This window comes from Streptomyces sp. NPDC001393 (genome assembly GCF_053597455.1).
The window spans coordinates 59,378-110,237 of sequence record NZ_JBSFIH010000029.1; the positions used below are offsets into that span (position 1 = coordinate 59,378).

The 50,860-nt window shown below is 71.5% G+C and carries 52 protein-coding genes, 1 tRNA gene and 1 riboswitch; of the genes, 26 read left to right on the plus strand and 27 right to left on the minus strand.

What is annotated here, in order from left to right:
- The first annotated feature begins 206 nt into the window (after nucleotides 1-206).
- From cysS to ACWC2T_RS27615, 3 genes are all read left to right on the plus strand, one after another.
- Nucleotides 207-1,607: a cysteine--tRNA ligase gene (gene cysS, locus ACWC2T_RS27605; protein ID WP_450673052.1), complete on the plus strand. Its 1,401-nt coding sequence runs from the start codon at nucleotides 207-209 to the stop codon at nucleotides 1,605-1,607.
- Between the two features lie 101 nt (nucleotides 1,608-1,708).
- Nucleotides 1,709-2,650 (plus strand): 23S rRNA (guanosine(2251)-2'-O)-methyltransferase RlmB, encoded by a 942-nt coding sequence (gene rlmB / locus ACWC2T_RS27610; RefSeq protein ID WP_450673053.1) that lies wholly within the window; start codon nucleotides 1,709-1,711, stop codon nucleotides 2,648-2,650.
- A gap of 173 nt (nucleotides 2,651-2,823) precedes the next feature.
- The gene (locus ACWC2T_RS27615; protein ID WP_450673054.1) at nucleotides 2,824-4,521 is read left to right on the plus strand and encodes a DoxX family membrane protein; all 1,698 of its coding nucleotides are present in this window, start codon (nucleotides 2,824-2,826) and stop codon (nucleotides 4,519-4,521) included.
- Nucleotides 4,522-4,640: 119 nt separating this feature from the next.
- On the opposite strand, the gene ACWC2T_RS27620 is transcribed toward ACWC2T_RS27615, so the two are convergent.
- The 3 genes from ACWC2T_RS27620 to msiK form a co-directional block, all read right to left on the minus strand.
- A complete protein-coding gene (locus ACWC2T_RS27620) occupies nucleotides 4,641-5,372 on the minus strand; it encodes a nucleotidyltransferase family protein (RefSeq protein WP_351214170.1) in 732 nt (243 codons plus the stop codon).
- 205 nt (nucleotides 5,373-5,577) lie between these two features.
- On the minus strand, nucleotides 5,578-6,039 hold the full coding sequence (locus tag ACWC2T_RS27625) for a hypothetical protein (RefSeq protein ID WP_450673055.1): 462 nt from the start codon (nucleotides 6,037-6,039) through the stop codon (nucleotides 5,578-5,580).
- Nucleotides 6,040-6,249: 210 nt separating this feature from the next.
- Nucleotides 6,250-7,386 carry a diacetylchitobiose ABC transporter ATP-binding protein MsiK gene (msiK, locus tag ACWC2T_RS27630; RefSeq protein WP_450673056.1) on the minus strand — a complete coding sequence of 379 codons (1,137 nt, stop codon included), beginning with the start codon at nucleotides 7,384-7,386 and terminating at the stop codon, nucleotides 6,250-6,252.
- A 214-nt stretch (nucleotides 7,387-7,600) separates the two neighbouring features.
- On the opposite strand from msiK, the gene ACWC2T_RS27635 reads away from it, so the two are divergent.
- Nucleotides 7,601-7,674 (plus strand) — tRNA-Thr (locus ACWC2T_RS27635).
- 151 nt (nucleotides 7,675-7,825) lie between these two features.
- On the opposite strand, the gene ACWC2T_RS27640 is transcribed toward ACWC2T_RS27635, so the two are convergent.
- Complete coding sequence (locus ACWC2T_RS27640) at nucleotides 7,826-8,239, minus strand: DUF3592 domain-containing protein (protein WP_450673057.1); 414 nt, start codon at nucleotides 8,237-8,239, stop codon at nucleotides 7,826-7,828.
- A gap of 105 nt (nucleotides 8,240-8,344) precedes the next feature.
- Nucleotides 8,345-10,315 carry a hypothetical protein gene (locus tag ACWC2T_RS27645; RefSeq protein ID WP_450673058.1) on the minus strand — a complete coding sequence of 657 codons (1,971 nt, stop codon included), beginning with the start codon at nucleotides 10,313-10,315 and terminating at the stop codon, nucleotides 8,345-8,347.
- A 285-nt stretch (nucleotides 10,316-10,600) separates the two neighbouring features.
- Between ACWC2T_RS27645 and ACWC2T_RS27650 the strand changes: the two genes are divergently transcribed.
- Nucleotides 10,601-11,254 (plus strand): rhomboid-like protein, encoded by a 654-nt coding sequence (locus tag ACWC2T_RS27650; RefSeq protein WP_450673059.1) that lies wholly within the window; start codon nucleotides 10,601-10,603, stop codon nucleotides 11,252-11,254.
- Between the two features lie 10 nt (nucleotides 11,255-11,264).
- Entirely contained in the window at nucleotides 11,265-12,671 is a 1,407-nt protein-coding gene (locus ACWC2T_RS27655; protein WP_450673060.1) for an NAD(P)/FAD-dependent oxidoreductase, read from the plus strand.
- Between the two features lie 51 nt (nucleotides 12,672-12,722).
- Here ACWC2T_RS27655 and ACWC2T_RS27660 read toward each other — a convergent pair whose 3' ends face one another.
- Nucleotides 12,723-14,237: an MFS transporter gene (locus ACWC2T_RS27660; protein ID WP_450673061.1), complete on the minus strand. Its 1,515-nt coding sequence runs from the start codon at nucleotides 14,235-14,237 to the stop codon at nucleotides 12,723-12,725.
- Nucleotides 14,238-14,454: 217 nt separating this feature from the next.
- Here ACWC2T_RS27660 and ACWC2T_RS27665 point away from each other — a divergent pair, with 217 nt between their 5' ends.
- The gene (locus ACWC2T_RS27665; RefSeq protein WP_450673062.1) at nucleotides 14,455-15,144 is read left to right on the plus strand and encodes a pentapeptide repeat-containing protein; all 690 of its coding nucleotides are present in this window, start codon (nucleotides 14,455-14,457) and stop codon (nucleotides 15,142-15,144) included.
- 49 nt (nucleotides 15,145-15,193) lie between these two features.
- Here the strand turns inward: ACWC2T_RS27665 and ACWC2T_RS27670 are convergent, their stop codons facing one another.
- Nucleotides 15,194-15,694 carry a hypothetical protein gene (locus tag ACWC2T_RS27670; protein ID WP_450673063.1) on the minus strand — a complete coding sequence of 167 codons (501 nt, stop codon included), beginning with the start codon at nucleotides 15,692-15,694 and terminating at the stop codon, nucleotides 15,194-15,196.
- A 92-nt stretch (nucleotides 15,695-15,786) separates the two neighbouring features.
- Between ACWC2T_RS27670 and ACWC2T_RS27675 the strand changes: the two genes are divergently transcribed.
- The gene (locus ACWC2T_RS27675) at nucleotides 15,787-17,178 is read left to right on the plus strand and encodes a M1 family metallopeptidase (protein ID WP_450673064.1); all 1,392 of its coding nucleotides are present in this window, start codon (nucleotides 15,787-15,789) and stop codon (nucleotides 17,176-17,178) included.
- A gap of 9 nt (nucleotides 17,179-17,187) precedes the next feature.
- Here the strand turns inward: ACWC2T_RS27675 and ACWC2T_RS27680 are convergent, their stop codons facing one another.
- Both ACWC2T_RS27680 and ACWC2T_RS27685 read right to left on the minus strand, forming a co-directional pair.
- Nucleotides 17,188-17,664 (minus strand): hypothetical protein, encoded by a 477-nt coding sequence (locus ACWC2T_RS27680; protein ID WP_450673065.1) that lies wholly within the window; start codon nucleotides 17,662-17,664, stop codon nucleotides 17,188-17,190.
- Between the two features lie 209 nt (nucleotides 17,665-17,873).
- Nucleotides 17,874-18,449, minus strand: coding sequence for a TerD family protein (locus ACWC2T_RS27685; RefSeq protein WP_450673066.1), 576 nt, complete (start codon nucleotides 18,447-18,449; stop codon nucleotides 17,874-17,876).
- A 154-nt stretch (nucleotides 18,450-18,603) separates the two neighbouring features.
- Between ACWC2T_RS27685 and arfB the strand changes: the two genes are divergently transcribed.
- Both arfB and ACWC2T_RS27695 read left to right on the plus strand, forming a co-directional pair.
- Nucleotides 18,604-19,074, plus strand: coding sequence for an alternative ribosome rescue aminoacyl-tRNA hydrolase ArfB (gene arfB, locus ACWC2T_RS27690; protein WP_450673067.1), 471 nt, complete (start codon nucleotides 18,604-18,606; stop codon nucleotides 19,072-19,074).
- Nucleotides 19,075-19,206: 132 nt separating this feature from the next.
- Nucleotides 19,207-20,067: a sigma-70 family RNA polymerase sigma factor gene (locus ACWC2T_RS27695; RefSeq protein WP_450673068.1), complete on the plus strand. Its 861-nt coding sequence runs from the start codon at nucleotides 19,207-19,209 to the stop codon at nucleotides 20,065-20,067.
- A gap of 74 nt (nucleotides 20,068-20,141) precedes the next feature.
- Here the strand turns inward: ACWC2T_RS27695 and ACWC2T_RS27700 are convergent, their stop codons facing one another.
- A complete protein-coding gene (locus ACWC2T_RS27700; RefSeq protein WP_450673069.1) occupies nucleotides 20,142-20,714 on the minus strand; it encodes a flavin reductase family protein in 573 nt (190 codons plus the stop codon).
- Nucleotides 20,715-21,061: 347 nt separating this feature from the next.
- On the opposite strand from ACWC2T_RS27700, the gene cdgB reads away from it, so the two are divergent.
- From cdgB to ACWC2T_RS27715, 3 genes are all read left to right on the plus strand, one after another.
- Nucleotides 21,062-22,714 (plus strand): diguanylate cyclase CdgB, encoded by a 1,653-nt coding sequence (cdgB, locus tag ACWC2T_RS27705; RefSeq protein ID WP_450673070.1) that lies wholly within the window; start codon nucleotides 21,062-21,064, stop codon nucleotides 22,712-22,714.
- Between the two features lie 117 nt (nucleotides 22,715-22,831).
- Nucleotides 22,832-23,761: a carbohydrate-binding protein gene (locus ACWC2T_RS27710; protein WP_450673071.1), complete on the plus strand. Its 930-nt coding sequence runs from the start codon at nucleotides 22,832-22,834 to the stop codon at nucleotides 23,759-23,761.
- 101 nt (nucleotides 23,762-23,862) lie between these two features.
- Nucleotides 23,863-24,141 (plus strand): hypothetical protein, encoded by a 279-nt coding sequence (locus tag ACWC2T_RS27715; protein WP_450673072.1) that lies wholly within the window; start codon nucleotides 23,863-23,865, stop codon nucleotides 24,139-24,141.
- 26 nt (nucleotides 24,142-24,167) lie between these two features.
- On the opposite strand, the gene ACWC2T_RS27720 is transcribed toward ACWC2T_RS27715, so the two are convergent.
- The 3 genes from ACWC2T_RS27720 to ACWC2T_RS27730 all read right to left on the minus strand — a co-directional run bounded on the left by ACWC2T_RS27720 (nucleotide 24,168) and on the right by ACWC2T_RS27730 (nucleotide 27,401).
- Nucleotides 24,168-25,097: a 1-phosphofructokinase family hexose kinase gene (locus tag ACWC2T_RS27720; RefSeq protein WP_450673073.1), complete on the minus strand. Its 930-nt coding sequence runs from the start codon at nucleotides 25,095-25,097 to the stop codon at nucleotides 24,168-24,170.
- 133 nt (nucleotides 25,098-25,230) lie between these two features.
- A complete protein-coding gene (nagA, locus tag ACWC2T_RS27725; protein WP_450673074.1) occupies nucleotides 25,231-26,376 on the minus strand; it encodes an N-acetylglucosamine-6-phosphate deacetylase in 1,146 nt (381 codons plus the stop codon).
- On the minus strand, nucleotides 26,376-27,401 hold the full coding sequence (locus ACWC2T_RS27730; protein WP_450673100.1) for an ROK family protein: 1,026 nt from the start codon (nucleotides 27,399-27,401) through the stop codon (nucleotides 26,376-26,378). The genes nagA and ACWC2T_RS27730 overlap by 1 nt, the downstream gene beginning before the upstream one ends.
- Nucleotides 27,402-27,554: 153 nt before the next feature.
- On the opposite strand from ACWC2T_RS27730, the gene ACWC2T_RS27735 reads away from it, so the two are divergent.
- The 3 genes from ACWC2T_RS27735 to otsB all read left to right on the plus strand — a co-directional run bounded on the left by ACWC2T_RS27735 (nucleotide 27,555) and on the right by otsB (nucleotide 30,036).
- A complete protein-coding gene (locus tag ACWC2T_RS27735; RefSeq protein ID WP_450673075.1) occupies nucleotides 27,555-28,805 on the plus strand; it encodes an extracellular solute-binding protein in 1,251 nt (416 codons plus the stop codon).
- A 44-nt stretch (nucleotides 28,806-28,849) separates the two neighbouring features.
- Nucleotides 28,850-29,074 carry a DUF3263 domain-containing protein gene (locus tag ACWC2T_RS27740; protein WP_450673076.1) on the plus strand — a complete coding sequence of 75 codons (225 nt, stop codon included), beginning with the start codon at nucleotides 28,850-28,852 and terminating at the stop codon, nucleotides 29,072-29,074.
- A gap of 128 nt (nucleotides 29,075-29,202) precedes the next feature.
- Nucleotides 29,203-30,036, plus strand: coding sequence for a trehalose-phosphatase (otsB, locus tag ACWC2T_RS27745; protein ID WP_450673077.1), 834 nt, complete (start codon nucleotides 29,203-29,205; stop codon nucleotides 30,034-30,036).
- Here otsB and ACWC2T_RS27750 read toward each other — a convergent pair.
- Nucleotides 30,024-31,466, minus strand: a complete 1,443-nt coding sequence (locus ACWC2T_RS27750; RefSeq protein WP_450673078.1) for an alpha,alpha-trehalose-phosphate synthase (UDP-forming) — start codon at nucleotides 31,464-31,466, stop codon at nucleotides 30,024-30,026. The genes otsB and ACWC2T_RS27750 overlap by 13 nt on opposite strands.
- Nucleotides 31,467-31,539: 73 nt before the next feature.
- Nucleotides 31,540-32,484 carry a glucosyl-3-phosphoglycerate synthase gene (locus tag ACWC2T_RS27755; protein WP_450673079.1) on the minus strand — a complete coding sequence of 315 codons (945 nt, stop codon included), beginning with the start codon at nucleotides 32,482-32,484 and terminating at the stop codon, nucleotides 31,540-31,542.
- Nucleotides 32,485-32,613: 129 nt separating this feature from the next.
- A riboswitch (SAM riboswitch) is annotated at nucleotides 32,614-32,778 on the plus strand.
- Nucleotides 32,779-32,795: 17 nt separating this feature from the next.
- Between ACWC2T_RS27755 and thrC the strand changes: the two genes are divergently transcribed.
- From thrC to groL, 4 genes are all read left to right on the plus strand, one after another.
- Entirely contained in the window at nucleotides 32,796-34,079 is a 1,284-nt protein-coding gene (gene thrC / locus ACWC2T_RS27760; RefSeq protein WP_450673080.1) for a threonine synthase, read from the plus strand.
- Complete coding sequence (locus ACWC2T_RS27765) at nucleotides 34,076-34,351, plus strand: MoaD/ThiS family protein (protein ID WP_061918629.1); 276 nt, start codon at nucleotides 34,076-34,078, stop codon at nucleotides 34,349-34,351. The genes thrC and ACWC2T_RS27765 overlap by 4 nt, the downstream gene beginning before the upstream one ends.
- Before the next feature lie 432 nt (nucleotides 34,352-34,783).
- Nucleotides 34,784-34,990: a cold-shock protein gene (locus tag ACWC2T_RS27770; RefSeq protein ID WP_019057200.1), complete on the plus strand. Its 207-nt coding sequence runs from the start codon at nucleotides 34,784-34,786 to the stop codon at nucleotides 34,988-34,990.
- Between the two features lie 383 nt (nucleotides 34,991-35,373).
- Nucleotides 35,374-36,996, plus strand: coding sequence for a chaperonin GroEL (gene groL, locus ACWC2T_RS27775; RefSeq protein ID WP_450673081.1), 1,623 nt, complete (start codon nucleotides 35,374-35,376; stop codon nucleotides 36,994-36,996).
- Between the two features lie 90 nt (nucleotides 36,997-37,086).
- Here groL and ACWC2T_RS27780 read toward each other — a convergent pair whose 3' ends face one another.
- The 4 genes from ACWC2T_RS27780 to ACWC2T_RS27795 form a co-directional block, all read right to left on the minus strand.
- Nucleotides 37,087-37,758 (minus strand): Uma2 family endonuclease, encoded by a 672-nt coding sequence (locus tag ACWC2T_RS27780; protein ID WP_450673082.1) that lies wholly within the window; start codon nucleotides 37,756-37,758, stop codon nucleotides 37,087-37,089.
- Between the two features lie 59 nt (nucleotides 37,759-37,817).
- Nucleotides 37,818-38,708 (minus strand): hypothetical protein, encoded by an 891-nt coding sequence (locus tag ACWC2T_RS27785; RefSeq protein ID WP_450673083.1) that lies wholly within the window; start codon nucleotides 38,706-38,708, stop codon nucleotides 37,818-37,820.
- A gap of 189 nt (nucleotides 38,709-38,897) precedes the next feature.
- Complete coding sequence (locus ACWC2T_RS27790) at nucleotides 38,898-39,098, minus strand: DUF397 domain-containing protein (RefSeq protein WP_450673084.1); 201 nt, start codon at nucleotides 39,096-39,098, stop codon at nucleotides 38,898-38,900.
- Nucleotides 39,082-39,921, minus strand: coding sequence for a helix-turn-helix domain-containing protein (locus tag ACWC2T_RS27795; protein ID WP_450673085.1), 840 nt, complete (start codon nucleotides 39,919-39,921; stop codon nucleotides 39,082-39,084). Before ACWC2T_RS27795 ends, ACWC2T_RS27790 begins: the two co-directional genes overlap by 17 nt.
- A 115-nt stretch (nucleotides 39,922-40,036) precedes the next feature.
- Between ACWC2T_RS27795 and ACWC2T_RS27800 the strand changes: the two genes are divergently transcribed.
- Together ACWC2T_RS27800 and ACWC2T_RS27805 are read left to right on the plus strand one after the other, a co-directional pair.
- A complete protein-coding gene (locus tag ACWC2T_RS27800; RefSeq protein ID WP_450673086.1) occupies nucleotides 40,037-40,456 on the plus strand; it encodes a hypothetical protein in 420 nt (139 codons plus the stop codon).
- Nucleotides 40,457-40,570: 114 nt separating this feature from the next.
- A complete protein-coding gene (locus ACWC2T_RS27805) occupies nucleotides 40,571-41,695 on the plus strand; it encodes an NADH:flavin oxidoreductase (protein ID WP_450673087.1) in 1,125 nt (374 codons plus the stop codon).
- A gap of 43 nt (nucleotides 41,696-41,738) precedes the next feature.
- Here the strand turns inward: ACWC2T_RS27805 and ACWC2T_RS27810 are convergent, their stop codons facing one another.
- The gene (locus tag ACWC2T_RS27810) at nucleotides 41,739-42,308 is read right to left on the minus strand and encodes a hypothetical protein (protein WP_450673088.1); all 570 of its coding nucleotides are present in this window, start codon (nucleotides 42,306-42,308) and stop codon (nucleotides 41,739-41,741) included.
- 38 nt (nucleotides 42,309-42,346) lie between these two features.
- Here ACWC2T_RS27810 and ACWC2T_RS27815 point away from each other — a divergent pair, with 38 nt between their 5' ends.
- Nucleotides 42,347-43,018 (plus strand): class I SAM-dependent methyltransferase, encoded by a 672-nt coding sequence (locus tag ACWC2T_RS27815; protein ID WP_450673089.1) that lies wholly within the window; start codon nucleotides 42,347-42,349, stop codon nucleotides 43,016-43,018.
- A 39-nt stretch (nucleotides 43,019-43,057) separates the two neighbouring features.
- Here ACWC2T_RS27815 and ACWC2T_RS27820 read toward each other — a convergent pair whose 3' ends face one another.
- From ACWC2T_RS27820 to ACWC2T_RS27835, 4 genes are all read right to left on the minus strand, one after another.
- Nucleotides 43,058-43,297, minus strand: a complete 240-nt coding sequence (locus tag ACWC2T_RS27820) for a hypothetical protein (protein ID WP_450673090.1) — start codon at nucleotides 43,295-43,297, stop codon at nucleotides 43,058-43,060.
- Nucleotides 43,294-44,715: a PTS transporter subunit EIIC gene (locus ACWC2T_RS27825; protein WP_450673091.1), complete on the minus strand. Its 1,422-nt coding sequence runs from the start codon at nucleotides 44,713-44,715 to the stop codon at nucleotides 43,294-43,296. The genes ACWC2T_RS27820 and ACWC2T_RS27825 overlap by 4 nt, the downstream gene beginning before the upstream one ends.
- A gap of 16 nt (nucleotides 44,716-44,731) precedes the next feature.
- Nucleotides 44,732-45,655 carry an N-acetylmuramic acid 6-phosphate etherase gene (murQ, locus tag ACWC2T_RS27830; protein ID WP_450673092.1) on the minus strand — a complete coding sequence of 308 codons (924 nt, stop codon included), beginning with the start codon at nucleotides 45,653-45,655 and terminating at the stop codon, nucleotides 44,732-44,734.
- Between the two features lie 67 nt (nucleotides 45,656-45,722).
- Nucleotides 45,723-46,628, minus strand: coding sequence for a MurR/RpiR family transcriptional regulator (locus tag ACWC2T_RS27835; protein ID WP_450673093.1), 906 nt, complete (start codon nucleotides 46,626-46,628; stop codon nucleotides 45,723-45,725).
- 56 nt (nucleotides 46,629-46,684) lie between these two features.
- On the opposite strand from ACWC2T_RS27835, the gene ACWC2T_RS27840 reads away from it, so the two are divergent.
- Both ACWC2T_RS27840 and ACWC2T_RS27845 read left to right on the plus strand, forming a co-directional pair.
- Nucleotides 46,685-47,068: a hypothetical protein gene (locus ACWC2T_RS27840; protein ID WP_450673094.1), complete on the plus strand. Its 384-nt coding sequence runs from the start codon at nucleotides 46,685-46,687 to the stop codon at nucleotides 47,066-47,068.
- On the plus strand, nucleotides 47,065-47,343 hold the full coding sequence (locus ACWC2T_RS27845; protein WP_450673095.1) for a DUF4031 domain-containing protein: 279 nt from the start codon (nucleotides 47,065-47,067) through the stop codon (nucleotides 47,341-47,343). Before ACWC2T_RS27840 ends, ACWC2T_RS27845 begins: the two co-directional genes overlap by 4 nt.
- Here ACWC2T_RS27845 and ACWC2T_RS27850 read toward each other — a convergent pair.
- Together ACWC2T_RS27850 and ACWC2T_RS27855 are read right to left on the minus strand one after the other, a co-directional pair.
- Nucleotides 47,325-48,392 carry a GNAT family N-acetyltransferase gene (locus tag ACWC2T_RS27850; protein ID WP_450673096.1) on the minus strand — a complete coding sequence of 356 codons (1,068 nt, stop codon included), beginning with the start codon at nucleotides 48,390-48,392 and terminating at the stop codon, nucleotides 47,325-47,327. The two genes, ACWC2T_RS27845 and ACWC2T_RS27850, sit on opposite strands and share 19 nt — an antisense overlap.
- Nucleotides 48,393-48,419: 27 nt before the next feature.
- A complete protein-coding gene (locus ACWC2T_RS27855; protein WP_450673097.1) occupies nucleotides 48,420-49,064 on the minus strand; it encodes an HD domain-containing protein in 645 nt (214 codons plus the stop codon).
- A 122-nt stretch (nucleotides 49,065-49,186) separates the two neighbouring features.
- Here ACWC2T_RS27855 and ACWC2T_RS27860 point away from each other — a divergent pair, with 122 nt between their 5' ends.
- Nucleotides 49,187-49,894, plus strand: a complete 708-nt coding sequence (locus ACWC2T_RS27860; RefSeq protein ID WP_450673098.1) for a copper homeostasis protein CutC — start codon at nucleotides 49,187-49,189, stop codon at nucleotides 49,892-49,894.
- Nucleotides 49,895-50,024: 130 nt separating this feature from the next.
- On the opposite strand, the gene ACWC2T_RS27865 is transcribed toward ACWC2T_RS27860, so the two are convergent.
- Entirely contained in the window at nucleotides 50,025-50,723 is a 699-nt protein-coding gene (locus ACWC2T_RS27865) for an LppU/SCO3897 family protein (protein ID WP_450673099.1), read from the minus strand.
- Nucleotides 50,724-50,860 lie beyond the last annotated feature (137 nt).

The following is a 50,860-nucleotide window of genomic DNA, read 5'->3' on the forward strand; positions in this document are numbered from 1 at the left end:
GGTTGGGGTTGGTGGGCTGGGCTGGGTGTGTGGTGTACCGGCTGGAAGTACGCGGCCCGCGGGCGGAGCCCGCTGTCGGGCGGGGCAACCCCGCCTCCGTCAACGACGCCGATCGCGTGATCGTCAGGATCACGCCGGAGAAGGTCGTGGGCATGTTCTGAGGCGTGCGGCACTGGGCACCACCCCGCGCCCACTACTCTGGAGTGGTGACCATTCGCCTGTACGACACCAGCGCCCGGCAGATCCGTGACTTCACCCCGCTCACGCCGGGCTGTGTCTCGATCTACCTGTGTGGCGCCACCGTGCAGGCGGCACCCCACATCGGGCACATCCGGTCGGGCCTCAACTTCGACATCATGCGCCGCTGGTTCACCTACCGCGGCTATGACGTGACGTTCGTCAGGAACGTCACGGACATCGACGACAAGATCATCGCCAAGGCCCATGAGCAGGGCCGGCCCTGGTGGTCGATCGGGTACGAGAACGAACGCGCCTTCAACGAGGGCTACACCGCCCTCGGCTGCCTGCCGCCGACCTACGAGCCGCGCGCCACCGGCCACATCACCGAGATGGTCGAGATGATGCAGCGTCTCATCGACCGCGGACACGCCTACGCGGCCGACGGCAACGTCTACTTCGACGTACGGTCCTTCCCCCAGTACCTCCAGCTGTCCCGGCAGGAGCTCGACAACCTGCTCCAGCCGTCCGGCGAGGGCGAGACCGGCAAGCGGGACCCGCGCGACTTCGCCATGTGGAAGGCGGCGAAGCCGGGCGAGCCGACGTGGCCCACCCCCTGGGGACAGGGGCGCCCCGGCTGGCACCTGGAGTGCTCGGCGATGGCCCACAAGTACCTGGGCACCGCCTTCGACATCCACGGCGGCGGCCTCGACCTGATCTTCCCGCACCACGAGAACGAGATCGCCCAGGCCAAGGCCTACGGCGACGACTTCGCGCAGTACTGGGTGCACAACGCCTGGGTCACCATGGCCGGCGACAAGATGTCCAAGTCGCTCGGCAACAGCGTGCTGGTGAGCGAGATGGTTAGGCAGTGGCGGCCCATCGTGCTGCGCTACTACCTCGGCACCCCGCACTACCGCTCGATGATCGAGTACAGCGAGGAGTCGCTGCGCGAGGCCGAGTCGGCGTTCGCGCGGATCGAGGGCTTCGTCCAGCGCGTGACCGAACTCGCCGGGAAGACCGTGGAGCCGGCCGCCGAGGTCCCGCCCGCCTTCGCCGAGGCGATGGACGACGACCTGGGCGTCCCGCAGGCCCTCGCCGTCGTGCACACCACCGTCCGGCAGGGCAACAGCGCGCTGGCCGCCGACGACAAGGACGCCGCCGTCGCCCGCCTCGCCGAGGTGCGCGCCATGCTCGGCGTCCTCGGCCTCGACCCGCTCGACGAGCAGTGGGCGGGGGAGTCCGACCAGGGCGAAGACCTGCACGGCGTGGTCGACAGCCTCGTACGGCTCGTCCTCGACCAGCGCGAGTCCGCCCGCGCCCGCAAGGACTGGGCCACCGCCGACGCCATCCGCGACCAGCTGAACCAGTCGGGTCTGGTCATCGAGGACAGCCCGCAGGGCCCGCGCTGGACCCTCGGGTCCCGGTAGGCCCCGACCCTTGATCGATTGTGCCGCCCGGCCCCCCGGGCGGCACACTGCATAGACGTACGCACACTTATCCCGCAGGGAACGCAGAGAACAGGTAGGTCATGGCCGCGAACAACCGCCGCATGTCCGGCAAGAAGGGCGCGCAGGTCGGCAGCGGCGGCAAGCGGCGCCGGGGCCTGGAGGGCAAGGGCCCGACCCCGCCCGCCGAGATGCGCAAGGGGCACGCCAAGCAGCGCGCCGCCCAGGCCAAGGCCCGCCGCGCCCAGGGCCGCCCGCAGCAGCGCCGGGGCAGCGGCAAGTCGCCCTCCGAGCTGGTCGTGGGCCGTAACCCGGTGGTCGAGGCACTGCGCGAGGGCGTCCCCGCCTCCACGCTCTACGTCCAGCAGTTCATCGACAACGACGAGCGGGTGCGCGAGGCGCTTCAGCTCGCGGCCGAGCGCGGCGGCATCAACCTCATGGAGGCGCCCCGCCCCGAGCTGGACCGCATGACGAACGGCCTCAACCACCAGGGCCTCGTCCTGCAGGTCCCGCCGTACGAGTACGCGCACCCCGAGGACCTGACCGAGGCCGCCTACGACGAGTCCGAGGACCCGCTGATCGTCGCCCTGGACGGCGTCACCGACCCGCGCAACCTCGGCGCGGTCGTCCGCTCCGTCTCCGCCTTCGGCGGCCACGGCGTCGTCGTCCCCGAGCGCCGCTCGGCCGGCATGACCGCCGGCGCCTGGAAGACCTCCGCCGGCACGGCCGCCCGCACCCCGGTCGCCCGCGCCACCAACCTCACCCGTGCCCTGGAGGCGTACAAGAAGGCCGGCCTCACGGTCGTGGGCCTGGCGGCGGACGGCGAGGTCGAACTCGGCGACCTCCAGGCCCTGGACGGCCCGGTCGTCATCGTCGTCGGCAGCGAGGGCAAGGGCCTGTCCCGCCTGGTCGGCGAGACCTGCGACTTCCGTGTCCGCATTCCGATGCCCGGTGGCGCGGAGTCGCTGAACGCGGGTGTGGCGGCGGGGATCGTCCTGTACGAGGCGGCGCGCAGGCGCAGCTGAGGTCGCGCAGGCGCGGCTGATGTATCGGCGCGCCGACGGGACTGAACACCCGTCCGGAATTTCACCCTTGCGGGGTAATTCTGGCGTCCATGTGGCGTGAGAGCCCGCTTTGACGGGGTCCGGACACATCCGCCCGGTCCAAGCAGTGTCCTAACACCACGTCGCTCGGTTAGATGAGTGTGGACACCAGAACACCCCGCACACCCACGGGGGGACGCTCGTCGGGATTCCAGTCCGGGTCCGACGAGGCTCCCGCGCTGAGCATGGTGAAGGTGCCGAGCGATCCGGCGCAGGTCATCGTCAATCACGCCAGCTTCCGCGTGCAGCTGGGCGCATCGGCGAGGCGCACCCAATCCCCGCGGATCGCCCGGCATCTGAGCGCCGCCCAGGACCCCGCCCGGATGCCCGTCGTGGGCGCGGTGGGCCGGCCGGGCGCCGCCGCCGGGCGCCGCCGCCCCGTCGTGTGGAGCGGCAAGTCCGCCCCCGACGACACCGGCGCCCACCGGCTCCTCCAGGCCGTGCGGGGCAGCAGCGTCCGCCACGCCGAGGAGCCCGAGCCCGGCGCCACCCGGGTCATCCCACGCGTCGGGACCGACTACGGCGACGGCTACGACAACCTGGAACAGACCGTCGAGACCCCGGTCGTGGGCCACCAGCGCACGGCCCCCGACGCCGCCGACGGCACCCGCCTGCTGCCGCACATGCGCACCGTCGGCGGCGCCTACGACGAACCCCCCTACCCGTACGCCGACTTCGAGCCGTACGACGGCCACGACCCCGACGGCCACAGCCGCTACGACGAGTACGACGACTACGACGAGTACGCCGACCCCTCCGACCCCGACGCCCCGCGCCCCGCCCGCCGTCAGGGGGACGACCCGGCCCGGCACGCCTACTACCCCGGCCGCCGGATGAACCTCGGCGTCGTCCTCCTCCCGCTCCGCATCTTCCTCGGCTTCATCTCCAGCTACGCCGGCATGGGCAAGCTGTGCGACCCGCTCTACTTCGACGGCGGCAAGCGCGGCTCGATGGTCAAGTGGCTCAACACCCTGCACCCCTGGGAGGTCGCCGAGCCGCTGCGCCAGTTCGCCCTGCACCACCCCGTCGGCTCCGGGCTGGTCATCGCCTTCCTCCAGGTGGTCGTCGGCGTCCTGACCGTCCTCGGCTGCTGGCAGCGCGTCGCCGCGGTCGTGGGCGCCCTGCTGTCCGCCGCCCTGATCGTCACCGTCAGCTGGAAGACGGTCCCCGCCTACGACGCCCCCGACATCATCTACATGGCCGCCTGGTCCCCGCTGATCATCGCCGGCGCCCCCGTCTACTCCGTGGACGGCCGCCTCGCCGCCGGTGCCTGGCGCCGCCTCGGCCCCCGCGCCGACATCTGGGACCTGCGCCGCTACGTCCTGCGCCGCGGGGTTCTGATCACGGCCGTCACCGCCGGCCTCACCCTGCTCGTCGGCTCCCTGCTCGGCGGCGCCGTACGCGACTCCAGCCGCGTCGTCGTCCCCGGCCCCGGCGAGGCCCCCCGCAACAACCTCCCCGGCTCCCCGCTCCCGCAGGGACCCGGCAAACGGCACCAGCGGACCCCGGCGGCGTCCAGCTCGCCCACGGGCGGCGCCACGGCCGGCGTGAGCCCCTCCGCGAGCACCCCGGGCGCCACCCGCACGGCCGGCGGTACGACCACGACCCCCAGCCAGACCCAGGGCACCATGGGCCAGACCCCGCCCCGCCAGTCCTCCCCGACGGGCGGCGCCCCGAGCACCACGGCGGGCCCGACGAGCACCGGCGGCACGTCCGGCTCGGGCGGCTCCTCCGGCTCCGGCGGCTCCTCGTCCTCCGGCGAGCAGGGCCTGGTGGGCGGCCTGCTGGGCTGACGCACGAGACACGCACGAGACAGGAGAGGGCCCCGTACCGCGGAGGTACGGGGCCTTTTCGATGCTGTGGATCGATGCTGTGGGGTTCGATGCTGTGGCGGAAACTCACCCGCAGACGGCTAACGGCCCAGGGCCGCCAGTTCCTTGGCCGCCTCCGTCAGGTCCTTCGCCGTGTCGATCGCCCGCCAGTACGCCCCCTGCGGAATCGGGAACCCGAACAGCTTCCGCTCCCGGGCCAGCCCCGGAAACGTCGTCCGCTCGTGATCCCCCCGCTCGGGCAGCAACTCCGCGAACTCGGGGGAGAAGACGTACACACCCGCGTTGATCTCGAACGTCGATGGCGGGGCCTCGATGAAGTCGGTGATGTGCCCGAACCCGTCGGTCCGCACCGCACCCCAGGGGATACGCGGCCGGGCCAGGGCCAGGGTCGCGACGGAATCCCGCTCGGTGTGGAAGTCGGCCATGTCCCGCAGCGAGAAACGGGTCCAGATGTCGCCGTTGGTGGCATACCAGGGCCGGTCGGGGCGGGGCAGATGCGCGGCGGCGTACTTGAGGCCGCCACCGCGGCCGAGGGGCTCCGTCTCGACCACGGTGGTCACGGAGACGGGCAGGTCGGCGGAGTCCAGCCACTTCTGCAGGACCTCGGCGAGATGGCCGCAGGAGACCACCACGTCGGTCACGCCTTCCTCGGCGAGCCAGGTCAGCTGGTGGCCGATGATCGGCGTGCCCGTGCCGGGGATCTCGACCATCGGCTTGGGCCGGTCATCGGTGTAGGGACGCAGCCGGGAGCCCTGGCCACCGGCCAGGACCACGGCTTGAGTGGGGCGCGACGCGGCGTTGGGATGGGTCATGACCGCACTGTACGTGGCGCCCCGCTCGGGCCGGCCGGCAGCGACGCGCTCCTTGGGGAGCCGTTTCCTCGACGGCCCCTGAAGGGGGAGGAACCGGTACCCGAAGGAGGCGTCACCGACGTCCGGGCGCACCCGGCACTCAGCTGTGCGGGGCACTCAGCCGTGCGCTGAGGCCGGCTGTGCGCTGAGGCCGGCTGTGCGGCTTTCAGCTGTGCGCGGCGAGCACGCCCGAGGCGAACGACGTGTCGCACACCGGGCGGGCGTAGGACTGGGCGCGCGAGGCGCCGTAGATGCGCACCGCGAGCTGCCCCAGGGCGCGCGCGATGCCGGAGCAGTGCTCGGCCAGCGAGGGGTGCTCGGTCACGGCCTGCTGGAGGTGGGTGAGGACGACGCCCGGGTTCTCCTCCTGCAGCTCGCCCATCAGCTGGTCGCGGAGCACGTCCTGCGGGGCGCGGGAGACCGTCTTGGTGGAGACCTCCGCCGAGGAGACGTCCGAGGCGGTCAGCGCCGAGCTGGAGGGGCTCCCCGTCCAGTTGACCCGGGTCACCGCGAGGGTCCCGGAGAGCACCAGGACGACGGGCAGGACGAGGGCGAGAGTGCGGCCGATCCGGCGGGCAGGGCCGCCCCGGTGGCCGCGTCGCGTCTGTGGGGTGGTGGAGTGCTTCACGCGTGTGAGGGTAGCGCGGGGTAATGATTTGGCGACATTTAGTCACCCCTTCGGGGGATGAAGAGGTGCCACTTTCTGGGTAAGGGGTTGACGTGGCCCGCCCGAAATGATCGCTGTGCCGGGGTATGCGCAGGCCCGCGAACGACCCGAAAGGGGCCCCCGCGGCATCCGCGGGGGCCCCTTTCGTCAACCTCGGTACAAACGCGCTGCTCAGTCGGAGAGACGCTCACCCGTGGACGTCGAGAACACGTGGGTCTCGCCCGGCCGCGGCACCACGTGCAGCGTGGAGCCCTTCTCCGGGACCTGGCGGCCGTTGACGCGGACGACCAGGTCCTTGACCTCGCCGCCGACCTCGGCGGTGCCGTACACGTAGCCGTCGGCGCCCAGTTCCTCGACCACGTTCACGGAGACCGCGAGACCGGCCGGCGCGTCCGCGCTGTCCTTCGTCAGGGAGGCGGCCGCACCGCCGCCCAGCTCGACCACGTCGAAGTGCTCGGGCCGGACGCCGACCGTCACCGTGCGGTCACCCTTGTCGCTGGCGGCCTTCAGCGCCTCCCGGTTGACCGGCACGACGCTGTTGCCGAACTTCACGCCGCCGTCGGTGATCGGGACCTCGACCAGGTTCATGGCCGGGGAGCCGATGAAGCCGGCGACGAAGAGGTTCGCGGGCTTGTCGTACATGTTGCGCGGCGAGTCGACCTGCTGCAGCAGACCGTCCTTGAGCACGGCGACCCGGTCGCCCATCGTCATGGCCTCGACCTGGTCGTGGGTGACGTAGACCGTTGTGATGCCGAGGCGGCGCTGCAGCGACGCGATCTGCGTACGGGTGGACACGCGGAGCTTGGCGTCCAGGTTGGACAGCGGCTCGTCCATGAGGAAGACCTGCGGCTCACGCACGATGGCGCGGCCCATGGCGACACGCTGGCGCTGACCACCGGAGAGCGCCTTCGGCTTGCGGTCCAGGTACTCGGTGAGGTCGAGGATCTTCGCGGCCTCCTCGACCTTCTGCCGGATCTCCGCCTTGTTGACGCCCGCGATCTTGAGCGCGAAGCCCATGTTGTCGGCGACCGTCATGTGCGGGTACAGCGCGTAGTTCTGGAACACCATGGCGATGTCCCGGTCCTTGGGCGGCAGGTGGGTGACGTCGCGGTCACCGATGCGGATGGCGCCGGCGTTGACGTCCTCCAGGCCCGCGAGCATCCGCAGCGAGGTGGACTTTCCGCAACCCGACGGGCCGACCAGGACGAGGAACTCGCCGTCCTCGATCGCGATGTCGAGACCGTCGACGGCGGGCTTGGTGGAACCCGGGTAGATCCGGGTCGCCTTGTCGAACGTGACAGTGGCCATGGTGATGGGCCCCCTTCTACCGGCAGGAACGTGCCGGACGATCCGTTGTAGGAAGGTGGTTGGTGTAGTCCACACAGGTGAACTGCGCGAACTGGCTCAGGACGGTACCTGGCGTTCACTGGTCTGTCAGTACCTGGGCGACTGTGAACTTCGCGGAAATTTTCGACAGGACCCGGCCGATACCTGGGTACACTGCACGGGCGCCCATGCGCAGGCCTCCTTAGCTCAGCTGGTCAGAGCGCCGCTCTTGTAAAGCGAAGGTCGTCGGTTCGAATCCGACAGGGGGCTCTGGAAAACCGGCTCCCACCTGGGATTCCCTCCCAGGTGGGACGCTCTGCCGAGCAGCCGTGACAGGGCGGGCAGCTGCTCGCCGAAGGTCAGCGATCTCTCACCGCCGACATCCTGGATCCGGCCGGGGCCGGCCGGCCGCGCCGATGATTCAGGTGATGAGGAACCCGGCGACGAGGAGGCAGGCTGCGAGGCACACGGCTCCCACCGCGGAGAAGACGACCGCCAGCACGCCGCCGTCGTAGCCGTCGATGAGCATCCGCTTCGGCTTGTCCGGGTCGTAGAAGACGGTCACCTCCGCGCCCCGGCGGAAGACGATCCGGTTGCTGCCGATCGAGGACACGGCCTCGACGGTCCGGCCGTCGCCGGTCACCCACTGGACCACCGGGTGGTACATCGTGCTGTGTGTGTCGCTGTCACGCCGGGTCTCCAGCCGGACGACCCTTCCGTGCGCCATCGCCCCCTCCTGGCGCAGCCTTCGTGTGCGGCGCAGGATGCCGAGGCCGACGGCCATGAAGACCGTCCCGATCAGCAGGGGAACACCCGCCCCGATCCATGCGCCCATGACTGCGAACCCCCTCGTCGCCCGGGGCCCATTGGATCACGCGCCTGCGAAACGCCGCTGGCCCGGGGTTTCCCCCGGGCCAGCGGCGTTTTCAGGTCAGGTGCGTCAGGGCACGTACGACGTGGTGTTGCTGGCCCACAGGGCGCCGCCCTTGCCCGGGCCGCCGGTGGAGCTGTAGACGACGAAGTTGCCGTCGCTCTGCATGTCCGCGTACGCGCCGCTGTGGCCGTTGGTGTGGGTGGACCACAGGGCGGTGCCGGCGCTCGAGTAGACGACCAGGTTGCCGTCGGTCTGCATGTACGCGTAGGCGCCGGAGTGGCCGGAGGTGCCGGTGGACCAGATGGCCTTGCCGTCGTGCTTGCGGTACATCACGAAGTTGCCGTCGGGCTGCATCGTCAGGCGGGTGTACTTGGACTGCGTCCACCAGCCGCCCGTGAGCTTCTGGCCGGAGCCGATCGTCGCCGAGCGTGCGTAGGTGCCGTCCGACCACAGGGAGCCGCCGGTGCTCGGGCCGCCGCCGGAGCCGTAGACCACCAGGTTGCCGTCGTCCTGCACCAGGAAGTAGGCGCCGGAGTGGCCGCTGGTGTGGGTGGACCACAGGGCGGTGCCGGTGCTCGAGTAGACGACCAGGTTGCCGTCGGTCTGCATGAACGCGTAGGCGCCGGAGTGGCCGGAGGTGCCGGTGGACCAGATCGCCGGGCCGCTGCTGCCGGCGCCGTTGGTCTTGAGGTAGGCGACCAGGTTGCCGTCGCTGCCCATGGTCAGCGTGATGTTCGCGCTGCTCAGCCGGTGGCCGGAGGTCAGCTTCTGGCCGGGCTGGAGCGAGTTGACGGTGTTCGCGCCGGCGGCGAAGGCGGCGGTGCCGTTCGGGGTACCGAGGCCGGTCGGGCCGTCGTAGCCGGTGCCCGCGGTGCACAGGTAGCCCGGGGAGCAGGTGCCGTTGCTGCCCGTGGTGACGTCGTTCAGGGCCGAGGTGTGGCCGTAGGCGTAGGTGGACGGGTAGCTGTTCGCGGCCGGGGTGCCGGCGAGGGCGTAGGTGGCCGCGATGATGGGCGAGGAGGCGCTGGTGCCGCCGTAGACGTCCCAGCCGCCGGCGCCGTAGGTGTCGTAGACGGCGACGCCGGTGTTCGGGTCGGCGACCGCGGAGACGTCCGCGACCGTGCGGTGGGAGCAGCCGGTGTCGGTCTGCCAGGTGGGCTTGGCCTCGTCGGCGGAGCAGCCGGAGCCGGTGCCGTGGGTGGCGTCGTTGGACCACACCGACTCGCTCCAGCCGCGGGTGTTGCTCGCGCGGCTGAGCGAGGTGCCGCCGACCGCGGTGACGTAGGGGGAGGAGGCCGGGTACTCGACGCCGTAGTCGCTGTCGCCCGCGCTGACCGTGACGGCGACGCCGGGGTGGTTGAAGTACTGGACGTCGGCGGTGGTCTCGGCCGGGTCCTCGGTGCCGCCGAAGGAGTTGGAGACGTACTTGGCGCCGAGGGCGACGGCCTCGTTCTCGGCCGTGCCGATGTCGCTCAGGCTCGAGGAGGAGGCCTCGACGAGCGTGATGTGGCACTGCGGGCAGACGGCGCTGACCATGTCGAGGTCGAGGGAGATCTCGCCGGCCCAGCCCGAGTCGGGGCTCGGGTAGGTGGTGCCGCCGGTCTGGTTCACCTTGTGGAAGCAGCCGTTGGCCGTGGTGCAGGCGGGAAGGCCGTACTGGGACCGGTAGGCGGCCAGGTCGGACTCCGCGTTGGGGTCGTCCATGGCGTCGACGATGGCGACGGTCCGGCCCGAACCGGCGGTGCTCGACGGCAGGTTGTAGGCGCTCTGGAGGTCCGTGGGGCCGTAGCCGGACGGTGTGGTGGCCGGGTTGACGGTCAGGTGCTGGACGATGTCGGTGCGGGCCTCGGCGAGGCAGGCGACATGGCCCGGGGTGGTGGCGTGCGCGCACAGGTGCTTGATGTGGGCGGCCGCGTGGGGCGGTGGCGCGGCGAAGGCGGTGGCGGTGAGCCATCCGGTGGACATCCCGGCAGATATGAGTGCCGTGGTGGACAGCAGGGCGGCGGTGGACGCCGCCCGGTGTCTGCCTGAGAGCAAGGAAGTGCCCTTCTGGTGTGGTGGCGTTGGAGACCGGGTGGTCTGACCATGACCATCGAATGCTGCCGATCCTTTTCGGCCAGGGACAATGAGAATCAAGTAAAGGATTGATCAGAATCGGCTGCGGAACCGACGGCCGATCGCCAACTGGCGTTCCCCGACGGGCCGGCCGTCCTCCCGCCGCGAGGGCCGGCAGCGCGGCGACAACGCCCGCCCCGCGCACCGGCGAGAGCGCCGGGGATGTCAATCACGGGCCGGACGACACCGGCGTGCGTGAATCGGCTCATGCGAATTCTCCGGGGCCTCGGCGGCGTATGGGCGTACATCCGCAGTGCTCCCGGCACGTATGTGTGGCTGGCGGTCCTGTTCGTCACGACCGTCGCGCTGCACCAGATGTCGCCGGCGTTCGAGCACCACTTCCTGCGGCAGCGGTCGACCAACATCCACGAGCTGTCCCGCAACCCGGTGCGGGTCCTCGTGGCCAGCGCGCTGTGGATCGACAGCGGCCGCTGGCTGCCGTACGTCCTGCTGTACACCGTGTTCCAGGCGCCGGTCGAGCGCTGGCTCGGTACCGCCCGCTGGCTCGCCGTGTGCGCGCTGGCGCACGTGCTCGCCACGCTGATCAGCGAGGGCGCGCTGCTCAAGGCGATCCGCGACGGCATGGCCCCGCACTCGGCCGTCAACACGCTCGATGTGGGCGTGAGTTACGCGCTGGCCGGGGTCATCGGAGTGCTCGCATACCGCTTCGCCCCGCCGTGGCGGTACGCGTACCTGCTGGTGGTACTCGTGATCTTCGGGCTCCCGCTGGCCGAGGGGCCGACCTTCACCGACCTCGGCCACTTCGTCTCCGTCCTGATCGGTCTGGCCTGCTATCCGCTCACCCGAGGCCGCGGAAAAGCATGGAATCCGAAGGAGACACCGGGCGCTGTCAGGGGTTAGCGTCCCGGCCATGAGCAGCTCGCACAGCAGTGTCGTGAACGGCGGGATCTCCTTCTGGTACGCCGACGACGGCCTTCCCGCGGTACGCGAGCCACTGCCCGGGGACGCGACCGCCGACGTCGCGATCATCGGCGGCGGCTACACCGGCCTGTGGACCGCGTACTACCTGAAGAAGGCCGCCCCCTTCCTCCGCATCACCGTGCTGGAGCAGAAGTTCTGCGGCTACGGCGCCTCCGGCCGCAACGGCGGCTGGCTCTACAACGGCATCGCCGGCCGCGACCGGTACGCGAAGCTGCACGGCCGTGACGCCGCCGTACGCCTGCAGAAGGCGATGAACGACACCGTCGCCGAGGTGATCGCGGTTGCCGAGGCGGAGGGCATCGACGCCGACATCCACCGCGGCGGCGTCCTCGAAGTGGCCACCACACCCGCCCAACTGGCCCGCCTCAAGGCCTTCCACGAGCATGAGCTGTCGTACGGCGAGAAGGACCGGGAGCTGTACGGTGCCCGGGAGACCGCCGAACGCATCCGGATCGCCGACGCGGTCGGCTCCACCTGGACCCCGCACGGCGCCCGGCTGCACCCCGTGAAGCTGGTCAAGGGCCTCGCGGCGGCGGTGGAGGCCCTGGGTGTCACGATCCACGAGTCGACCCCGGTGACCGAGATCCGGCCCCGGCACGCCGTCACCCCCTACGGCACGGTCCGCGCCCCGTACGTCCTGCGCTGCACCGAGGGCTTCACCGCGTCCCTGAAGGGCCAGCGGCGCACCTGGCTCCCGATGAACTCCTCGATGATCGCCACCGAGCCGCTGACCGGGGAACAGTGGGCGTCCATCGGCTGGGACGGCCGCGAGACCCTCGGCGACATGGCTCACGCCTACGTGTACGCCCAGCGCACCGCCGACGGCCGTATCGCGCTCGGCGGGCGGGGGGTTCCCTACCGCTTCGGGTCGAGGACGGACAACGACGGCCGTACCCAGGCGGCCACCGTCGAGGCCCTGCACGAGATCCTGACCCGCTTCTTCCCGGCCCTGGCCGGGGTGCGGGTGACGCACGCCTGGTCCGGTGTGCTGGGGGTGCCCCGCGACTGGTGCGCCACGGTGACGCTCGACAGCTCGACGGGCCTCGGCTGGGCCGGCGGGTACGTCGGCTCCGGCGTCGCCACCACCAACCTGGCCGCCCGTACCCTGCGCGACCTGGTCCAGCGGGACTCCGGCCAGGGCGGCCGCACCGAGCTGACGGACCTGCCCTGGGTCAACCACAAGGTCCGCAAGTGGGAACCGGAGCCCTTCCGCTGGCTCGGCGTGCACGGCATGTACGCCACCTATCGCACCGCCGACCAGCGGGAACGCCTCCGCCCCGGCACGGAGTCCTCACGGCTGGCGAAGGCGGCGGACCGGGTGGCGGGGCGGCACTGAACGGGAGACGGAACGGGCGCCCGCTGGGGTCAGGTCACTGACTCGGGTACCTCAGGTCACCGACTCGGGTACCGGGGCGTCGGCCGGCGCCGCGTGCTCCGGGGCCCTGGCCGTGACCATCAGGCCGGCCGTCAAGCCGGCCAGGAGCAGCACGCCGGCCGCCCACCAGATGGCGATGGTGTAGCCGTGCACGACGCCGGCCGGCACCACGAGGGCCTTGGGCGCGCCGGTGCGCAGGTGGGCGGTGATGTAGGCGGCGCTGCTGGTGGTGGCGATGGTGTTGAGCAGTGCCGTACCGATCGAACCGCCCACCTGCTGTGAGGTGTTGACGGTCGCGGAGGTGACCCCGGCGTCGCGGGGCGCCACACCGGAGGTCGCGGTGGCGAACACGGGCATGAAGGTCAGGCCCATGCCGAGGCCCATCAGGAGCAGGGCGGGCAGGATCTCGGTGGTGTAGGAGGAGCCGACCCCCATGCGGGTGAGGAGCATCATGCCGCCCGCCGCGAGGATCATGCCGGGGGTCATGAGCATGCGCGGGGCCACCCGGTGCAGCAGCCGGGCGGAGATCTGCGTGGAGCCGGTGATGATCGCCGCGGTGAGGGGCAGATAGGCCAGGCCCGTCCGGACCGGCGAGTAGCCGAGGATGGTCTGCAGGTAGTAGGTCATGAACAGGAACAGGCCGAACATGCCGATCGTCGCGAGCATCATGGTCAGGAAGCAGCCGGCGCGGTTGCGGTCCTTGATGATGTGCAGCGGGAGCAGGGGGCTCGGGGCGCGGTTCTGCCACCACACGAACGCGGTGAGCAGGGCCACGCCGGTCGCGAAGAGGGCGAGGACCAGGGGGTCGGACCAGCCGCGGGGCTGGGCCTCGCTGAAGCCGTAGACGATCGCGACGAGGCCGCCGCAGCCCAGCAGCACGCCGGGCACGTCGAGGCGGGCCTCGCGGTGGCCGGGGCGGTCGTGCAGGAGGGCGAAGGCGCCGAGGACGGCGAGGACGGCGATGGGCACGTTGACGTACAGGCACCAGCGCCAGTTCAGGTACTGGGTGAGCAGGCCGCCGACGATGAACCCGATCGCCGAGCCGCTGCCGGCGAGGGCGCCGTAGATGCCGAAGGCCTTGCCGCGTTCGCGGGGGTCGGTGAAGGTCGTGGTCAGCAGGGAGAGCGCGGAGGGGGCGAGGACGGCGGCGAAGGCGCCCTGCAGCGCGCGGGCGCCGAAGAGCATGCCGGAGCTGGTGGCGGCACCGCCGAGCGCGGAGGCCACGGCGAAGCCGATGAGTCCGATGACGAAGGTGCGCTTGCGTCCGACGAGGTCGGCGACCCGGCCGCCGAGCAGGAGCAGACCGCCGAAGGCGAGGGTGTAGGCGGTGATCACCCACTGCCGGTTGCCGTCGGACATGTGCAGGGCGCGCTGGGCGGAGGGGAGCGCGATGTTCACGATCGTCGCGTCCAGGACGACCATCAGCTGGGCGAGGGCGATGATGACGAGGCCCCACCAGCGGTGCGGATCGGTCCCCTCGGGAGCCTGTCGAGGGGGCTCGGCTTCACTCGTTCGGCCGATACTCATCTGGCCAGAAGACCACGAATCTGGGCGTATTGCACCCGTGTGTGCGTTCCGGCTGTTCGGGGCGTTCATGAGGTGGGCCCTCCCTCGGATCGGGACACCTGGTTCGTGAGGACGACTGTCGGTCCGTTAAGAGGACTGATCGGCGGGCCCGAATGTGACGTCGCCCGGGTTTTTCCAGGTCAGCGCGATTGTCAGTGGTGGGGTGCAGCATGGGGGCATGGCGAGGAGAGCGACGGGCGGCCGTGCGGCGGGCCGGGCAGGGGTGAAGGGCGCGCGACGGCCGGAGCTGCGGCTGCCGCCCCTTCGGCCGTGGCCGGACGGGGAGTTGGTGCCGGACGGGGACTACGACGGGCTGGACTTCCGGGACGCCGACCTGACCGGGCAGGACGGCGTGGGCGCCCGGTTCATGGACTGCGCACTGACCGGCTGCGTGTTGGACGGCACGGCGCTGGGCCGGGCCAGAGTGCTGGACTCGGTCCTGACCGGGCTGCGCGGCGTGGGCACGCATCTCGCCGAGTCCACGTTCCGGGACGTCGAGCTGATCGACGCCCGGCTGGGCGGCACGCAGCTGCACGGCGCCGTGCTGGAACGGGTCGTGGTCCGCGGCGGCAAGATCGACTACCTCAATCTGCGCGAGTCCCGTCTGAAGGACGTCGTCTTCGAGTCCTGCGTGCTGGTCGAGCCGGACTTCGCGGGCGCGACCCTGGAGCGGGTGGAGTTCGTCGACTGCGCGCTGAGAGAGGCCGACTTCGGCAGCGCCACGCTGACGGACGTGGACCTGCGCGGGGCGGCTCCGCTGGAGATCGTGCGGGGGCTGGACCGGCTGTCGGGGGCGGTGATCAGCACCGGGCAACTGCTGGATCTGGCACCGGTGCTGGCGGCGGAGCTGGGGATCCGGGTGGAGTAGCCCTGCGGCACTCGGGGAGAAGCGGGCTACGCCACTCGGGGGAAGGGGCCTACGCCACTCGGGGGAAGCGGGCCTGCAGTGTCCAGATCGCCGGGTTCTCCGCCAGGTCCTCGTGGAGGTCGGTGAGGTCCGCGATCAGGTCGTGCAGGAAGTCACGGGCCTCGCGGCGCAGTTCGGAGTGGGAGAAGGTGAGCGGTGCCTCCTCGGCCGGCATCCAGTCGGCCTCGATGTCCACCCAGCCGAAACGGCGCTCGAACAGCATCCGGTCGGTCGACTCGGTGAAGTCCAGCTCCGCGCGCTGCGGCCGGGCGGCGCGGGAGCCCATCGGGTCCCGGTCCAGCCGCTCCACGATGTCGCACAGCGCCCACGCGAAGTCCAGCACCGGCACCCATCCCCAGGCTGTGGACAGCTCCCGGTCCGTCTTCGTGTCCGCGAGATACACGTCACCGCAGAACAGGTCGTGTCGCAGCGCGTGGACGTCCGCACGGCGGTAGTCGGTCTGCGGGGGGTCCGGGAACCGGTTGGAGAGGGCGTAGCCGATGTCGAGCACGTCAGAGATGGTGTCACGCCCCGGCAGGAACCCGACGACACCCGGATCACTCGAACACCGGCACTCGAACACCGGCACTTAAGATCGCTGACATGTCCAGATCCGTGCGCCTTGTGCCGGCCGCAGCGGCCCTGCTCGCCCTCGCCCTCACCGCCACAGCGTGCGACGGCGGTGTGCACGGCACCCCGGGCGGCTCCGGCGTACGCGACCCCTATTTCCCGAAGGCCGGCAACGGCGGCTACGACGTCGGGCACTACGACCTCACCCTCGACTACACCCCCGCCACCCGCCGTCTCACCGGCACGGCGGTCATCACCGCCCGCGCCACCCAGGACCTGTCCGCCTTCGACCTCGACCTCGCCGGGCTGCACGTCGACTCGGTCGACGTCGAGGGCAGGCCGGCCCTCTTCAACCGGGCCGGCCAGGAACTCACCGTCCGCCCGCACGACGACCTGAGCAGGGGCGAGACCTTCCGCACCACCGTCCGCTACTCGGGCACCCCGCAGACCCTCACCGACCCCGACGGCTCGAAGGAGGGCTGGCTGCCCACCGCCGACGGCGCCCTGGGCCTCGGTGAACCCGTCGGCTCCATGACCTGGTTCCCGGGCAACGACCACCCCTCGGACAAGGCCTCCTACGACATCACCGTCACCGTTCCCGAGGGCCTGAAGGCAGTCTCCAACGGCGAGTTGGCGGGCCGGTCCACCAAGGGCGGCCGTACGACCTGGCACTGGCACACCGCACAGCCCATGGCGAGCTACCTCGCCACGGTCGCGGTCGGCCACTTCGACCTCACCCGCAGCACCGGCCCGCACGGACTGCCGATCCTCACCGCCGTCGACCCCACCCAGGCGAAGGCGAGCGAGAAGGTGCTCGCGCAGCTCTCCGACGTCATCAGGTGGGAGGAGATCAACTTCGGGCCGTACCCCTTCTCCTCCACCGGGGCGATCGTCGGCCGCCCCGGAGACGCCGGGTACGCCCTGGAGACCCAGAACCGGCCCGTCTTCCCCGGCGCCCCGGACACCGGCACCCTCGTGCACGAACTCGCCCACCAGTGGTACGGCGACTCGGTCACCCCGAAGTCCTGGCAGGACATGTGGCTCAACGAGGCCTTCGCCACCTACGCGGAGTGGCTGTACTGGGAGGACCACGGCGGCGAGAGCGCCCAGCAGACCTTCATGGACTACTACAACGGAGACGACAGCAGCATCTGGGCCTACCCGCCCGCGAAGCCGTCGAGCGCAGCGCACATCTCCGACAGCCCGGTCTACCAGCGCGGCGCCATGGTCCTGCAGAAGATCCGGCAGAAGGCCGGCGACGATGCCTTCTACGACATCATCCAGGGCTGGGCCGCCGACCATCGAGGCGGCAACGTGAGCACCGCCGACTTCACCGCGTACGTGGAGAAGAAGGCCGCGCACAAGGACTTCGCCGAGATCTGGAAGGACTGGCTGTACGGAGACGGCAAGCCGGCCCACCCCTGACGGGCACGGCTACCGGCCTCCCCGCTCCAGCGCCTCCCGCATCGCCGTCCGTGCCGCCCACACGGCCTGCGCGTGCCTGAGCCGGTGCTCCTGGAACTGCGCTGTGTCCAGCGCCGGATCACCCGCGGCGAACACCTCCAGCAACTCCCGCAGCGAGGCGTACACCTCCTCGACGACGGCCGTCATCTCCTCCGGCGCGCAGATCAGCAGGTTCTCCCGGACCTCGTCGCAGCCCGAGTCGCGGAACGCCTCCCGCACGGCGGCGTCCCGCCGGCCGGCCGGACCGTCCCGGTGGGCGGCCGCGGCCGTGTGCATGGCCTCGTAGGCCAGTCGGTACTTGGTCAGGCAGGTGACGTAGAGGTCCCGCCGCTCGCGCCGGTCCCGCTCATCGGTCTCGCGCCGCCATCGCACCCGGTCGGCGAGCAGCGTCGAGCCGACCCCGACCACGGCGCCGAGTCCGGTCCCGGCCAGTGTCGTCCACTCCACCGCCCGCTCAGCCCTCCCACATGTCCAGCAGTCCCGCGAGCCGGGGCGGCCACTCCGGTCCGGGTGCATCGGTGATCACGAAGGCAAGCTACCCCTGCGGGGCGTTGGCGGCAGAGGGTTTTCCGGGAGGGCGGACGGGCAGGGGGGCCGGCCCAGTACAGGGAACTTCGGCAACGGCCCCCGCTCAGCGCAGCGTCCGGCAGCGTCCGTCAGACGTTGACGCCGAAGTCCTTGGCGATGCCGACCAGGCCCGAGGCGTAACCCTGGCCCACCGCGCGGAACTTCCACTCCGCGCCGTTGCGGTACAGCTCGCCGAAGACCATGGCCGTCTCGGTGGCGGCGTCCTCGGAGAGGTCGTAGCGGGCGATCTCGGCGCCGCCGGCCTGGTTGACGATGCGGATGTAGGCGTTGCGGACCTGGCCGAAGTTCTGGCCGCGGTTCTCGGCGTCGTAGATGGAGACCGGGAAGACGACCTTGTCGATGTCGGCCGGGAGCGCGGCCAGGTTGACGTTGATCGCCTCGTCGTCGCCCTCGCCCTCGCCGGTGCGGTTGTCGCCGGTGTGGACGATGGTGTTGTCCGGGGTCTGCTTGTTGTTGAAGAAGACGAAGTGCGCGTCCGAGTAGACCTTGCCCTGGGCGTTGACCGCGATGGCGGAGGCGTCCAGGTCGAAGTCCGTGCCGGTGGTGGTGCGGACGTCCCAGCCGAGGCCCACGGTGACGGCGGTCAGGCCCGGAGCCTCCTTGGTGAGCGAGACGTTGCCACCCTTGGACAGGCTTACAGCCATGTTGGGAGTCCCTTCCTTGGACATGTGTGGTGCAGTGCCGTTGAAGCTACCGTCACCGGGAAGAACGTCGAGGGGGGTCCCGGTGGTTCCGGATCCCTTTACCTTTTTTACCGAGCGGAAATCCAGGTGACGACGGCCGGGCAGGACCGGGAACATGGACTCCATGTCCGGTCCTTCCCGGGGGTCTGGGGGCGGAGCCCCCAGAGAACTCCGTATCCGTGGCTCCGTCTCCCTCCCCGAGGCCGAGCTGATGTGGCGTTTCTCCAGGTCGTCCGGGCCCGGCGGACAGCACGTCAACACCAGTGACACGCAGGCGGAGCTGCGCTTCGACCTTGCCCGTACGGAGGCGCTGCCCCCGGTCTGGAAGGAGCGGGCACTGCAGCGGCTCGCGGGCCGCCTCGTCGACGGCGTGGTGACCGTACGGGCCTCCGAGCACCGCTCGCAGTGGCGCAACCGCGAGGCCGCCGCCGTACGCCTCGCCGCCCTCCTCGCGGAGGCCAGCGCGCCCCCGCCCAAGCCGCGCAGACCGACCCGGATCCCGCGCGGTATCAACGAACGCCGGCTGCGGGAGAAGAAGCAGCGCTCGGAGCGGAAGCGGGGCCGCTCGGGCCGGGACTGGGCGTGAGCCCGGCGGGCGCGGGACGGCGCCCGTCACCCGCACGGTCTGCCGGGTGCCGCCGGGCCGTCACATCCGGGGCCTGCCGTTCGTCAGTGAGGTAGCGGACCAACCAGGGCGACGGAGAGGCCGGGCACCCCGATGAGCGACAACGAACAGCAGCACCGCGACGACGCGTTTCTCGCCGAGCGGTTCGAGGCGTACCGGGGGCATCTGCGGGCCGTCGCCTACCGGATGCTGGGCTCGGCCGCGGAGGCCGAGGACGCGGTGCAGGAGGCGTGGTTCCGGCTGAGCCGGTCCGACACGCGTGAGGTGGCCAATCTCGGGGGCTGGCTGACGACCGTGGTCGGACGGGTCTGCCTCGACATGCTCCGCTCCCGGCGCTCGCGGGGCGAGGAGCCCCTGGACACCTGGCGTCCCGGCGCCTCCGCCGAGCCGGACCCCGCGCAGGACGCGGTGCTCGCGGACTCGGTCGGGGTGGCGCTGTTGGTCGTCCTCGACACCCTGTCGCCGGCCGAGCGGCTGGCGTTCGTGCTGCACGATCTGTTCGGGGTGCCGTTCGAGGAGGTCGGCGGGATCCTCGGGCGCAGCCCGGCCGCGGCCCGGCAGCTGGCCAGCCGGGCGCGGCGCCGGGTGCGGGGCGCCGATGCGCCGGAGGCCGACCTGGCGCGGCAGCGCGAGGTGGTCGACGCGTTCCTGGCGGCCGCGCGGGAGGGGGACTTCGACGGCCTGCTGGAGGTGCTCGACCCGGACGTGGTGGCGCGCGGCGAGACCGGTGTCACCGCCGGCGCCGTGCGGGTCGCCTCCGGCGCGAAGCGCTTCGCCCATCTGGCCCGCGTGGCGCGTCCCGCGCTGGTCGACGGGGCGACGGGGCTGGTGGTGTACGCCGACGGTCGCGTCGAGCGCGTCCTGACGTTCACCTTCGTCGCCGACCACATCACGTCCATCGACGTCGTGACGAACCCGGAGGACCTGTCCGAGCTGACCATCGAGCCGGTGTAGCCGCGCCGGTCACAGCTTCAGCACCGCCACCGTCCCGCCCCCCTCGGTGCCGCCGCGGCGACGCAATATCGGGCTCACCCCAACTGCCGGTACCGCCCCCGGAAGTACAGCAGCGGGCCGCCCTCCGCGCTCGGGACGTGGGCGGTCAGGACGCGGCCGATGACGAGGGTGTGGTCGCCGGCCGTCACCCGCTGTTCGGTGCGGCACTCCAGCGTGGCCAGCGCGCCGCCCACCAGTGGGGCGCCGGTGGCCTCGCCACGGACGTAGGGGATGTCCTCGAAGAGCAGACGGTCGCTGATGCGGCCCTTCATGGCGAAGCGGCCCGCGATGTGCCGCTGGCTCTCGGTGAGGACCGACACCGCCCACAGGGGCTGTTCGTCGAGCAGGTCGTCCATGCGGGCGCCCGTACGCAGGCTGACCAGGACCAACGGCGGGTCGAGGGAGACGGACACAAACGCGGTGGCGGTCATGCCGACGTCCTCCGTGCCCGGCGCGCCCGGGTCGTCCGGGTCCAGCGGCGGCTCCTGCGCGGTCACCAGGACCACTCCGGCGGCCAGTCGGGACATCGCGGCCCGGAACTCGTCGTTGCTCACCCCCTCAGCATGCCCGGAAGCGGCGAGAGCGGTGGGTGAGGGAGTCTTCAGCACGCCGGAAACGCTAGTCTCCGCCCCGCACGGACCGCATCGGGCCTCCGGCCGAGCCGGGTCCTAGGACCAGCGGAGGACCAGCGGAGGTTCGCCCTGCGCGTCATGTGAACCGACCCCTAAACCTTGCGTTCAGTAAACGCGCGGAGAAAACGCAGAAACTCCACTCAATTGTTCATGTTCATCTGTGACTTGAGTCACAAGGGCCAGGAATTGTTGACCCTGTGTACCGAGTGGGCAGCGCGCTGTGATTCAGTGGCTGGGAAACTGGAACGCACCGTAAGAGGCACCCTTAAGTAGCGCCGAAGACAACCCTTGATTCGCTGCGAGGTCTCGGGGGGAGGGCGAGCATGGAGACCGAGTCGGAGCCGTATGTCCGTCTTGCGTCCCTGCGACAGCTGCACCAGGTCATGGCCGACATGAACACGGCACGCAGCCTGGCGGACACACTGCAGACCGTCGCCGACGGCGTCGTGGGCGCCCTCGGGTACGAGATGGCGTGCGTGAACCTCGTACGCCCCGACGGCGATCTCGTCGTGGCCGCTTTCTCCGGCAACTCCGCCGCCGAGGCCCTGATCACCGGCCGGGTCGGCTCCCGCGAGTCCTGGGACCGGCGGCTGAACATGGGCGAGCGCTGGGGCGACCTGGTCTTCATACCGCACACCGAGGGCTGGGTCCTCGACGACGACGACGTCCCCCAGTGGTACACGGACGGCCCCGCACCCCGTTTCGAGGACGAGTGGCACCCCTCCGACCGCCTCTTCGCCCCCATGTACACCCCGGGCGTGCAGGGCGGCTCCTGCGGTGAGCTGCTCGGGGTCATCTCCGTCGACCGGCCGCGCAACGGCCGCCACCCCGGCGCCTGGGGCCGCGAGGCCCTGCAGATGTACGCCTTCCAGGCCGCCATCGCCATCAGCAACGCGCGTCTACGCGCGAATATGCAACGGGCACTGGTCCGCCTGGAGCGCGAGCAGCAGGCCCTGCGGGCGAGTGAGGAAAGCTTCAGGCAGGCCTTCGAGTACGCCCCCTCCGGCATGGCCATCGCCGAGATGGGCGGCGACCAGCACGGCCGCATCCTGCGCACCAACGACGCCCTGTGCCGCCTGCTGGGCCGCCCCGCGTCCGCGATGCGCCGCTACTCCTTCTCCGACCTGGTGCACCCCGAGGACATCGGCACGCTGCTGCGGACCTCGGCGGAGGGCGGCCGCGCGGAACTCCGCCTGGGCCGCCGCGACGGCACCTACGTCTGGGTGTCCCTGCGCAACTCCGTCGTCGCCGACGCCGCCGACGGCCCCCGTTTCCTCCTCACCCACGTCGAGGACATAGAGGAACGCAAGCGCCGCGAGCTGCAGCTCGCCCACCGCGCCTCCCACGACTCGCTCACCGGCCTGCCGAACTCCGCCGAGCTGCGCTCCCGGCTGTCCGCGCGGCTGTGCCGGCGCCCGGCCCACGAGCTGGAGTCCCTGGACGCGGCCTACGGCCACCCCGCCTTCGACGCCACCGTGGTGGCCCACGGCTTCGACTTCCGGCCGGGCGCCGAGGCGTACGACACCTTCGACCACCACGTCCACACCGTCGCCCCCGAGGACGGCCGGGACGACGGAACCAAGGGCCTCGCGGTCCTCTTCTGCGACCTCGACGGCTTCAAGTCGATCAACGACCGCTTCGGGCACAACGCGGGCGACGCGGTGCTCATCGAGGTCGCCCGCCGCCTCAGCAGAGGTGTGCGGGACGGCGACACGGTCGCCCGGCTCGGCGGCGACGAGTTCGTGATCCTCGCCGACGGCCTCGGCCGGGCCGACGCCCAGGACCTCGCCGTACGGCTGCGCAACGAGATCATCCAGCCGATCCGGGCCGAGGGCCGGGCCGTCCGGGTGGGCGCGAGCTTCGGTATCGGGTGGGCACACTGCGGCATGACTGCGGACGAAGTGTTGAAGTCAGCCGACGAGCGTATGTACGTAGAGAAACGATCTCGTCCCAAACAGCACCGACGCGCCGGGTGATCTGCAGGTCAGCGAGTTGATGCGGCGCGAGTCACCTGTTTGGGCCAGCCGGAGCGGGTAGGCTCGCCATTCCAGACCTGTACCGCATCCACCCGCACCCGCTGAGGAGACCAAGGGATGACGCCCGGCGAAAACGGCCCGAGCACGCCCGAGGACGACCCGTTCGGCTATCTGTATGCCGACGGCCAGGCCAGAGGGGCCCAGCCGCCGTCCGGCGGTTACGGCTACCCGAACTCGGTCAGCAGGGTGCGGGCGGTCGGCGAGCGCCAGTACGGCCAGCAGCAGGCGCCGTACGGCCAGCCGACCGTGCCGCAGCAGCCGGGTGGCTACGGCCAGCCGACCGCCCACTACCAGGCCCCCGAGACCCTCCCCGGCGGCGCCCCGCCGAGCAGCCCCCGGTCCGCGCCGCCCGCGCCGGGCCGCCGCGGCCCGAACACCAAGGGCCTGCTGATCGGCGCGATCGCGGTGGTCGCCGCGGTCGTCATAGGAATCGGCGTGTCGATGCTCAGCGGCCCCGACGACAAGAAGACCGGCAACGAGGCGGGCTCGACCCCGACCCAGTCCCAGAGCCAGGCTCCGAGCCCGTCGAGCAGCAGCTCGGCGGCGAGCGGGAAGCTGCAGACCGATGCGGCTGCCCTCCAGCTGGCCGGCGGAGCCGCGAAGGCCACGGACGTCAAGGGTGCGCAGACCTCCGACGGGTCCTATGTGGGCGGCCTGAACCAGGCCGGTGCCTCGATCACCTGGACCGTCGACAACGTTCCCTCGGACGGCGTCTACACCCTGTTCGCGCACTTCAGTGTGCCCGGCCAGGACCAACATATGTCGGTCAGCATCAACGGCAAGCCATTCTCCCCGGGGCTGCCGCTGAAGAACTACGCGCACGCCCAGAACGGCGACTTCGTCCACGGCTGGACGACGACCTACGTGTGGCCCACCCTCAACAAGGGCTCCAACACGATCTCGATCTCCTGCGGGGCCGGCGATCAGTGCAATGCACTGATCGACCAGCTCTGGCTCCAGCAGGGCCAGCACACGCGGAACGGTTAGCTCGGCCGTACGAGTGGTTGGTGCGGTGAGCGGTTATTCGGAATGACTGCCTGGATAGCTTCGCGGTGACGTTGACCTGTGTCCCAGACGAGGTGGAAACCATGCGTGTGCGTAGAGTCCTGGCCGTCGCGATCGCCGCACCTGTCCTGCTCGCCACGATCGGAATGACCGGTGCCTCGGCCGCCGTTGCGAAGCCCACTCCCGGTATCGACAAGCCCGCCCCCGGCATCGGGGAGTCGGCCACGCAGTCCGAGCCTCATGCCGACAAGAAGGCCGGCGAGAACAGGGAGTCCGCCGATGACGAGGCGGAAGAAGGTCTGCTCAACACCATCGCGGGTGAACTCTTCGACCGTGTCGGTCCCGCGAAAGGGGCCCGGTGAGGTCCGCGTCCCCGGCGGGGGCGTGATCACGCCGCGCTGACTTCCCCCGTCACCGAAATCCCCCTCAGCAGCCCCTCGTACACCGACTGATCGAACTCGCCCGCCGCCGGGGCCACCACCGTCGCCGCCGACAGGGCGACCGCGCGGGCCAGGCGGTCCGGCCACGGCAGGCGTTCCACGAGTGCCGACAGCAGGCCCGCCACCGCCGAGTCGCCCGCGCCGGTCGGGTTGCCGTGCAGGCGGGTGGGCGGGGTGGCCCGCCAGTGGCCCTCGGGGGTGGCGGCGAGCAGGCCGGCGGGGCCGAGGGAGGCGACGACCGCGTGGGCGCCGCGGCGGCGCGCGTCCTGGGTGGCGCGCAACGGCTCGTGGGAGCCGGTGAGTTCGGCCAGTTCGTCGGCGTTCGGCTTGATGAGGTCGGGGCGGGCGGCCACCCCGCGGCGCAGGGGTTCGCCGCTCGTGTCCAGCAGGACGGGGACCCCGGCGGACCGGGCCGCGCGGACCAGGTTCGCGTACGCCCCCACCGGTACTCCCGGCGGCAGGCTGCCGCACAGGGCCACCGCCGAGGCGCCGGCCAGCAACTCCTCGTAACGGTCGAGGAAGGCGCCCCATTCGGCGGGTGCGATCTGCGGGCCCGGCTCGTTCAACTGAGTGGTGTCGCCCGAGAGTTCGTCCACGACGGCTATCGTGCGCCGACTCGCCCCGGCGACCGGGACCAGCGCGTCCGTCAGGCCGGGGATCTCGGCCAGCCGGTCGCGTATCGCCCGTCCGGTCCCGCCGCCCGCGAGCCCCGTGACCGTCACCTCGTGCCCGAGCGCCGTCAGCACCCGGGCCACGTTCACGCCCTTGCCGCCGGGCCGCTCGATGACCTCCGAGACCCGGTGCGAGGCGTGCGGCCGCAGCGACCGTACCCGATAGGTCAGGTCGAGAGCGGTGTTCAGCGTGACCGTGAGGATCACCCCGGCCGGCCTCCCTCGAAGTCCGTGCGGCTGCCATCGCGCCTGTCATCGTTTTCCGGGGCCCGATCATGCCAAACAGACGGCGGCCGGCCCAGTCACGAGTCGGCCGCCGGCGCGGGAAAAGACGGGCAGATCAGGCCAGTTGTGGCGGGATCGCCACCCACTCGCCCCGCCGCATCACGCCCTTGAGCCCGAAGTCCGCGTCCAGCACCAGCAGATCGGCGTCCTTGCCCGGCTCCAGCGAGCCGATGCGGTCGAAGAGGCCGAGGAGGCGGGCCGGGTTGACGGACAGGGCCTGTACGGCGTCCTCGACCGACAGCCCGTCGACGGTCACCGCCCGCTGGAACGCGCGGTCCAGCGTCAGCGTGGAGCCCGCGATCGAGCCGCCCTCCACCAGCCGGGCCACGCCCTCGCTCACCTCGACCTGAAGCGGGCCGAGCATGTAACGGCCGTCGCCGATACCGGCCGCGTCCATCGCGTCCGTGATGAAGGCCACGCGGGAGGCGCCCGCGTGGTGGAAGGCCAGCTCCAGGGCGGCGGGGTGCAGATGCGTGCCGTCGTTGATCAGCTCGACCGTGACCCGCTCGTCCTCCAGCAGGGCGGCGACGGGGCCCGGCGCCCGGTGGTTCAGGGCCGGCATGGCGTTGAACAGGTGGGTGGCGACCGTGGCGCCCGCGTCGATGGCCTGGACCGTCTGCTCGTACGTGGCGTCCGTGTGCCCGATCGCCGCGATGACGCCGTGCTCGGCGAGCAGCCGTACGGAGTCGATGCCGCCCGGCAGCTCGGTCGCGAGGGTGACCATCGTCGCCCTGCCGCGCGCCGCGTCGATCAGCTTGCGGACCTCGGCCGGGTCCGGGTCGCGCAGCAGCGCCTCGGAGTGCGCGCCCTTGCGGCACGGCGAGATGAACGGCCCCTCGAAGTGGATGCCGGCGATCTCGCCCTGCTCGGCCAGCTCGCTCAGCAGCCCCGCCTGGCGGACCAGCAGGTCCATCTCGTCGGTGACGGTGGAGGCGACGAGGGTGGTGGTGCCGTGCGCGCGATGGGTGCGGATGGCCGTCATGATCTGGTCTGGGGTGCCGGAGAAGGAGGCCCCGCCGCCGCCGTGGTTGTGGATGTCGACGAACCCCGGGACCAGCCAGTGTCCGGTCAGGTCGACCACGTCGGCGTTCGCGGGAGCGGCGGCCGCGATCTTCGTACCCTCGACGACCACGCGCTCGTCGTCCACCACCCCGGTGGGCAGCACCACCCGAGCACCTGCGAGAACCAAGCTGGGAGCCATCAGGCGGTTACCTCCGAGGGGTCGGTGGAGTCGGGGTCGGCGGAGTCGGGCGGATTGGGGGAGTCGGGCGGATCTGCGGAGTCGAGCGGGTCGGTGGAGTCGAGCGGGCCGGGGGTGAGCAGGTCGCGGGCGAGCAGCCCCGCGCCGAGGCAGCCGGCCGTGTCACCGAGTGCGGCGGGCACGATGGCCGGCAGTTTCTGGAAGGTGACCCGCCGCTGCACGGCCTCACGCAGCGGCTGGAACAACACTTCCCCCGCCTCGGCGAGACCGCCACCGATGATCAGGGTGCGTGGGTCCAGCAGGGTGAGGGCGGTGACCAGGCCGTCGGCGAGCGCGTCGACCGCCTCCTGCCAGACCCGGACGGCGTTCGGGTCACCGGACGCGACGGCCTTGCCGCAGTCGGCGGCGTCCGCGTCCGGGTCCCCGCAGGCCGCCGCCCAGGCCTCGCTGACGGCGGAGGCGGAGGCGTACCGCTCCAGGCAGCCGTGCTGCCCGCAGGGGCAGGGGAGCCCGCCGGGCCGTACGACGACATGGCCGATCTCGCCCGCGAAGCCGTGCGCGCCCGCCTCCACGCGGCCGTCGATGCCGATGGCGCCCGCGATCCCGGTGCCCAGCGGCACGAACAGGAACCGGTCGGCGCCCCTGCCCGCACCGATCCGGCCCTCGGCGAGGCCGCCGGTGCGCACGTCGTGGCCCAGCGCGACGGGGATGCCGAGCCGCTCGGCGAGCAGCGCGCGCAGCGGTACGTCGCGCCAGCCGAGGTTGGCGGCGTAGGCGGCGATGCCCCGCTCCTCGTCGACGATGCCGGGGACGGCGATGCCGGCGGCGGAGGCGGCCTCGCCGTGGTGCTCCGCGCCGTACGCGTGCAGCTCGGCGGCGAAGTCGAGGATCGTCGCCACCACCGCGTCCGGCCCGCGCTCGCGTCCGGTGGCGCGGCGGGCGCGGTGCAGCAGCTCGCCGTCGTCGCCGACGAGGGCGGCCTTCATCCCGGTACCGCCCACGTCCAGGGCGATGACATGTCTCACCACGGGCCCTAGTGTGGCCCCCTACCCGCGAGAGGTCTAGTCCACTCACGTGGTGTAGACCTTATGTGTCCATATATTGAACGGTCAGACAGCAGGGTTGGGGCGTTGAGGGTGCGTCGGGGTACGGCAGGATTGGTCGCGGTAGCGTCTGCCATGGGCATGACACTCATCTTGGGAGGCTGCGGAAGCACGGGCTCCTCCGACGTGACCCTGAGACTCGTCGCCGCCGACTACGGCGACTCTCCCGCCAACAGCTCCCAGAAGTACTGGGACACCCTGGTCAAGGAGTACGAGTCCCAGCACCCGGGGGTGAAGATCGACGTCAGCGTGTACTCCTGGAACGACGTCGACGCCAAGGTCAAGGACATGGTCGCCGCCGGCCACGCCCCCGACCTGGCCCAGATCGGCGCCTACGCCGACTACGCGGCCGCAGGCAAGCTCTACCCGGCCTCCGACCTGCTCTCCATCCCCACCCAGGCCGACTTCCTCTCCCAGCTCTCCGAGGCCGGGCAGTGGAACCACACGCAGTACGGCATCCCCTTCGCCGCCTCCACGCGCGTGCTCTTCTACAACAAGACCCTGTTCGCCAAGGCCGGCATCAACCCGCCCACCACCTGGGACGAGCTGGCCGCCGATGCCAAGGCGCTCAAGGACAAGGGCGTGAAGTACCCCTTCGCGCTGCCGCTCGGCCCCGAGGAGGCCCAGGCCGAGACCATGCAGTGGCTGCTCAGCGGCAGCAGCGCGGGCAACGGCGGCACCGGCTACACCGACGACGTCGGCACCTACACCATCGACTCCGCGCAGAACGTCCAGACCTTCAGCTGGCTCAAGAACGACCTGGTCGACAAGGGCCTGACCGGGCCGGTCGCGCCCGGCAGCCTCAACCGCGCGACCGCCTTCGCCGCCTTCGCCGACGGCCAGGTCGGCATGCTCAACGGGCATCCCACGCTGATCCAGCAGGCCGAGAAGAAGGGCGTGAAGTTCGGCATGGTGCCGATGCCGGGGCCGACCGGCCGGGCCAGGGCCTCCATGGGCGTCGCCGACTGGATGATGGCCTTCAAGCAGAACGGGCACCGCGACCAGATCGGCGGCTTCCTCAACTTCGTCTACAGCGAGAAGAACGTCCTCGACTTCTCCCGCGAGTACGGCCTGCTGCCGGTCACCGGCTCCGCCTCCAACGCCATGAGCCAGTCGGACGCCGCCCCCGACAAGGCCCTGCACCCCTTCCTCGACGAGCTGCCCACCTCCGAGCTGTACCCCGTCGGCAAGACCTCCTGGGCGACGGTCAGCGCCGCCGTGAAGCGGAACATCGGCCAGGCGCTCGCCCCCGGCGGCGACCCCGCCGCCGTCCTGACCCGCCTCCAGTCGACGGCGACGGCGGCGGACAGCAGCGCCAAGAACTGAACGGCGGGGGCCGGCTGTCGGTGCCCGGCGCTACGGTGACTCCCATGGAACTCGCCCCCCGCGAACAGGCCATCCTCGCGCTGGAGCGCCGCGGCTTCCCCGGCCCCGGCGCCAAGGAACGAGCGATACGCGAGGAACTGGGCCTGTCCCCGGTCCGCTACTACCAGCTCCTGAACGCGCTGCTGGACGACGAGCGCGCACTGGCCGCGGACCCGGTGACGGTGAACCGCCTGCGGAGGGTACGGGAAGCCAGGCGGGCGGAGCGCTGAGGCCGACCTGAGTGGGTTGCCCGTTGGGCGCCCATTCAGCCGACCGAGTCGGGTGGTGGGTGGGCGAGGCGGGGTCCAGGGGCGGAGCCCCAGGCGTGACGGCGGCCCGCGCTGGATAGTGTCGCGGTATGGACCCTATGCCGACCCCGGTCACCCCGGCTGGCAAGGCCGGACTCGCCGCCCTCCTCGCCAAGCCGAGCGCGGCGCTCGTCGGCCTGGACTTCGACGGCACCCTCGCCCCCATCGTCGCCGACCCCGAGCAGGCCCGCGCCCACCCCGACGCCGTACCGGCCCTGGCCGCACTCGCCCCGAAGGTCGCCTCCGTCGCCGTGATCACCGGCCGCCCCGCCGGGGTCGCGGTCCGCTACGGCGGCTTCGCCGGCGTCCCCGGCCTGGAGCACCTGACCGTCCTCGGCCACTACGGCGCCGAACGCTGGGACGCGGTCACCGGCACCGTCACCGCCCCGGCCCCGCACCCCGGCGTCGCCGCGGTCCGCGCCGAGCTGCCGGGCGTACTGGACCGCGCCGGCGCCTGGCACGGCACCTGGATCGAGGAGAAGGGCCGGGCGGTCGCCGTGCACACCCGCCGCGCCGACGACCCGCAGGCCGCGTTCGAGGCCCTGCGCGGCCCCCTCACCGACCTCGCCGCCCGCCACGGCCTGGTCGTCGAACCGGGCCGCCTGGTCCTGGAGCTGCGCCCGCCCGGCATGGACAAGGGCGTGGCGCTCGCCGACCACGTCCGCAGGACCGGCGCCGAGTCCGTCCTCTACGCCGGCGACGACCTCGGCGACCTCCCCGCCTTCGCCGCCGTCGAGAAACTCCGCTCCGACGGCGTCCCCGGCCTGCTGGTCTGCAGCGGCAGCACGGAGGTCACCGAACTGGCGGAACGCGCGGACACCGTGGTCGACGGCCCCGCCGGGGTCGTCCGCCTGCTGCGGACCCTCGCCGCTCAGCTGGACTGAAGGTCCCTGAGCGCCTGCAGCTGATCCAGGAACCACTGGGCCGGGGGAAGCGCGGTGGCCGCCGCCGCCAGCCTCTTGGTGCGGTCCGCCCGCTCCTCCGGCGGCAGGGACAGCGCCTCGTGCAGGGCCCGCGCGGTCTGAAGCACGTCGTAGGGGTTCACCGTGAACGCGTGGGCGCCCAGCTCCTCGTACGCCCCGGCCTCGCGGGACAGCACCAGCGCACAGCCCTGGTCGGAGACGACCGGCACCTCCTTGGCGACCAGGTTCATGCCGTCCCGGATGGGGTTGACCAGCGCCACGTCGGCGAGCCGGTAGGCGGCCAGCGAGCGCGCGAAGTCGTCCTTGACGTGCAGCACGACCGGGGTCCAACCGGCCGTGCCGTAGACCGAGTTGATCTCCTCGGCGGCCCGCTGCACCGCGGCCGTGTAGTCCCGGTACACGGCGAGGTCCTGCCGCGACGGATAAGCGAAGGCGAGATGCACCACCCGCTCCCGCCACTCGGGGTGCTCCTCCAGCAGCTGCCGGTACGCCAGCAGGCCGCGCACGATGTTCTTCGACAGCTCCGTGCGGTCGACGCGGACGACGGTCCGGCGGCCCTCGCCGATCTCCTCGCGCAGCGCCGCCATCCGCTCGTCCACGTCCGGCTCGTGGGCCCGCTTGCGCAGGAAGTCCGCGTCCGCGCCGAGCCCGTGCACCCCGATCGCCGTACCCGAGAGGCTGCCGGGACCCAGGACCGTCGTACAGCACGCACTGAACGCGTCCGCCCACCGCCGGGTCAGGAACGCCGCCCGGTCCGCGCCGAGGATGCCGTTCAGCAGGGCGGCCGCGATGTCGTCGGGCAGCACACGGAAGTACTCCGGCGGCGCCCAGGGCGTGTGCGAGAAGTGGCCGATCCGCAGGTCGGGGCGGAGCTCGCGGAGCATCCCGGGCACCAGGCACAGGTGGTAGTCCTGCACCAGCACCGCCGCCCCCTCGGCCGCCTCCTCGGCCAGCGCCTCGGCGAACGCCCGGTTGTAGGCCTCGTAGGCCGCCCACTGCCGCCGGAACCCCGCGTCGAAGACCGGCTCCAGCGGGGTCTGGTACAGCATGTGGTGGACGAACCAGAGCACCGAGTTGGCGATGCCGTTGTAGGCGTCCGAGTGGACCTGTGCGTCGATGTCCAGCATCCGCACCCGCTGCCCGCCGGCGTCCTCGCCCGGCAGCAGCCCGCCGCCCGCCCGCCGTACGGCCTCCCGGTCCCCGTCGCCGAGCGCCGCGCACACCCACAGGGAGTCCGCGTCCGGCCCGATGGCCGACAGCCCGGACACCAGCCCGCCGCCGCCCCGCCTGGCGTGCAGCGAGCTGCTGTCGTCCACCGTGTACGAAACCGGGCCGCGGTTGGACGCGACCAGCACCTGAGCTCTCTCGGCAGCACCCTGCGTGGAAGCCATGGTCCTCAACCTAGCCCGGCCCGGAAACGCTCAAACGTACGGGCACGCCGGGGTGCCACAGCCGTACACGAACTCAGGCCACCCGGCGCTCGGCGTACTCGGCGATCTCCGCCATCGGCGGCCGTTCCTCGGTGTCCACCGAGTAGGTGCGTGGCTCGAAACCGTCCTCGCCGCGCTCGAACTGGGTGAGGGACGGGCGGATCAGATGGCCGCGGGCCAGCCGCAGCTGGGCCGTGCGGTAGATCGCCGCGGCCATCCGGCCGAGCGCCTGCCCGTCCTGGTGGCGGTGCTTGCGCACGCCCACGTCCACCTGCCCCAGCGCGTCCAGCCCCACCAGGTGCAGGGCGTCCACCAGCATGCCCAGCTCCACGCCGTAGCCGACAGGGAAGGGGAGCTGTTCCAGCAGGCTGCGCCGGGCCGCGTACTCGCCGCCCAGCGGCTGCACGAATCCGGCCAGCTGCGGCCAGTGCATGTTCAGCAGCGGGCGGGCCATCAGCTCGGTCACCCGGCCGCCCTGACCGGCCGACCCGGCGAGCGGACGGTCGTACATCGCCTTGACCAGGTCCACGCCCGGCTCGGTGAGCAGCGGGCCGACGATCCCGGAGACGAAGTCGGAGGAGAACTCCCTCAGGTCCGCGTCGATGAAACAGACGATGTCCCCGGTGGTCACCAGGAGCGAGCGCCACAGCACCTCCCCCTTTCCGGGAACGGAGGGGATACGGGGCAGGATCTCGTCCCGGTGAACGACCCGCGCGCCCGCCGCGGCGGCGACCTCGGAGGTGCGGTCGGTGGAGCCGGAGTCGACCACCACGATCTCGTCGACGAGCGGAACCTGCTCCACGAGGTCGTGCCGGATGACCGCGACGATGTCGCCGACCGTCTCCTCCTCGTTGAGCGCGGGCAGCACGACCGAGACCGACTGGCCGGTGCGCTGCTTGGCCGCCAGGATCTTGTGCAGCGGGCGATCGGTCACGGACCAGGAGCGGGTGGCCAGCCAGCGCTCGACTTCTTCCAGCACAGTCAGCGGCTCCTCACGTGTCTCGCGGTTCGGACGACTATCTCAACTGTCCCGGCCTTCGGTTACAGTCTTGAACAACGCCGGTGACCATCGCATGTCGGGGGTCAGCGCGCGTCCACAACCGCATACCGCTCATCCAGAGGGGCAGAGGGACACGGCCCGATGAAGCCCCGGCAACCCTCCAGTCGGTACTCGTAGCTCGGCCTGAACAGGCGCGATCGCTCCGCGAGGCTCCCGGCTAGGGAAGGTGCCAAATCCGTCTCACGGCGAGATGCGTCGTGAGGAAGATGAGGAGAAAGGGCCTCGCCTCCATGGCTGTGCAGACAGTTGCAAGCTCCACCGATTCCACCGTCGACCTCGGTCCCGCCGCGGCCCTGAGCTGTCGCGAGTGCGGGCACCGCGTCTCCCTCGGCCCGGTGTTCGCCTGCGAGGAGTGTTTCGGCCCGCTGGAAATCGCCTACGACTTCTCCGCCTACGACACCGAAGAGCTGCGCCGCCGTATCGAGGCCGGCCCCGCGAACATCTGGCGGTACGCGCCGCTGCTGCCGGTCCCGGCCGACGTGGCCGACAAGCCGAACCTGAACCCCGGCTGGACCAAGCTCGTCAAGGCCGACAACCTCGCCGCCGAACTCGGCGTCACCGGGGGCCTGTTCGTCAAGGACGACTCCGGCAACCCGACCCACTCCTTCAAGGACCGCGTGGTCGCCCAGGCCCTGGAGGCCGCCCGCGCCTTCGGCTTCACCACCCTGTCCTGCTCCTCCACCGGGAACCTCGCCGGCGCCGTCGGCGCGGCCGCGGCGAGGGCCGGCTTCCGCTCCTGCGTGTTCATCCCGCACGACCTGGAGCAGGGCAAGGTCGTCATGGCCGCGATCTACGGCGGCGACCTCGTCGGCATCGAGGGCAACTACGACGACGTGAACCGCTTCTGCTCCGAGCTGATCGGCGACCCGGCCGGCGAGGGCTGGGGCTTCGTCAACGTCAACCTGCGGCCGTACTACGCGGAGGGCTCCAAGACCCTGGCGTACGAGATCTGCGAGCAGCTCGGCTGGCGGCTCCCGGACCAGATCGTGGTCCCGATCGCCTCCGGCTCCCAGCTCACGAAGATCGACAAGGGTCTGCAGGAGCTGATCAAGCTCGGTCTCGTCGAGGACAGGCCGTACAAGATCTTCGGTGCGCAGGCCGAGGGCTGCTCGCCGGTGTCCACCGCCTTCAAGGCCGGGCACGACGTGGTCCGTCCCCAGAAGCCGAACACCATCGCCAAGTCCCTCGCCATCGGCAACCCGGCCGACGGACCGTACGTCCTGGACATCGCCCGCCGCACCGGCGGTGCCGTGGAGGACGTGACGGACGAGGAGGTCGTCGACGCCATCAGGCTGCTGGCCCGCACCGAGGGCATCTTCGCGGAGACGGCGGGCGGCGTGACCGTCGGCGTCACCCGCAAGCTGCTCAAGGACGGCGTCCTGGACCCGACGAAGACCACGGTGGTCCTCAACACCGGCGACGGCCTGAAGACGCTGGACGCGGTGGCCGGCACCGGCCTCACCGCTACCATCCGCCCGAACCTGGACTCCTTCCGAGAGGCTGGCCTCGCATGAGCGTGACCGTTCGCATCCCCACCATCCTGCGCACCTACACCGGTGGCCAGGCGGAGGTCAGCGCCGAGGGCGCGACCCTCGCCGAGGTCATCGAGGACCTGGAGAAGAACCACACCGGGATCGCCGCGCGCGTCCTGGACGACCAGGGCAAGCTGCGCCGGTTCGTCAACGTCTACGTCAACGACGACGACGTCCGCTTCGAGCAGGGCCTTGAGACCGCCACCCCGGACGGCGCCGGCGTTTCCATCATTCCGGCCGTTGCCGGCGGCTGATCGTTACCTTGGGTAACTTCGGTTACGCGTTGTTCATCGAATTGCCTCCTCCGTGAGAGAAGCGGAGGGGGCAATTCTGTGTGATTGAGCGCGGTAGAGTTGGGGAACGCGCTCACGGGCCGACCGGTCGAGGACCCTGTATTCATGCCGGACGCCCGACAAGAAGCGGCCAAAGTCGACGGGTTTTATGCGGCTTTTGTGACGGTTTGAGAGGCCCGACTTGCCCCGAAGTCGGATGAATTCTCACCACATTCCGGACCGTTCCCGTCCAGAATTCTCGTCCGATTGACCTGTTGCAGACGGCAGTTGGACAGATACATTCAGCCGCGGTCGACGCGTTCCGGCGCACGCCCCCGACCGATGGGGGGTGAGGTCTGACCCGGATCCGCGAAGTGTGGATCTGTGCAAGGGCCAGTAATAGGGGAGTTAGGCATGGCTCAGGGCACCGTCAAGTGGTTCAACGCGGAGAAGGGGTACGGCTTCATCGCGGTCGACGGTGGTGCGGATGTTTTCGTCCACTACAGCGCGATCCAGATGGACGGTTACCGCACCCTGGAAGAGGGGCAGCGGGTCGACTTCGAGATCTCGCAGGGCCAGAAGGGCCCGCAGGCGGACATGGTCCGGCTGGCGACCAGCTGAAGCACGCGTCGACTGACAGCGACGTTCTTCTGTTTCTTCGAAGGGCCCGCACCCCGCTCGGGGTGCGGGCCCTTCGCCGTGCCCGGCGTGCCCGTGTTCGCGGGCGGCTGACCCGGGTGCCGTACACCCCGGGCGCTTGCGCCCACCCGTCGCCCGACCACCACCCCTCAAGGAACCCGCTTCGCGGGTGCGCCTTGCACTCGTGCATGCCGAGTGCTAATCATTGGCGTTAGCACTCTGAAGGTGAGAGTGACAGTGAAGGACCGGGTCGGTGAGGCCCGCAGGCCGGGTGGGGCAAGGAACCACGAGGCCGGCGAGCCGTCCGTCGCGGGCGCGGGCGCGGTCCGAAGGAATCACCCCCAGTCCTGGAGGGACCACTTCACATGGCCAAGATCATCGCGTTCGACGAGGAGGCGCGGCGCGGCCTCGAGCGCGGCATGAACCAGCTCGCGGACGCCGTCAAGGTGACGCTCGGCCCCAAGGGTCGCAACGTCGTCCTCGAGAAGAAGTGGGGCGCCCCCACGATCACCAACGATGGTGTCTCCATCGCCAAGGAGATCGAGCTCGAGGACCCGTACGAGAAGATCGGCGCCGAGCTGGTCAAGGAAGTCGCCAAGAAGACGGACGACGTCGCCGGTGACGGTACGACCACCGCGACCGTGCTCGCCCAGGCCCTGGTCAAGGAGGGCCTGCGCAACGTCGCCGCCGGCGCCAACCCGATGGCCCTGAAGCGCGGTATCGAGAAGGCCGTCGAGGCCGTCTCCGCCGCCCTGCTGGAGCAGGCGAAGGACGTCGAGACCAAGGAGCAGATCGCCTCCACCGCGTCCATCTCCGCCGCCGACACCCAGATCGGCGAGCTGATCGCCGAGGCCATGGACAAGGTCGGCAAGGAAGGCGTCATCACCGTCGAGGAGAGCAACACCTTCGGCCTGGAGCTCGAGCTCACCGAGGGCATGCGCTTCGACAAGGGCTACATCTCCGCCTACTTCGCGACCGACATGGAGCGCATGGAGGCGGTGCTCGAGGACCCGTACATCCTCATCGCCAACTCCAAGATCTCCGCGGTCAAGGACCTGCTCCCGCTCCTGGAGAAGGTCATGCAGTCGGGCAAGCCGCTGCTGATCATCGCCGAGGACGTCGAGGGCGAGGCCCTGTCGACCCTGGTCGTCAACAAGATCCGCGGCACCTTCAAGTCCGTCGCCGTCAAGGCCCCGGGCTTCGGTGACCGCCGCAAGGCCATGCTCGGCGACATCGCCATCCTCACGGGCGGCGAGGTCATCTCCGAGGAGGTCGGCCTCAAGCTGGAGAACGCGACCCTGGACCTCCTGGGCCGCGCCCGCAAGGTCGTCATCACCAAGGACGAGACCACCATCGTCGACGGCGCCGGCTCCTCGGAGCAGGTCAACGGCCGCGTCAACCAGATCCGCGCCGAGATCGAGAACAGCGACTCGGACTACGACCGCGAGAAGCTGCAGGAGCGCCTGGCGAAGCTCGCCGGCGGTGTCGCGGTCATCAAGGCCGGTGCCGCCACCGAGGTGGAGCTCAAGGAGCGCAAGCACCGCATCGAGGACGCCGTCCGCAACGCGAAGGCGGCCGTCGAGGAGGGCATCGTCGCCGGTGGTGGCGTGGCCCTGCTGCAGACCACCAACGTCTTCGAGAAGCTGGAGCTCGAGGGTGACGAGGCGACCGGCGCCAACGCCGTGCGCATCGCGCTCGAGGCCCCGCTGAAGCAGATCGCCGTCAACGCCGGCCTCGAGGGCGGTGTCGTGGTGGAGAAGGTGCGCAACCTGACCCCGGGCCACGGCCTGAACGCCGCGACCGGCGAGTACGTCGACCTGGTCGCCGAGGGCATCATCGACCCGGCGAAGGTGACCCGTTCCGCGCTGCAGAACGCCGCCTCCATCGCCGCGCTGTTCCTCACCACCGAGGCCGTCATCGCCGACAAGCCGGAGAAGGCCGCCGCGCCGGCCGGCGGCGGTATGCCGGGCGGTGACATGGACTTCTGATCGACCTGACGGTTGATCGCCTGTCCTTCGACCGAGGGCGGTGCTTCCAGCTTCTGGCTGGGGGTGCCGCCCTCGGGCGTTTCGCGAGCCTCAGTCGGCGTAGTCCTTGAGGTCCTCGGTTTCGAGGGTGATGCTCACCGGAGGCGGGAGTTCGACGGTGGTGCCCCAGCGGTAGGACGGGGACTGCTGGTAGCGGCCGTCCTTGGGGTCGCTGTAGACGACGACGGTGTTGTTGTCGCGGTCGATGAGGAGGTAGACGGGGATGTCGACCGCTCCATAGCCGACCGGCTTGTCGATACGGTCGCGCTGGTTGGTGTCGCGGTCGTGGGAGGTGATCTCCACGGCCATGAGAGCGCCGTCGGCCGGGGACCAGTTGCCGTGTCCCTTGAGGTGGCCCTTGGGTACGAGAAAGCCGTCCGTGATGGCGCGGCCCTTACGGTATGCCTCGGTCTTGACACCTCGTTCGGGCACGAGATTCAGCTCGGGGCGCTGTTGCATGCACTGGTAGAGCAGCCACATGAAGATCTCGCAGTGGTTGCCGTCCGGCATTGCCTTGACCTCTAGCTTTCCGTTGATGTACTCAAGCCGGACGGTCTCCGGCGCCCGGTGTGCGAGTTCCTCGAAGTCCTCGACGCTGAGCGGATCCTTGGTGCGGACACGCCCGTCGACGAATTCGAGCCGCACGCCCTCCGGGGCCACACTGGCGAGTTCCTCGAAGTCCTCGATGGGCATCTGCGGGCGTTCAGCGGTACTGGGGGTCATGGCGTCGCCTCCTCCCCTCCATCGTGCCCCGGGGTGGTGTCGTCGGACCGTAGGAGCGGTCATACGGGTGCCCTTTCTCGTCGTTTCAGGGACATCGCAGCGCGGATCTCGGCTGCGTGGACTTGGACCGCTGAAGCGGGCAGGGGCGTACGGGAGTGCGCGGGGGCGCGTTCGCCCCGGCAGCCACCGCACACACCCCCCGGCAGTGCCTCCGGCCGCCCCGGCAGCCCGCATTCCGCGCACTCCAGCAGCCGTCGGGGCGCCGGGCGGGGGACCGGTTCCGGCGGCACCTTGTCGACCAGGCGGCGGCGGACCAGTCCGGCCGGGTTGTGGACCGGCGTCGGCAGGCCCGCGGTCAGTGCGCGCAGTACCTCCTCGTCGCCGGCCCCGCGCGCGAACCACTCCGTGAGCAGCGGCGCGAGTACGGCACAGTCGGCGGCGGACAGCGACAGCGCGGGCGCCGTACGCCCCAGGGCGGCGAGCAGGATGTGGGCGCGGGACCGGGTGGGGCCCGGCGAGGGTTCGGCCGGCTCCTCCGGTACGTCGCCCCGCGTGAATGCCGCCCACCAGGCGTCGTCGCGCGCGGTACGGGACCACCACGATCGGGTGATCCACCGGGTGCCGCCGGAGTCCGTCTCCAGCCGCTCCCGGCCGCGCCGCAAGTGCCCCGCCGCCTGAAGGCGGTTGAGGATGGTCCGCAGTGCGCACTGGCCGTAGGGGAGCTGCTTGGCCAGCGTTTTCACCGAGATGTCGGCGCCTTCGGGGAGGCGGTCGAGGTACGCGGCGACGGCCTCGTCGCGGGGCGGGAGATGCGAGAAGTCCTGGTTCGTGCGCGGGCGTTGGTCCGGCGCCGAGCGCTTCCCGTAGCCCGGATTGGCCATCGGGTGCGGGGTCGCGTGCGGGGTCGCGTGCGCGGGCAGGGGGGCAGGGCTAAAGTGGGTGTCAGCCACGGGATCGATGCTCCGATCTCGTTGGTCAGACCCCCGCAGGTGTTGCTAGCACCTGGCGGGGGTTGTTCGTTATGCGGGCACGCTAAAGCCTGGTGACTGTGCGTGGCAAGTCGAACGCGTGAGGTCAACTCGAAGGGTGGGAGGGTGAGTTGAACCCACCACCCATTCCTTGGAAAGAGGGCTCGGGGCTCAGGGCTTGAGCCCCGAGACGAACGCCGACCAGGCCTCCGGCCGGAACAGGAGGTTCGGGCCCTCGGGGTTCTTGGAGTCGCGGACGGGGACGAGGGCGGGGTGGCCGGGGGCGATTTCCAGGCAGTTGTTGCCGCCGCCGCTGTAGCTCGACTTGATCCACATGGCCGTGCTCAGGCCGGGGTCAGGGGTGTTCCTCATGGGCGTAATCCTCCGCCAACGCCTCGATGAGGGCCAGGGACTTGTCCCGCGAGAGCGCGTCGGCCACGAGGAGGTCGTACCTGAACCTGAGATGGGCGACGGTGGCAGGGTCGTCCTCCATCCGCCCGGTGCCTACTCCCTCGTAGTAGGCCACTGGAGGGGCGTCCGCGAACTCCATCAGCTTCAGATCACTCTGCATCGCCGCGTGCGCACCTGAGCTGAATGGCAGCACCTGCACAATGACCCGGTTCCGGCAGGCCAGCGCGGCGACATGGCGCAGGGCCTCCGCCATCACCGCCCGTCCTCCTGTCTCCCGGCGCAGCGCTGCCTCGTCAAGCACAGCCCACAACAACGGCTTTGTTGGGTTGTCGAGTAGACGGACCCGCTCCATCCGGCCTTCCGTCCACTCCTCGATGGTCTCCTCGGGCGCCATGGGGTCGTGCGCACGGTTCACGGCCTGTGCGTACGCGCGCGTCTGCAGCAGCCCGGGAATCAGGAGCGGCGTGTACTCCCTGATCGCCGTGGCTTGAGCCTCGGCCTCCGCCACCGCCTCGAAGTGCTCCTCGTACTTCGACTTGGCCGCCGCCGCGCAGTTCCGCTGGAAGAAGCCGTCCGTCTCCAGCACCTCGTCCAGCATCCGGGCGTACTCCGGCTGCATCCGCCGCGTCCCCGCCTCCAGTTGCCCGATGAACGATCCGCTGACGAACAGCCGCTGCCCCAACTGCTCCTGGCTCAGGCCCTTCCGCTCGCGGGCGTGCCGTAACTCCGCTCCCAGCAGGGCGCGTGGTGATGAGGACGGGTCGAGGTCCTTCGGTCCCGGCATGGCAACTCCTCGTCCTACGAACAACGTTGTTGGGACGCCGTATCTGGCCAGGTTAGGCCGCGGGCGGCCACGCTGTGTGGTGAAAGGGAACACTCAGCGTGGAGGAAATGGCGCAATGGAAGTGAAGGAAACGAACGCCGACGACCGGCCCGCCCGGACGGCCGAGGAAGCCGTCGAGCGGCTGCGCGCGGCGCTGTGCCGGGTGGGCGTCGTCCTGCCGTCCCTCCGGGTCGACCCGTTGAGCGTCTCGGGTGAGGATCCGTACGCGTTGGTCGATCTGGGGCGCTGCAACATCGGTGTGGCCTCGCGGCTGGCGGTCGCGCTGAACCGTGCGTGCGAGTACGCCGTCGACGCGCGCAGCGGGCGGCTCGGCGAGGTGATGGGGCGCGTGGGTGGCCGGGTGCAGCTGCGTCCCGTCGGTGGCGGGCGGGAGTGGGACTGTCCGCCGGAATCGGTCGAACCGGCGGCGCCGGACGAGGTGCTGCGGGGGCGGGTGTGGCGGCTGAACCGGGGGAGTGTGAGCGGCATCACGTAAAGGTTTTTCCGGGGGCGGAATGTGGGGCAGCACATAGGCGATTACTTAAGGAGTTGCAACAATGCGTGTTCACATACCGACCGGTTAACGCCGTCCTTCACGAGGAGTCCCCACGTGACCGCCACGACGCCCGCCTCCCGCGCGGCCCAGATCCTGTCCCGCCCGATCGCGCTCAACGGTCTCACCGTCCCGAACCGGATCGTGATGGCGCCGATGACCCGCATGTTCTCCCCGGGCGGCGTTCCCGGCGAGGACGTGCGCTCGTACTACGCCCGCCGTGCCGCCGCCGGGGTCGGCCTGATCGTCACCGAGGGCACGTACGTCGGCCACGAGTCGGCGGGCCAGAGCGACCGGGTGCCGAGGTTCCACGGGGAGGAGCAGCTCGCGGGCTGGGCGAAGGTCGCCGAGGACGTGCACGCGGCCGGGGGCACGATCGTCCCGCAGCTGTGGCACATCGGCATGGTCCGCAAGCAGGGCGACGCGCCCTACCCGGACGCCCCCGCCGTCGGCCCCTCCGGCCTGGTCACTGCGGGCGCCGAGCCCACCGGCAAGGCCATGACGCAAGCGGACCTGGACGACGTCGTCGCCGCGTTCGCCCGGGCCGCCGCGGACGCCGAGCGCATCGGCTTCGACGGCGTGGAGCTGCACGGCGCCCACGGCTACCTCCTCGACCAGTTCCTGTGGGAGGGCACCAACCGCCGCACCGACGCCTACGGCGGCGACCCCGTGGCCCGTACGAAGTTCTCCGCGGAGATCGTGGCGGCGGTCCGCGCGGCGGTGTCCCCCGAGTTCCCGGTCATCTTCCGCTACTCGCAGTGGAAGCAGCAGGACTACACGGCCCGCCTCGCCGAGACCCCCGAGGAGCTGGAGGCGATCCTCACCCCGCTGGCGGCGGCCGGCGTCGACGTCTTCCATGCCTCCACCCGCCGCTACTGGCTGCCGGAGTTCGACGGCTCGGACCTGAACCTGGCCGGCTGGACGAAGAAGCTCACCGGCAAGCAGGTCATCACCGTCGGCTCGGTCGGCCTCGACGGCGACTTCATCAACGCCTTCCAGGGCGAGGGCTCCCCGGTCAAGGGGATCGACAACCTCCTCGACCGCCTGGAGGCCGAGGAGTTCGACATGGTCGCCGTGGGCCGCGCGCTGCTCCAGGACCCGGAGTGGGCGGCCAAGGTGCTCGCCGACCGGTTCGACGAGCTCAAGCCGTACGACGCGGCCGCGGTGAAGACGCTCAGCTGAACCGTCCTCCTGGGCCGGGCACTTGTGATTCCTTTGACGGGGACTACAGGTTGCCCATCGGCTCGATGTCGATGTGCGTGGGGGTGCCCCATACGCGCAGCACCTCGTAGTCGGTGAACTCGTGCACGAGCCGGTAGGCCATCGCGGGGCGCGACGAGCGCCGCTGGGCGGCGAGATACGCCTCGGCCTCCCGGCGGTCCCTCCTCGGCGTCCCGCACAGCTGCCACTCCTGCCCGTTCCATGCCTCCGGCAGCCAGCGCTGCTGGGGCTGGGGCCGGTCGGCCCGGACCCCGTAACGGGAGGGTGCCGTGGCCACCGGCTGGGCGGGAGCGGGCCGGCCCTGGAACTCCGACCGCCGGGCGGCCCGGCGCCGGGTCTCGCAGAGCAGACACAGATCGGGTGCGCTCTCGTCGACGGGGCCCTGCGGATGCTCGGGGCACCGGGTGCTGGGCGCGCTGCTCCCGGCGCTCTCCTCCACGAGGTCGAGCGCCCGGCGCAGATCAACCTTGACCTCGTGCAGCCGGGCGTCCGGGGTGTCGGCGGTCAGGGCCTCCCCGTGCTCCCCGAGCAGCCGGAGGGCCCGTCCCAGGGCGGCGAGCTGGACGTGGTTCATGCTCCCCAAGGGTACGAGAGCCGTCGTAGGGTCTGGCCATGCTGCCGAGCCGGCTGATCGAGGCCCTTCACCGTTTCAACGCCGCCCACCCCTGGGACCACAACGCGCACTATCACCCGTGGCTGCTACGGCAGTTGCCCCGCCGTCCGCGCACGGCCCTGGACGTCGGGTGCGGCAGCGGTGATCTGGTCCGGCTGCTGGCCCGGCGCGCGGACCTGGTCGTCGGGGTGGACGCCGACCCCGGGATCCTGGCGAAGGCGCGGCAGCTGACGGGCCCGGACGCCCCCGTCAGCTACGCCCTCGCCGCCGCCCCGGAGTGTCTTCCGCCGGGCCCCTACGACGTCATCACCTGCGTCGCCGTGCTGCACCACCTTCCCTTCGCCGAGACCCTCACCCGGCTCCGGCGGGAGCTGGCGCCCGGCGGCACGCTGGTGGTCGTCGGCTGTGCGCGGGACGAGACCGCCGTCGAGCGGACGCTGGGGCTGGTCTCGCTGCCGCTGAACGTGCTGACCGGATGGGTGAAGAACCGCGGGAGGGCCGCGGCGCACCGGCCCGTGTCCATGACCGCGCCCACCCGCGAACCGAAGATGACCTTCGCCGACATCACCCGCCAGGCGCGGCACCTGCTCCCCGGCGCCCGGCTGCGGCGGCGGCTCTTCTGGCGGTACACCCTCGTCTGGCGCGCGCCCGGCGAACCGGCGGGCGACTGAGGCCCCGGCGGGCCACTGAGGGCCCGGCCGGCCCGGTCGTCAGCCGTTGACCCGCTCCAGAACGCCCTGCGCCCCGCACGCGGGGGCGGCGGCGAGGGCGCCGGCCGCGAGTGACAGCGGCGAGAGGGGAACGACGGGAGCGAGCGCGGGAAGCGCGGCGAGGTTCTCGGCACACCTGACGGCCCCGGCGTCGGAGCTGCGGTCGTCGGCGTGGGCGGGGGCGGCGAGGGCCGCGGCGGACGCCGTGAGAACGGCGGTGACCAGGAGCTTCTTCATCATGCCCGGGGGAACGACCGGCCGGTGCGGTACGTCACGCGGGTGCGCCCACTCGGGGGGCGGCGGGGGAAGCCGAAGACGTAGGTCGCCAGGAAGCCGACCAGGTAGCCGGTGAGGAGCCCGCCGCCGTAGACGGCCACCGCCGCCCCCGCCCCCCTGTTCCCCGTGAGCAGCGGGAACAGAGCCCAGCCCGAGGGACCGATCGCCGTCGCGCCCACCTTCGTGCCGAGCATCGCGAAGAAGCCGACGAACGCCCCGCCCGCCGCCCCGCCCGCGCACGCGGTCAGGAACGGGCGGCCCAGCGGCAGCGACACCCCGTAGATCAGCGGCTCGCCGACGCCCAGCAGCCCGGCCGGGAGCGCCGAGCGGATCGTCGTACGCAGGGAGGCCGTGGGGACGGAGACGTCGTGGCGCGTGCGGACGTACACCGCGAGCGCCGCGCCCACCTGGCCGGCGCCCGCCATGGCCAGCAGGGGGAGCAGGACGGTGTAGCCCTGCTGCTCGATGAGGGCGGTGTGGATCGGGATGAGGGCCTGGTGCAGGCCCAGCATGACCAGGGGGAGGAAGAGGCCGCCGAGGAGCAGTCCGGCGGCCGCGCCGGCGGTGGCCAGCAGCCAGTTCGCCGCCGTGCCGATCGCCGTCGCCGCCGCGCCGGCCGCGTACATCAGGCCGTACAGCGTCACCAGGCCGGGGACGAGGACGGTGACCGTGGGGGTGAGCAGGACGTCCAGCGCGTCCGGCACCCGGCCCCGGACCCACTTCTCCACGCGGGTCGCCAGCAGCGCCGCCACGAGCGCGCCGAGCACCCCGCCCTGGCCGGGGGCGAGGTGGGTGCCGAACGCCGTCACCTTCGCGACGCCCGGATACACGACCACGGCCGCGACCGCGCCGCCCAGCACGGGCGTGCCGCCGAACTCCTTCGCCGTGTTGTGGCCGACGAGCACCGCGATCAGTGCCAGGAAGGCGGAGGCGATGGCGGTCAGGGCCGGGGTCAGGGCCGGCAGCAGGCCGGTGTTCAGCAGCAGGCCGTCGACGCCGGACAGGATGCCGCAGCCGATCAGGGCGGGGATGAGCGGGACGAAGACGTTCGCGACCCGGCGCAGGGCAGTCCTGACCGGCGTCGACGGTTCCTCGGGCCGGGTGGCGGCGGGCTCGGGCCGGCCGGCGGCGGTGACCCGTGCCGCCACCTCCGCCGTGACCTCGTCGACCACTCCTGGCCCGAGCACGATCTGCCGGGTGGGCCCGTCGGACACCACCCCGAGCACACCGGGCAGGGCCCGCAGCCCCTCCTCGTCCACCGCCGCCGGATCGGCGAGGGTCAGCCGGAGGCGGGTCATGCAGTGGGCGACGGAGACGACGTTGGCCGGGCCGCCGACCCGGTGGAGGACGGCGTTCGCGGTGGAGGCGGGGTCGTTGCGCACGTCCCGAGCGTGCGGGTCAGTCCGCCGCGTGCGCCAGCGCGGCACGCAGATGGCCGCCGGACTCCTCCAGAAGGCGGGCGGCCGTCGGGCCGTCGACGCCTGCGAGGAGGGCGAGGATCGCGTTCTTCACCTCGCCGCCGGACTCGGTGAGCGCCTTCTCGATCTCCTCGTCGGGGGCGCCGGTGGCGAGGGAGACGATCCGGCGGGAGCGGGCCCGCAGCTTGTCGTTGGACGCCCGGACGTCGACCATCAGGTTCCCGTAGGTCTTGCCGAGGCGGATCATCGTGATGGTCGACAGCATGTTCAGGACCAGCTTCTGGGCCGTGCCCGCCTTCAGGCGTGTGGAGCCGGTGATCAGCTCGGGGCCCACGACCACCTCGATGCCGTGCTCGGCGGCGGCCGCGAGCGCGCTGTGCTCGTTGCAGGCCAGGCCGACGGTCAGCGCGCCGAGCGCACGGGCGTGCTGGACGGCGCCGATCGCGTAGGGGGTGCGGCCGGAGGCGGAGATGCCGACGACGGTGTCGTCAGGGGTGAGCCCCAGGGCGTCCAGGTCGCGGCGGGCCAGCTCCCCGGAGTCCTCGGCGCCCTCCACGGAGGTCACCATCGCCCCGGGGCCGCCCGCGATCAGGCCGACGACCTGCGCGGGGTCGGTGTTGAAGGTGGGCGGGCACTCGGAGGCGTCCAGGACGCCGAGCCGGCCCGCGGTGCCGGCACCGGCGTAGACCAGCCGCCCGCCGCGGGCCATGCGCTCGGCGACCGCGTCGATGGCGGCGGCGATCCGGGGCAACTGCGCCGCCACGGCGGTGGGTACGGCGGCGTCCTCGCCGTTCATCAGGCGGGCGATGTCGAGGGTGGGAAGGCGGTCGATGTCGGCGAGCTCGGGGCGGAAGGCTTCGGTGGTCAGCGAAGCCAACTGCTGACGCAGGTCGTGCGAGGTCATGGGAGGTGGCTCTCTCCAGTGCGGGGGTGTGCGATTCCCTGCGGTCCATCGGCGGTCTGTCGCCGGTCTAGCGCGAGGAACTCCGGTGCCGGTGGGCCAGCGCCTCGTACGACGCGGCCAGCGCGGGCGCCGCCGTCTCGTACGTCCGCTGGGCCACTCCCACGAACAGGCAGTCCACCACGAGCAGTTGACTCGTCCGCGAGGACATCGCGGCCGGTCGCAGCTCGCTCTCCCGTGAGGTGGACGTGGTCAGTACGTGGTCGGCGTACTGGGTGACCGGCGAGTCCGGCCGGCCGGTGATGGCCACGGTCGTGGCCCCGTGCTCGAAGGCGACCCGCAGCGGCTCGATGACGTCCCCCGTCGAGCCGGAGTGGGTGATGGCGATCGCCACGTCACCCGAGCGGAGCTGCACCGCGTTGGTCACGGCGAGGTGCGGATCGCTGTGGGCGTGGGCTATGAGGCCTATGCGGAGCAGCTTCTGGGTGAGGTCCTGGGCGACGAGCCCGGACGCCCCGATGCCGTACACGTCGGTGCGCCGGGCACCGGCCAGCGCGCCGACGGCCGCGCCGAGCTGGACGGTGTCGAGTCCGGCGGCCGTGTCGGCGAGGGTCTGCTGCTCCTCGTAGGCCAGCTTGGTGACGACGTCGGCGATGGGGTCGTCCACCGCGATGTCGGTCGTGATCGCGGGCGCCCGGCCGGACTGCTGCTGTGCGGCCAGGCCCGCGAGGGCCAGGCGCAGGTCCCGGTAACCCGGGTAGCCGAGGAGCCGGGCGGTGCGCACGACCGTGGCCTCGCTGGTGCCGGTGAGCTCGGCGAGGCCGGTGACCGTGAGGGCGGCGCAGCCGGCCGGGTCGCTCGCGACGGCCTCCGCGACGCGCTGCATGGAGCGGGTCATGGAGGGACCGAGGGTGCGCACCTTGGCGGCGAGGGAACCACCCGGGCTGCCGAAAATTTCCTTCACGTCCTGGGTCACATATGAAAGATATTTTCGGTTCGGCGCCGGGGTCAAGAGTGCGCACAATGGGTTCCATGGAGCCCATCAGTCCCCTTGAGCAGGCCCTGCATGCCGCGCGCGCCCTCGTGCTCGCCGATCTGATCGCGGGCGAGGTGGCGGAGGCGGACGTGGTCTCGCTGGTCGAGGACTCCGTCGCCGGACGCCGCTGGTGGATCGAGCAGTGGCCGGACGGTGCGTCCTATGTCGCCGGGCTCGTCGCACAGGACGTACAGGACGCGCTGCTGGACCGGTACGGCCGCTGGCCGCTGTGCCCGGTGTGCGGCTCCGGCGACCCGCACGCGCTGGACGTGGAGCCCGAGCTGGGCCCCGACCCGCACTGGGTGTGCCACAAGGCGGGCGTGAAGGTCGCGGCGGTGGGCTCGCTGGGTTCGGCCATGGGCGGACTGACCTCGTCGTGACGCTGTACATCGACCCGCCCGCCTGGCCCGGCCACGGCCGCATGTGGTCGCACGTGGTCAGCGATGTGTCCTACGACGAACTCCACGCCTTCGTCGAACAGTTGGGCGTCCCGAGGCGCGCCTTCGAGCGCGACCACTACGACCTCCCCTCGCACCGGTACGCCGACGCGGTGGCCGCCGGGGCGGTGGAGGTCAGCAGCCGCGAGGTGGTGCGGCTGCTGTGGGCCTCGGGACTGCGCCGGCGTAAGGGGCTTGTTCAGCGGCGCAGTTCGTAGGCGAACTCGGCGCCCTCGTCGCTGACCCGAGTGAACCCGGCCCGGGTGACCACCGCCTGCGAGGCGGTGTTGTTCCGTCCGACGGTTGCGAACAGGGAGCTGACGTCGTCGCGGGCCAGCGCCCAGTCCGCGAGCGCGCGCAGGGCCTCGGTGGCGTACCCCTGACCGCGGGCGCTCTCGACCAGGTCGTAGCCGATCTCCACCCGGCCGTCCTCGTCCGGGACGCCGTGGAAGCCCATGGCGCCGATCGCGCGGCCGTCCTCGTGCCGGACGAGGGCGAAGACCCCGAACTCCGGCCGGTGCACCCCCGCTTCGTAGGCCTTCAGCAGCATCCCCGCCGCGTCCCGCGTGCCCTCGTACGGCCCTGAGGCGATCCACTCGAAGCCGCCGTCCCCGCCCAGGCGCAGGTCCTTGGCGGCGGCCGGGCGCAGGCCGGTCAGGGTGAGGCGCTCGGCCGGGATGACGAGGTTGTTGCGCCAGCGCCACTCGGTGACCGGGGCGCGGCCCGGCAGCTCACCGCGGCCGGTGGCCCACAGGAGGGTCGGCCAGGGGGCGGGGCCGGGCTGGACGTGCGGGAAGAGGCAGGCCAGGAGGGAGGCGACGAGCTCGGCCGACGGCTCGTAGGCGAGGCCCAGCCCGCCGGCCATGTCGTGCGTGTGCAGCAGCACTTCGGCGATGCCCATCGCCGCGAAACCCTCGGCGTCGGCGCTGCCGAACGGGTAGGGGTGGAAGCCGCGAGCGCCGGGCGGGGCGGTGCGGACGGCGGCGGCCAGCAGCGCGCCGGTCGTCTCGATGACGTGCAGCAGGCCCGCGTTGTCGGTGCCCTCGACGAGGGTGAGCTCGAAGGGGAGATAGGAGTCCTGTGCGCGTCCGGCCAGGTTGGCCGCGTAGCCGATCAGGTCGTCGGCCACATGGACGGCGGTGGTGTGGCAGTCCCACTCCAGCCGCCCGGCCCGTACGGCCCGCCAGTCCCGGTCCACCGCCGCCCGCAGCGCCGCCGTACAGCCCGCCACGGCTTCGGTCACGTCATCCCCGTTTATCGGTCTCATGAGGCGAACCCTAGGGCGGCCGCCCCCTCAGGTCGACAGCATTTCCAGCTCGGAGGCGAGGTTGTAGCGGGCGGTGGCCTCCCAGTGCTCCCGGCCGTACGGGGTCCTGAACAGCCGGGGAAGTTCCAGGAGTTGGCGCAGAACCGCCGAACGGCCCTCGCGGAAGGCGTCGTTCGGCACGAAGTGGTACTCCTCGCGCACCTCGGCGGTGTAGGCCGCGTACGCCGACGGGGGCGCCGCCAGGATCGCGAGGTCGGCGTCGCACAGCACCTGGCCGTCGCGGTCGTCGTCGGCCGGGTCGTGTGTGACGGTGAGCCGCACCAGCCGGGCCACCTCGGCCGCCGTCTCCTGCGGGACCCCGGCCTCGGGGAGCGCGCGTTCGGCCAGCCGGGCCGAGCGCTCCTCGTTCTCGGACCGTTCCGGGAGGTAGACGGCGTCGTGGAACCAGGCGGCCAGGCGGACGACGTCCGGGTCGGCGGCGTACTTCTCCAGTACGTCGATGCGGTCGAGGACCGCGGTGAGGTGGGCCACCGTGTGGTACCGGCGCTGCGGCTCCTGCCAGCGGGCGAGCAGGTTGTCGGCGTACGGCGCGGGATCGGGGCCGCCGCCGGGGGCACGGGCTGCTTCCAGCGCACGGGCGAAACGAAGGCGCAGGGCGTCGAGGTCGGCCATGGCCCCATTCTTCCGCGCCGCGCCCTCGCGCCGCGTGCCGTCGGGGGTGAGGGGCGCCCTGGTGCAGGCGTACTCTTGGAATTGGACTAGACCTGTACTGGCCGACGGACGAATGGGGTGCCATGAGCAAGCGTGCAGTCCTGGAGGTGATCGCACTCGACGTCGAGGACGCGGTCGCCGCCCAGGCCGGAGGCGCGGACCGCCTGGAGCTGGTCACCGACATGGCGGCCGACGGGCTCAGCCCGGCGCCCGCCACCGTCGCCGGGATCCGGGCCGCCGTCGACATCGACCTGCGCGTGATGCTCCGCCTCGCGGACGGGTTCGCCGCCGGTGACGTGGACCGCCTGGTCCGGGTGGCCGGCGACCTGCGCGAGGCCGGGGCCGACCAGTTCGTCCTCGGCTTCCTGGGCGGGGACGGCGGGGTGGACCTGGCCGCCGTGGAGCGGGTGGTCGGCGTGCTGGACGGCTGCGCGTGGACGTTCCACCGGGCGATCGACCGCGCCGCCGACCGCGACGCCCTGCGCAAGCAGCTCGTCGGCCTCCCCGGCCTCGACACCTACCTCACCGCGGGCGCCGCCGGCGGGGTGGACGAGGGGGTGCCGACGCTGGTCGCGGAGGCGGCGCGGCGGGGCGAGCCGGGGTACGGCCAGACGCTGCTGGTCGGTGGCGGCCTGCGACTGGAGCATGTGCGACCGCTGCGGGACGCCGGCATCGACGCCTTCCACATCGGTGGCGCGGCGCGCTCCGCCGGGTGGGCCGGGGCGGTCTCCGAGGGGGCCGTGGCCGAGTGGCGGAGGGCGCTGGACGCGGGGGTGCTGGACGCGGGATAGCGCCGTAGGCCCGCAGGTCGTACGCCGGGTGCGGCGCAGTCGTGGCCGGTCGCGCCCGCACGGCGGAGCCGAATTTCGCCTGTCGCCTCAGCCCCGCGCCCCTTTCGGGGCGCGGACCCCGCCGGTGCCGCTATCTGACCGCCATCCCGACGAACACGACCAGCACGAACAGCGCGAAACCGGTGAGGGGGAACAGGCCCACGATCCCCATCGGCCGGGCGAGCACCGGGCGGCCCGGGTCCAGTCCGGGGCGCGGGGCGCCGACCGGCTCGGGGAGCTTGCGGATCTTGGCCAGGGTGAACAGGTTGATCAGCAGGATGACGGGTGTGATGAGCATCGACATCGGACCCCACCAGCCCTGCGCCATGGTGTCCGACTGCATCTTCCGGAAGACGGCGAGCGCGCAGGTGCGGCAGAAGACGCCGCGCCGGTGCAGCTGCCGCATGATCACCACCATGCCCTGGTGACCGCGGACCGTCACTTCCACGGTGGGAGCTCCGCCGCACACGTCGCACCCGGCGCCGTGAGCGTTCGGGTAGCCGCCGGGGGCCGGCTGGTACCCGGCCTGCCCGTAGCCGCCGGGAGCCTGCGGGTACGAGGGCTGCCCGTAGCCGCCCGGCGCCTGCGGGTACGGGGCCTGCGGGTAGCCGTAGCCCGCCGGAGCCTGCTCATAGCCCACAGGGGCCTGCTGGTACGACCCCGGAGCCTGCGGGTGGCCCGCCGGAGGCTGCTGGTAGCCCGCGGGAGCCTGCTGGTACGGCCCGGGGTTCTGCGGGTAGGCACCGGGGCTCTGCTGGTACGCGGGGTGCGGGGACGGTGGAGTGCTCAACGGAGGCCTTTCCATGGGGACGTGACGGAACCGCAGAGCACCCTAGGCCCTGTCGTCAAATTCCCGCCTGCCCCGCGACGCCATGCACGCTCCCCCACTGCCTTAAGGGCGTGGGAGGTGCCCCCACTCGCCGCACC

Coding starts and splice junctions, on each gene's coding strand:
- rlmB (WP_450673053.1), top strand. CDS start 1,709: ATGGCCGCGAACAACCGCCGCATGTCCGGCAAGAAGGGCGCGCAGGTC.
- ACWC2T_RS27615 (WP_450673054.1), top strand. CDS start 2,824: ATGAGTGTGGACACCAGAACACCCCGCACACCCACGGGGGGACGCTCG.
- ACWC2T_RS27620 (WP_351214170.1), bottom strand. CDS start 5,372: ATGACCCATCCCAACGCCGCGTCGCGCCCCACTCAAGCCGTGGTCCTG.
- msiK (WP_450673056.1), bottom strand. CDS start 7,386: ATGGCCACTGTCACGTTCGACAAGGCGACCCGGATCTACCCGGGTTCC.
- ACWC2T_RS27640 (WP_450673057.1), bottom strand. CDS start 8,239: ATGGGCGCATGGATCGGGGCGGGTGTTCCCCTGCTGATCGGGACGGTC.
- ACWC2T_RS27650 (WP_450673059.1), top strand. CDS start 10,601: ATGCGAATTCTCCGGGGCCTCGGCGGCGTATGGGCGTACATCCGCAGT.
- ACWC2T_RS27655 (WP_450673060.1), top strand. CDS start 11,265: ATGAGCAGCTCGCACAGCAGTGTCGTGAACGGCGGGATCTCCTTCTGG.
- ACWC2T_RS27660 (WP_450673061.1), bottom strand. CDS start 14,237: ATGAGTATCGGCCGAACGAGTGAAGCCGAGCCCCCTCGACAGGCTCCC.
- ACWC2T_RS27665 (WP_450673062.1), top strand. CDS start 14,455: ATGGCGAGGAGAGCGACGGGCGGCCGTGCGGCGGGCCGGGCAGGGGTG.
- ACWC2T_RS27675 (WP_450673064.1), top strand. CDS start 15,787: ATGTCCAGATCCGTGCGCCTTGTGCCGGCCGCAGCGGCCCTGCTCGCC.
- ACWC2T_RS27685 (WP_450673066.1), bottom strand. CDS start 18,449: ATGGCTGTAAGCCTGTCCAAGGGTGGCAACGTCTCGCTCACCAAGGAG.
- arfB (WP_450673067.1), top strand. CDS start 18,604: ATGGACTCCATGTCCGGTCCTTCCCGGGGGTCTGGGGGCGGAGCCCCC.
- ACWC2T_RS27695 (WP_450673068.1), top strand. CDS start 19,207: ATGAGCGACAACGAACAGCAGCACCGCGACGACGCGTTTCTCGCCGAG.
- cdgB (WP_450673070.1), top strand. CDS start 21,062: ATGGAGACCGAGTCGGAGCCGTATGTCCGTCTTGCGTCCCTGCGACAG.
- ACWC2T_RS27710 (WP_450673071.1), top strand. CDS start 22,832: ATGACGCCCGGCGAAAACGGCCCGAGCACGCCCGAGGACGACCCGTTC.
- ACWC2T_RS27715 (WP_450673072.1), top strand. CDS start 23,863: ATGCGTGTGCGTAGAGTCCTGGCCGTCGCGATCGCCGCACCTGTCCTG.
- nagA (WP_450673074.1), bottom strand. CDS start 26,376: ATGGCTCCCAGCTTGGTTCTCGCAGGTGCTCGGGTGGTGCTGCCCACC.
- ACWC2T_RS27735 (WP_450673075.1), top strand. CDS start 27,555: ATGGGCATGACACTCATCTTGGGAGGCTGCGGAAGCACGGGCTCCTCC.
- ACWC2T_RS27740 (WP_450673076.1), top strand. CDS start 28,850: ATGGAACTCGCCCCCCGCGAACAGGCCATCCTCGCGCTGGAGCGCCGC.
- otsB (WP_450673077.1), top strand. CDS start 29,203: ATGGACCCTATGCCGACCCCGGTCACCCCGGCTGGCAAGGCCGGACTC.
- ACWC2T_RS27750 (WP_450673078.1), bottom strand. CDS start 31,466: ATGGCTTCCACGCAGGGTGCTGCCGAGAGAGCTCAGGTGCTGGTCGCG.
- thrC (WP_450673080.1), top strand. CDS start 32,796: ATGGCTGTGCAGACAGTTGCAAGCTCCACCGATTCCACCGTCGACCTC.
- ACWC2T_RS27765 (WP_061918629.1), top strand. CDS start 34,076: ATGAGCGTGACCGTTCGCATCCCCACCATCCTGCGCACCTACACCGGT.
- ACWC2T_RS27770 (WP_019057200.1), top strand. CDS start 34,784: ATGGCTCAGGGCACCGTCAAGTGGTTCAACGCGGAGAAGGGGTACGGC.
- groL (WP_450673081.1), top strand. CDS start 35,374: ATGGCCAAGATCATCGCGTTCGACGAGGAGGCGCGGCGCGGCCTCGAG.
- ACWC2T_RS27780 (WP_450673082.1), bottom strand. CDS start 37,758: ATGACCCCCAGTACCGCTGAACGCCCGCAGATGCCCATCGAGGACTTC.
- ACWC2T_RS27790 (WP_450673084.1), bottom strand. CDS start 39,098: ATGAGGAACACCCCTGACCCCGGCCTGAGCACGGCCATGTGGATCAAG.
- ACWC2T_RS27795 (WP_450673085.1), bottom strand. CDS start 39,921: ATGCCGGGACCGAAGGACCTCGACCCGTCCTCATCACCACGCGCCCTG.
- ACWC2T_RS27800 (WP_450673086.1), top strand. CDS start 40,037: ATGGAAGTGAAGGAAACGAACGCCGACGACCGGCCCGCCCGGACGGCC.
- ACWC2T_RS27810 (WP_450673088.1), bottom strand. CDS start 42,308: ATGAACCACGTCCAGCTCGCCGCCCTGGGACGGGCCCTCCGGCTGCTC.
- ACWC2T_RS27815 (WP_450673089.1), top strand. CDS start 42,347: ATGCTGCCGAGCCGGCTGATCGAGGCCCTTCACCGTTTCAACGCCGCC.
- ACWC2T_RS27820 (WP_450673090.1), bottom strand. CDS start 43,297: ATGATGAAGAAGCTCCTGGTCACCGCCGTTCTCACGGCGTCCGCCGCG.
- murQ (WP_450673092.1), bottom strand. CDS start 45,655: ATGACCTCGCACGACCTGCGTCAGCAGTTGGCTTCGCTGACCACCGAA.
- ACWC2T_RS27840 (WP_450673094.1), top strand. CDS start 46,685: ATGGAGCCCATCAGTCCCCTTGAGCAGGCCCTGCATGCCGCGCGCGCC.
- ACWC2T_RS27850 (WP_450673096.1), bottom strand. CDS start 48,392: ATGAGACCGATAAACGGGGATGACGTGACCGAAGCCGTGGCGGGCTGT.
- ACWC2T_RS27855 (WP_450673097.1), bottom strand. CDS start 49,064: ATGGCCGACCTCGACGCCCTGCGCCTTCGTTTCGCCCGTGCGCTGGAA.
- ACWC2T_RS27860 (WP_450673098.1), top strand. CDS start 49,187: ATGAGCAAGCGTGCAGTCCTGGAGGTGATCGCACTCGACGTCGAGGAC.